The following is a 57,671-nucleotide window of genomic DNA, read 5'->3' on the forward strand; positions in this document are numbered from 1 at the left end:
CCGGGATCAAGGTCGCGGCGAGCCCCAGCGAGCTGGGTTCGACGCTGCTCGAGGTGTTGAACGGTTAAACCATTTACCCCTCTCCCATCGGGAGAGGGAGGGAGCGGCGCAGCCGCGGAAGGGTGAGGGCAGGTGGGCCCTCCCCTTCGACCCTCACCCTCCCACCGCCCTGCGGGCGGCGGGCCCCTCCCTATCCCATCGGGAGAGGGAAATAGGAAGAAGACCATGGGCTACGAAGGTCAGGATTTCGGCGACATCGCATCCGGCGTGTCGCCTGCGTTCATCGAAGCGCTCTACGCCAAATATCAGGCCGACCAGTCGTCGGTCGATCTCGGCTGGCGCGGGTTCTTCGAGGGGCTGGAGGGCGGCACCGGCGGTCCGAGCTGGAGCAACAAGCGCTGGCCGCTGACCACGACCGACGACCTGACCGCGGGCCTCGACCCAACGCAGATGGAACCCGCGCCCAAGCCGGCTAAGGGCGGCAAGCCCGCCGCGGCGCCTGCGGCTGCGCCGTCGAAGGACGATATCATCAAGGCGGCGGGCGACGCGATCCGCGCGCAACTGCTGATCCGCACCTATCGCGTCCGCGGCCATCTCGCCGCCAACCTCGATCCGCTCGGCCTGTCGCACCGCGACATGCCCGAGGACCTGCGCACCGAATATCACGGCTTCACTGATGCCGACATCGACCGCCCGGTCTATCTCGGCGGGACGCTCGGCTTCGAATGGGCGACCGTGCGCGAACTGGTCGACACGCTCCGCCGCAATTATTGCGGCAACGTCGGCCTCGAATACATGCACATCGTCGATGTCGAGGAGCGCCGCTTCCTGCAGGACCGCATGGAGGGCAAGGACAAGGCGATCGAGTTTAGTGTTGACGGCAAGAAGGCGATCCTGAGCAAGGTCATCGAGGCCGAGCAGTGGGAGAAGTTCCTCGGCAAGAAATATGTCGGGACGAAGCGCTTCGGCCTCGACGGCGGCGAGAGCATGATCCCGGCGCTGGAAAGCGTCATCAAATACGGTGGTCAGGCCGGCGTGCGCGAGATGGTGTTCGGCATGGCCCACCGCGGCCGCCTGAACGTGCTTGCCAATGTCATGGCCAAGCCGCTGCGCGTGATCTTCCACGAATTCGCCGGCGGTTCGGCGCAGCCCGATGAGATCGGCGGATCGGGCGACGTGAAATATCACCTCGGCACCTCGACCGACCGTGAGTTCGACGGCCACAAGGTGCATATGTCGCTGGTCGCCAACCCGTCGCACCTCGAGGCGGCGGACCCGGTCGTCCTCGGCAAGACGCGCGCGATCCAGACGATCGCCAACGACCTCAGGGACCATACCGGCGCGCTGCCGGTGCTGATCCACGGCGACGCGGCATTCGCGGGGCAGGGGATCGTGTGGGAATGCCTCGGCTTCTCGGGCATCCGCGGCTACAACACCGGCGGCTGCGTCCACTTCATCATCAACAACCAGGTCGGTTTCACCACCAGCCCGCAGTTCGCGCGTTCCTCGCCCTATCCATCGGACGTGGCGAAGGGCGTGCAGGCGCCGGTGTTCCACGTCAACGGCGACGACCCCGAGGCGGTGACCTTCGCCACCAAAATGGCGATCGAGTTCCGCCAGAAGTTCCATCGCGACATCGTCATCGACATGTGGTGCTATCGCCGCTTCGGCCATAACGAAGGCGACGAGCCGGGCTTCACCCAGCCGCTGATGTACAACAAGATCCGCCAGCACCCCGGTGTCAGCGAGATCTACGGCAAGCGCCTGATCCAGGAAGGCGTGATCGACCAGGCGTGGCTGGACGAGAAGGTCCACCAGTTTACGACGCTGCTCGAAGGCGAGTTCGAGGCGGGCGCGAGCTACAAGCCGAACAAGGCGGACTGGTTCGCGGGGCGCTGGTCGGGCCTGTCGGCGCCGACCGATGGCGGCACCGAACGGCGCAACGTCGAAACCGGTATCGAGCTCAAGCTGTTCGACGCGCTCGGCCGGACGCTGACGACGGTGCCGGAGGGCATCCAGATCCACAAGACGCTGTCGCGCGTGATCGACGCCAAGCGGCAGATGTTCGCCACGGGCGCGAATTTCGACTGGGCGACCGGCGAGGCGCTGGCGTTCGGGTCGCTCCTGTCGGAAGGCTATGGCGTCCGCCTGTCGGGCCAGGATTCGGGTCGCGGCACCTTCTCGCAGCGGCACGCGGTGTGGGTCGACCAGACCGACGAGCACAAGTACGTGCCGCTGACCACGGTCGAGCATGGCCGCTTCGAGGTGCTCGACAGCCCGCTGTCCGAATATGGCGTGCTCGGCTTCGAATATGGCTATGCGCTCGCCGACCCCAAGACGCTGGTGATGTGGGAGGCGCAGTTCGGCGATTTCGTCAACGGCGCGCAGATCATGATAGACCAGTTCATCACAAGCGGCGAGTCAAAGTGGCTGCGCGCCAATGGCCTCGTGATGCTGCTGCCGCACGGCTACGAGGGGCAGGGGCCCGAGCATAGCTCGGCGCGTCCCGAGCGCTTCCTGCAGAATTGCGCGCAGGACAATATCCAGGTCGCGAACTGCACCACGCCGGCGAACTATTTCCACCTGCTGCGCCGGCAGATGCACCGCAATTTCCGTAAACCCCTGATCGTGATGACGCCCAAGTCGCTGCTCCGCCACAAGCTGGCGGTGTCGGCCGCGGCCGATTTCCAGGGCGACAGCCACTTCAAGCGCATCCTGTCCGACACCAATGGTGCGGCGGATGCCGAGACGAAGCGGCTGGTGCTGTGCACCGGCAAGGTCGCCTACGACCTGATCGAGGCGCGCAACGCCGCGGGCGATACGGATACGCAGATCGTCCGCATCGAGCAGCTCTATCCATTCCCCGGCGACGCGCTTGCCCGCCGGATCGCGCGGATGCCGCAGCTGCAGGACGTGGTGTGGGCGCAGGAAGAGCCGAAGAACAACGGATACTGGTTCTTCGTCGAGCCGCTGATCGAGGAATCGCTCACGTCCGCGAACTGCGCCGTGAAGCGCGCGCGCTATGCGGGCCGGCAGGCGTCCGCCTCGCCCGCGACCGGCCTGATGAAGCGGCATACCGCGGAGCAGGGTGCGCTGGTCGCCGATGCGCTCGGCCACAATGTCCGCGAGGAAATCCGCCGCACCCGCAGCGAGAGTTCGACGACCACCGCCCGCCCCACGCAGGCGCCCAGCAGCTAAGAACGTTACCGACTACACCCCCTCCCCGGGGTAGAAGGATTGAGAGATGGCAACCGAAGTCACCGTCCCCGTATTGGGCGAATCGATCACCGAAGCGACCGTCGGCGAATGGCTGAAGCAGCCCGGCGACCCCGTGAAGGTCGATGAGCCGATCGCCAGCCTGGAAACCGACAAGGTGTCGGTCGAGGTGCCGTCCCCCGTTGCCGGCGTGATGGGCCAGCATGCGGTGCAGGTCGGCGACACCGTGCAGGTCGGCGCGATGCTCGCGACGATCGACGCCGGTGACGGCTCGGCCGCCGCGGCGCCTGCTCCGGCAGCGCCACCCGCTGCCGCCCCGGCGCCGGCTGCTGCGCCTGCACCGGCCGCTCCGGCTCCGGCTGCGCAGCCCGAGGCATCGAGCGATTCGCCCGCGGCACTGTCGCCTTCGGTGCGCCGTGCCGTGCTGGAATACGGCCTCGACCCGGCGTCGATCACCGGCACCGGCAAGGACGGTCGGATCACCAAGGAAGACGTCGCCGCAGCGGCCGCGTCCAAGCCCGCCGCAGCGCCGGCACCTGCCGCGGCACCCGCGCCTGCCGCCGCCCCGACGGGTGGGCGCAAGGAAGAGCGCGTCAAGATGACGCGCCTGCGCCAGACGATCGCCAAGCGCCTCAAAGAGGCGCAGAACACCGCCGCGATGCTGACGACGTTCAACGACGTCGACATGACCGCGGTGATCGAGGCGCGCGCCAAGTACAAGGACCTGTTCGAGAAGAAGCACGGCGTCCGCCTCGGCTTCATGGGCTTCTTCGTGAAGGCCGCGACGATGGCGCTCAAGGACATTCCGTCCGTCAACGCCAGCATCGAGGGCGATGAGATCGTCTATCACGATTATGCCGATATCTCGGTCGCGGTGTCCTCGCCGGGCGGCCTCGTCGTGCCGGTCATCCGCGATTGCCAGGATCTGACCGTTGCGGGGATCGAGAAGACGATCGGCGACTTCGGCAAGCGCGCCAAGGACGGCACGCTGAAGATGGACGAGATGAAGGGCGGCACCTTCACCATCTCGAACGGCGGCGTCTTCGGTTCGCTGATGTCGACCCCGATCATCAACCCGCCGCAGTCGGCGGTGCTCGGCCTGCACCGGATCGAGGATCGCCCGGTCGTCCGCGACGGTCAGGTGGTGGTGCGCCCGATGATGTACCTCGCGCTGAGCTACGATCACCGCCTGATCGACGGCCGCGAGGCGGTGACCTTCCTCGTCGCGCTCAAGAATGCGATCGAGGATCCGACGCGCATCCTGATCGACCTGTAACGCCCGCCCACGCACCAACCACCCCGGCGGAGGCCGGGGTCCAGTTGGGAAGGTGGTGGTGACGAAGCGCCACGCTCTTCCCATATGTTCCCCAACTGGGCCCCGGCCTCCGCCGGGGATGTGAGAAGATCATGGCAGATACCTACGACTATGACGTCCTCGTGATCGGCGCCGGCCCGGGCGGCTATGTCGCCGCGATCCGTGCCGCGCAGCTGGGGCTGAAGACCGCGTGCGTCGAAAGCCGCGAGACGTTGGGCGGCACCTGCCTCAACGTCGGCTGCATCCCGTCGAAGGCGATGCTGCACGCGTCGGAATATTACGACGCCGCCGCGAACGGCACGATGGCCAAGATGGGCATCAAGGTCACCGCCGAGCTCGATCTCGACACGATGCACGCCCAGCGCCGCGATGCGGTGAAGCAGCTGACCGGCGGCATCGAATATCTGTTCAAGAAGAACAAGGTCGAATGGCTGAAGGGCCGCGCCAGCTTCACCGGCAAGGACACGGTGGACGTCGCCGGCACGTCCGTGCGCGCCAAGAACATCGTCATCGCGACCGGCTCGTCAGTCACGCCGCTGCCCGGAGTCGAGGTCGACCAGAAGGTCGTCGTCGACAGCACCGGCGCGCTGGAGCTGGCCAAGGTGCCGCAGCATCTGGTGGTGATCGGTGGCGGCGTCATCGGGCTCGAACTCGGCAGCGTCTGGCGCCGGCTTGGCGCGAAGGTGACCGTGGTCGAGTATCTCGATCAGATCCTGCCCGGCTTCGACGGTGACGTCCGCAAGGAAGCGCAGAAGATCTTCAAGAAGCAGGGCATGGAGTTCAAACTGTCGACGAAGGTCACCGGCGTGACCGTGTCGGGCGACACCGCGACGCTGACGGTCGAACCCGCCGCGGGGGGCGAGGCGCAGACGATCGAGGCGGACAGCGTGCTGCTCGCGATCGGCCGCAAGCCGAACACCGACGGCCTCAACCTCGAGGCCGCCGGCCTGGCGGTCAACGGCCGCGGACAGGTCGAGATCGACCATGATTTCGCCACCAGTGTCCCCGGCATCTGGGCGATCGGCGACGTCGCCCCCGGCCTGATGCTCGCGCACAAGGCCGAAGACGAAGGCATTGCGGTCGCCGAGAATATCGCCGGCCTGACCGGCATCGTGAACCACGACGTCATCCCGAGCGTCGTCTACACGATGCCCGAATTCGCCGGCGTCGGCCTGACCGAGGAAGCCGCCAAGGCGAAGGGCGAGATCAAGGTCGGCAAGTTCCCGATGGCTGGCAACAGCCGTGCCAAGACCAACCACGAGCCGGACGGCTTCGTGAAGATCATCGCCGATGCCAAGACCGACCGCGTCGTCGGCGTCTGGGCGATCGCGAGCGTGGCCGGGACGATGATCGCACAGGCCGCGCAGGCGATGGAGTTCGGCGCGACCAGCGAGGATATCGCCTACACCTGTCATGCCCATCCGACCCATTCCGAGGCGATCAAGGAAGCGGCGATGGCGGTGACCGGCAAGCCGATCCACATCTGATGACTGCCGGCGCGGGTCCCATCGGACCCGCGCCGGTCGCGAGCGCTTAGGCTGCGGCCTGCAGCTTCGTGCCGCGGATCAGGTCGGCGGCCTTTTCGGCGATCATGATCGTCGGCGCGTTGGTGTTGCCGCTGATTAGCGACGGCATGACCGAGGCGTCGATCACCCGCAGGCCATCGAGTCCGCGCACCCGCAGCGATTCGTCCACCACGGCGTTGCGATCGTCGCCCATCCGGCATGTGCCGACCGGATGGTAGATGGTTTCCGCGGTGGCACGCACCCAGGTATCGATCGCCTCGTCGCTGCGCACGTCCGCGCCCGGTGCCAGTTCGGCGTCGCGATAGGGATCGAGCGCCAGCTGCGCGGCGACCTCGCGCCCGATCTTCACCGATTCGCGCAGCACGCGGCGATCCTCCGGCGTCGCGAGATAGTTCGCCTCGATCAGCGGATCGGCAAGGGGATCGGCCGATTGCAGCCCGATGCGCCCGCGGCTTTCCGGGCGCAGCTGGCACAGGTGAAGCGAGAAGCCATCCTCGGTCGCCTTTACCTTGCCGTGATCGCGCATGATCGCGAGCACGGCGTGGATCTGGATGTCGGGATGTTCGAGGCCTGGGCGCGAGGGGATGAAGGCGCCCGCCTCGAGGAAGTTCTGCCGGCCGACACCCTTGCCGGTGAGTGCGTAGCGCAGGCCGACGCCGAGCTGGCGCAGGCCCTTCACCTCGCTGAACACGGTCCGCAGGCCGCGGCTGCGCCAGTTCATGATGACGTCGAGGTGATCCTGCAGGTTTTCGCCGACGCCGGGCAGGTCGTGCAACGCGGACACGCCGGCCGCGCGCAGCCGTTCGGGATCGCCGATGCCGGAGAGCTGGAGCAATTGCGGCGACTGCACTGCGCCGGTGGCGACCAGCACTTCGGCCCGCGCGTCCGCCTGATGCAGCGCGCGCCCGACGGCATAATCCACCCCGATCGCGCGGCCGCGCTCGATGCGGATGCGGGTCGTCCGCGCGTCGGTCACGATGGTGAGGTTCGGGCGGCCGAGCGCGGGGGCCAGATAGGCCTCGGCCGCGGTCCAGCGCCGGCCGTCACCGATCGTTAGGTCGTAGGGGCCGAACCCCTCGGGCGTGGCGCCGTTGAAATCGTCGGTCACAGGATAGCCCGCCTGCCGTCCGGCCTCGATGAAGGCGGCGTTGAACGGGCTGTCGCTTTCGCCCGGCGAGACGCGCAGCGGGCCTGCGCTGCCATGCAGGTCGCCACCGCGATGATGGCCCTCCAGCTTGCGGAAATAGGGGAGGACGTCGTCCCAGCCCCATCCGGCGAGGCCCGCCTGCCGCCAGCGGTCATAGTCGCGCGGGTGGCCGCGCGAATAGATCATGCCGTTGATCGCCGAGCTGCCACCCAGACCGCGACCGCGCGGCCACCACAGGCGCCGGCCGTCGAGATGCGGTTCCGGAGCGGTCCAGAACCCCCAATTGTGCTTGCTCTTCGCCTTGATGAGTTCGCCCACACCCGCCGGCATGCGCACCAGCAGTTCGCGGTTGCGGCCGCCCGCCTCGATCAGCAGCACGCTTGCCGCCGGGTCTTCGGACAGGCGCGCGGCGAGGACGCAACCGGCCGAGCCGCCGCCTATGACGATATAGTCGAAACTCCCTTTGGACATGCTCTCTCCTGTGCGGCCGTCGGGGCCGTCGTATCGGTGGGCGGGTAGCAGAGGAGGGCGATCATCTCCTCCATCAGCGTGGCGCGATCGAGTTCGGGGGCGTGGACCTTGCTGAGGCCGAGCGTGATGAGCGCATAGGCGCGCACCATCGCGTCGTGGCGATCGAGGTGGTTCGCCTGCAGGCAGGCGACGAGGAAACGCATCAGCTGTTCGTCATGCCGTTCGACTGCCTCGCGGGCGCGGGGGTCGCTTTCCGCCCAGGCGCGCATCGCGATCGACAGGCGCGACATGCCACGCCGGCGGACGACCTGCGCCAGCAGGCGAATGCGGCCGACCGGATCGGCCTCGGCGCGTGAGATCGCATCGATCAGCTCCGCGATTTGCGCGCCCGCGAAATAGTCGGCGAGCTGGCCCTGATAGCGGTCGAAATCAGTGAAATGATGGTAGAAGCTACCGGTCGATACGCGCAGCTCGCCGGCCAGCGGACGCAGCTTGAGCGCGCGCAGCCCGCCCCGGCGGAGCAGGGACTGCCCCGCCTCCAGCCAGTCGCGCGGCGACAGGTCCGCCGAGCGCATGGATACCGGATCGCGCGTCGCCATGACGAATGTTATGCCGGCGCGCGCTCACGGTAAAGAGGCTGCCGGCTTTCGATGCCGGTGACGTGCAACAGCGCGACGTCGCGCCGGCGCCGGTCGATCCGCAGCACCACGTCGCCGAGCCGCAACTCGAACCCGTCGGCACCGTCCCAGTCGCCGGCCTGCATCGGTACGCCATCGAGCCGGCGCCAGTCAGGCGCTGGATAGGGAGCGACGCCATCGAGGCCGTGCCGTGCGCGGAAATCCGCGAGTGCCTCCACGAAAGCCTCCAGCTCCCGGTCGCGCCGTGCCCAGTCGACCCAGCCGATCGCATTGTCCTGCGCATAGGCATTGTTATTGCCGCGCTGGCTGCGGCCGAATTCGTCGCCGGCGGTCAGCATGATCGTGCCTCGCGAGGCGAACAGCGTCGCCAGCAACGCTCGTGCGTCGCCGTTGCGGCGCGACAGGACGGCGGGATCGACGGTCGCGCCTTCGACGCCGTTGTTCCAGCTGTGATTGTCGCCATGGCCGTCGCGATTGTCCTCGCCATTGGCATGGTTGTGGCGTTCGGCGAAGGCGACCGTGTCGGCGAGCGTGAAGCCGTCATGCGCCGCGATGAAATTGACCGTGCGGGTCGCGCCGGGGCCGAACAGGTCGTCCGATCCGGCGAGGCGCGTCGCCAGCGCGCCGGTCGCCCCGTCGCCTCGCCAGAAGCGGCGGACGTCGTCGCGATAGCGATCGTTCCATTCGAGCCAGTCGGCGGGGAATGCGCCGAGCTGGTAGCCGCCCGGACCGATATCCCAGGGCTCGGCGATCATGATGCGGTCGGCAAGCAGGGGATCGGCCGCGATCTCCGCAAAGATCAGCGCATGGGGATCGAAGCCGGGGGAGCGCGCCAACACCGGTGCGAGGTCGAAGCGGAAACCGTCGACGCCCAGAGCGGCGAAATGGCGCAGGCTTGAGAGGATCAGCGCGCGCACCTCGGGCCGGCCGCAATCGAGCGTGTTGCCGGTGCCGGTGTCGTTTATCAGCGTGCCGTCGGGGGCGTGGGTATAATAGAGCGCCTCGTCCAACCCACGCATCGACAGCGTCGGGCCGTATATGTCGCTTTCGCCGGTATGGTTGAACACGAGGTCGAGGATCACGCCGATCCCGGCCGCGCGCAGGGCGGCGACGGTGTCGCGCAGCTCGGCGACGCCGCCCGGGGCGAGGCGCGGGTCGATCGCCATCGGCACGACCGGATTATAGCCCCAGGCATTGGTCAGCCCCAGCGCCGGCAGATGCCGTTCGTCGATCCACGCGACGATCGGCATCAGTTCGACCGCGGCGACGCGCAGGCCCTGCAGGTGCGCGATCACCGAGGGATGTGCCAGCGCCGCGATCGTGCCGCGCTGCGCCGCCGGCACGTCCGGATGCAGCATCGTGAAGCCGCGGACGTTGAGCTCATAGACCAGCCCGCCGGGCCGGAACAGCGGGGCGTCGACCGGTCGCGGAACCACGGGCGCCGGGACGATCGCGCGCGGCACCAGCGCCGTGGTGTCCACACCCGCCTGCGCGAGCGAAGGATCATAGCGAAAGGCGCGATCGAGCTCGACCGCATAGGGATCGACCAGCAGCTTGGCGGGATCGGCTGCGGTACGGTAGCCGTAGCGCTGGCCGGGACGGACGCCGGCGACCTCGACCGACCAGATGCCGTCCGTGCCGGTCATGGCGATGCGCCGTTCCCCGCCGGCGTCGAACAGGCACAGCATCGCTTCGGTCGCCGAGCGGATGGCGAAGCGGGCGCCGCTGTCGTGGGCCTGCGCGCCGAGTACGGGGCCGGCGGACTCGTTGCTGGTCATGATATCCCCCGGGCCGCCTGTGCCGCCCGCGCGACTATGCGGGGCGGTGGCCCCCGGAACAAGTCCGGGGGTGCTACCCGGAGGCAGATGCGTTCAGGTCACCACGTCCGGCGCGGTGCGGCCGGTGTGGCGGGCGATGCCGGCAAGCGCGTCCGCCGCGGCGACGATATCGGCGAGCATGTCGCCCGTCTCACGGTCGATGTCGCCGGACGCCGGTTCGTAGCGTTCGAGATAGACGCGCAACGTCGCGCCGGTGGTGCCCGTACCGGACAGGCGGAACACGACGCGGCTGCCGCCCTCGAACAGGATGCGCACGCCTTGGTTGCGGCTGACCGAGCCGTCGGTCGGATCGGTATAGGCGAAATCGTCCGCGCCGGCGATCGTCAGCCCGGACACCTGCATGCCGGCCAGCGTGTCGAGCTTGCCGCGCAATTCGGCCATCAGCGCATCCGCGCGCTCCGTCTCGACGCCCTCGTAATCGTGGCGCGCGTAATAGTTACGACCATAGGTCGCCCAATGGTCGCGGGCGATCGCATCGACCGAAGCACCACGCGCGGCAAGGATGTTGAGCCACAGCAGCACCGCCCACAGGCCATCCTTTTCGCGGACGTGGTCCGAACCGGTGCCGGCGCTTTCCTCGCCGCAGATCGTCGCCATGCCCGCGTCGAGCAGGTTGCCGAAGAACTTCCATCCCGTCGGCGTCTCGAACACCGGCACGCCGAGCTTGGCCGCAACGCGATCCGCGGCGGCACTGGTCGGCATCGACCGCGCGATCCCCTTCAGCCCAGCGGCATAGCCGGGGGCGAGATGCGCATTGGCGGCGAGCATCGCGAGGCTGTCGGACGGGGTGACGAAGCGGTTGCGGCCGATGATGAGGTTGCGGTCGCCGTCGCCATCCGAGGCGGCGCCGAAATCGGGCGCGTCCGCCGCCATCATCGTCTCGTACAGTGCGTGCGCATGGACGAGGTTGGGATCGGGGTGATGCCCGCCGAAATCCTCCAGCGGCGTCCCGTTGCGCACGGTGCCGGCCGCGAAGCCGAGCCGCTTTTCCAGGATTTCCGTCGCATAGGGGCCGGTGATCGCGTTCATCGCGTCGAACGCCATGGTCAGGCCCGCGCCGCGGATGGCGGGGAAGTCGAACAGCGTCTCCATCAGCGCCGCGTAATCGGTCACCGGATCGATCACCTCGACCGTCATCGCGCCGACCGTCACCTCGCCAAGGGAGTCGAGATCGACGTCCTTCGCATCGACCGTCAGCCAGCGATCGATCGTCTTCGTCCGCGCGTAAAGCGCATCGGTGACCTGTTCGGGCGCGGGGCCGCCATTGGCGATATTGTATTTGATCCCGAAATCCTCGTCGGGACCGCCGGGATTGTGGCTCGCCGACAGCACCAGCCCGCCCAGCGCCTTGCGGATGCGGATCAGGTGGCTCGCGGCGGGCGTCGAGAGCAGGCCGCCGCGCCCCACCACGACGCGAGCGAAGCCGTTCGCCGCGGCGATGCGGATCGCCTTCTGGATCACTTCGCGATTGAGGAAGCGGCCGTCGCCGCCGATCACCAGCGTCGCGCCCGCCTTGCCATCGATCACGTCGAAGACCGACTGGATGAAGTTTTCGGCGTAGTTCGGCTGCTGGAACACCTTCACCTTCTTGCGCAGGCCGGACGTTCCCGGCTTCTGGTCGGTGTAGGGCGTGGTCGCGACGGTCGTGGTCATGCGGCTCCTGTCAGGCTCTTGTACAATTCGGCGTAACGGCGACCGCTTTCCGCCCATGAGAAATCGGCGCGCATCCCGTTGCGCTGGATCGTGCACCACAGATCGGGCCGTGCATAGGCGGTGATCGTGCGGCGGATGGCGTGGGCGAGAGTGTGATAGCCGGTTTCGCCATGCTGGAAACCGGTCGCGACGCCGGCCGCGAGCGCTGCCTCGTTCGCGTCGATTACCGTGTCGGCAAGCCCGCCGGTGCGCGCGACGACGGGGACGCAGCCATAAGCGAGGCCATAGAGCTGGGTCAGCCCGCACGGTTCGAACCGTGACGGGATCAGGATCGCGTCGGCCCCGCCCTGCAACAGATGCGACAGCGGCTCGTCATAGCCGATTGTCACCCCGATCCGTCCCGGATGCCGCGCCGCGGCGGCAAGGAACGCCGCCTCCAGATGCGCATCGCCCGATCCGAGCAGCGCCAGCCGCCCGCCGAGCGACACCAGTTCGTCGAGGCACTGGACGAGCACGTCCATGCCCTTCTGCCAGGTCAGCCGGCTGATGACGGTGAAGATCGGTCCGTCGCCCGTGTCGAGGCCGAACATCGCCTCGACCGCGCGCTTGTTCGCCTTGCGGCGGCCGAGCGCACGCGCGGTGTAGCGGCTGGGCAGCGCCGTGTCGGTTTCCGGATTCCACACCGCCGGGTCGATGCCGTTGACGATGCCGTGCACGCGGCCGCGCCGCGTCTCGATCAGCCCTTCCAGCCCCATGCCGAACCGGCCCTCGCGGATTTCGGCGGCATAGGTCGGGCTGACGGTGGTGATCGAATCGGCGGATTCGAGGCCCGCCTTGAGGAAGCCGACGCCGCCGTAATATTCGACGCCGTCGATCGCATAGGCCGCGTCGGGCAGGCCCAGTTCGGCGAAGATCTCCGCCCCAAACTGCCCCTGGAACGCAATATTGTGCACGGTCATCACGCTCGCGACGGGCCGTGCGTCCGCCGGACGATAGCGCAGATAGGCGGGCGCCAGCGCCGCCTGCCAGTCGTGCGCGTGCAACAGGTCGAAGTGCATGCCGTCCGCTATCTCAGCCGCCGCCCGCGACAGCGCGGCGAAGCGCCGCCAGTCGTCCTCCGCCCCATACAATCCGCCGGCGCGCGCGAACAGGGCAGGGGCATCTAACACCAGCAGCGGGTGGCTACCGATCCTGGCGGAGAGCAACCGTGCTTCCGCACCCATCAGGTCCTTCCAGCGGTGGACGACCTTCGCGCCCTTCACCGCCTTGCCGACGGTGGGATAGCCCGGGATCAGGGTCGTGGTCGCGACGCCATGCGGCGCCAGCGCATCGGGCAGCGCGCCGACGACATCGGCGAGACCGCCCGTCTTGACGAGCGGAAACGCCTCCGATGCGACGGAGAGGACCTTCAGCGGCACGTCGGAGGTCACGATGGCAGGCGGTCGATCATCGGTTGCGTGATGAGGCAGATGCCCTTGTCGGTCCGGCGGAAGCGGCGGCTGTCCAGTTCGGGGTCCTGCCCGACGACGAGTCCGTCGGGGATGACGACGCCGCGGTCGAGCACGACGCGCTTCAGCTGCGCGTTGCGGCCGATATGGCAATACGGGAGGACGACGGCCTCATCCAGCGACGAGAAGCTGTGCGCGCGGACGCCGGTGGACAATAGGCTGCGCTGGATCGACGACCCCGACACGATGCAATTGCCCGACACGAGGCTCGATACCGCCGAACCGCGGCGGCCGTCCTCGTCATGGACGAACTTGGCCGGCGGGGTGATCTCCGAATAGGTCCACAGGGGCCATTCGTGGTCATAGACGTCGAGCTGAGGTATGACGTCGGTGAGGTCGATGTTCGCCTCCCAATAGGCATCGACGGTGCCGACGTCGCGCCAATAGGCGGCGGGTTCCTCGCTGGTGCGCACGCAGCTGGCGGAGAAGCGATGCGCCTGCGCATGGCCGTGCTCGACCAGATAGGGGATGATGTCCTTGCCGAAATCGCGCGCCGATCCCGGCGTGTCGGCATCGCGCCGCAACTCCTCGATCAGGAACTTGGTGCGGAAGACGTAGATGCCGAGGCTGGCGAGTGCGGTGTCGGGCTGGCCCGGAATCGAGGGCGGATCAGCCGGTTTCTCGACGAAATCGATGATCCGGTCGGTCTCGTCGACGTGCATCACGCCGAACGCCACCGCCTCCATCCGCGGCACCTCCATACAGGCGACGGTGACGTCGGCGCCGCTGTTGCAATGCTGCTGGAGCATCACCTCGTAATCCATCTTGTAGATGTGATCGCCCGCCAGGATCACCATATATTCGACGTTGTACGCCTCGATGATGTCGATGTTCTGGAACACGGCATCGGCGGTGCCCTCATACCATTGGAACTCGCTGACGCGCTGCGAGGCGGGCAGGATGTCGAAGCTCTCGTTGCGTTCCGGGCGCAGGAAGTTCCAGCCGCGTTGCAAATGGCGGATCAGCGAATGCGCCTTGTACTGCGTCGCGACGCCGATGCGGCGGATGCCCGAATTGATCGCGTTCGAGAGCGCGAAGTCGATGATCCGGCTCTTGCCGCCGAAATAGACCGCCGGCTTGGCGCGCGTGTCGGTCAGCTCCATCAGCCGGCTGCCGCGCCCGCCCGCCAGCACGTACGCCATCGCGTCGCGCGACAGCGGCTGTCCTCGTCTGTCTACCATTCGCACCCTCCTGTTGTCGTCACCGGCCGTTTCAGCCTTCGTATTCCAGCATCACCGTGGCGAGCGGCGGCAGCGTCACCCAGGCCGCGCCGTCCTTCGCCTCGACCCCGCCCAGATTGCCCAACCCCGATCCCCAATAGTCATGGGCATCGGAGTTCATTACCTCGCGCCAGCGACCGTTATGCGGCAGCGGCACGCGATAGGGGGCACGGGCAACCGGTGTCAGGTTGGCGATCACCGCCACTGGTTTCTCGCCGGGCGCCTTGCGCAGCCAGGCGAAAACCGAATTGGTGGCGTCGTCGCCGATCAGCCATTCGAACCCCTCCGCCTCGCAATCGCGCGCGTGCAGCGCGGGCGTGTCGCGATAGACGCGGTTGAGGTCGCGGACGAGCTTGCGAACGCCGTCGTGCGCCGCAGAATTGCGCAAATGCCAGTCGAGCGCGCGTTCCTCGCTCCACTCCTGCCGCTGCGCGAACTCCTGCCCCATGAACAACAGCTTCTTGCCGGGATAGCCCCACATGAAGGCGTAATAGGCACGCAGGTTGGCGAATTGCTGCCAGTCGTCGCCGGCCATCTTGGTGAGCAGCGATCCCTTGCCGTGGACGACCTCGTCATGACTGAGCGGCAGGACGAAATTCTCGTCGAAGGCATAGACGAAGCCGAAGGTGATCTCGCCGTGATGATGGCGGCGGTGGATGGGCTCGCGCGCGAAATACTGGAGCGTGTCGTGCATCCAGCCCATGTTCCATTTGAAGCCGAAGCCAAGGCTTTCCTTCGGTCCCTCCTCGAATGCCGGCGTCGACACGCCCGGCCAGCTGGTCGATTCCTCGGCGACGGTGAACACGCCGTCCTGCTTGCCGTAGACCGCGCGGTTCAGGTCGCGGAGGAAGGTCACCGCCTCCCAATTCTCGCGCCCGCCCTGATCGTTCGGAATCCATTCGCCGGGTTCGCGGCTGTAGTCGCGATACAGCATCGACGCGACGGCATCGACGCGCAGACCGTCAACATGATAACGTTCAGGCCAGAACAAGGCGTTGTTGATGAGGAACGAGCGCACCTCGCGCCGTCCGAAATTGTAGATCGCGGTGTTCCAGTCGGGGTGGAAGCCGAGCCGCGGATCCTCATGCTCGTACAGGGCCGTGCCGTCGAAGCGGGTCAGGCCATGCGCGTCGACTGGGAAATGCGCCGGCACCCAGTCGAGCAGCACGCCGATGCCGGCACGATGCGCGCCGTCGACGAAGCGCGCGAAGCCGTCGGGATCGCCGAAGCGCGCGGACGGCGCGTAAAGGCCGGTGGTCTGATACCCCCATGACGGATCATAGGGATGCTCGCTGATCGGCATGAACTCGATATGCGTGAAGCCCATGTCGACGACATAGGGGATCAGCCGGTCGGCGAGCGCATCCCACGAGAGATACCAGCCGTTCTCGTCCTTGTCCCAACTGCCGGCATGCACCTCGTAGATGCTCATCGGCACGCGGCGTGGATCAACCTTCGACCAGGTGTCGCGATGCGCACCGTCGCCCCAGACATGCGCGGGCGGTGCGGTGGTGATCGACGCGGTCTTGGGGCGCAGTTCCGCGGCGAAGGCATAGGGGTCCGCCTTCAGCGGCTGCAACCGGCCGTCCGGGCCATGGATGGCGAATTTATAGCTGCGGCCGGCGCCGATGTCGGGAACGAAGATCTCCCACACGCCCACCTCGCTACGCCGGCGCATGACGTGGCGGGCGTGGTTCCAGTCGTTAAAGTCGCCGACCACCGACACGCGTTGCGCATTCGGCGCCCAGACCGCAAAATGCACGCCGGATACGCCTTGATGCTCGATCAAATGCGCGCCCATCTTGTCGTAAAGGCGGAAGTGCGACCCCTCCGCGATCAGATAATCGTCGGTCGGCCCCAGCACCGGCCCGAAGCTGTACGGATCGGTCACCCACCATTCCGCGCCATAGCCCTGCGCCCGGTACTTCACCGGTTGCGGTGCCCCGGTGACGATCCCCTCGAAGAGATCGTCCGAGCCGACGCGCGTCAGCGCCCCGAGCGACGCCCCGTCCAGATCATAGGCTTCCGCGGTTTCCGCGCCCGGAATCCAGGTGCGCGCGAAGGTGCCGCCCGGTCCGGCGAACACGCCGAGCAGCGAGAACGGATCGTCGTGGCGCCCGTCGAGCAAGGCGGCGATGGCGCCACGCGGTGGTTTCACTTGACACCCCAGATCTGCTTGGCATATTCGCCGATCGTCCGGTCGGACGAGAACCAGCCCATATTGGCAACGTTGAGCACCGCCGACCGGCCCCAAGCGGCGGTGTAGTTCCACTTCGCATCGACGTCGCGCTGCGCGGCGGCATAGGCATCGAAATCGGCGGCGAGCATGAACCAGTCATGGTCATACAGGCCGTCCATCAGCCCGGTGTAGCGGCCGGGATCGTCGGGCGAGAAGACGCCGGAGCGGATCGCGTTGACCGCCTGCGCCAGCTCGCGCGATCCCTCGATCACGTCGCGACCGCGATAGCCGCTGGCGCGCTTTTCGGCGACTTCGTCGGCGGTAAGGCCGAAGATGAAGATATTGTCGTCGCCGACATGCTCTTTTATCTCGATATTGGCGCCGTCCAGCGTGCCAATCGTCAGCGCGCCGTTGAGCGCGAACTTCATGTTGCCGGTGCCCGACGCCTCCATGCCCGCGGTCGAGATTTGTTCGGACAGGTCGGCAGCCGGGATGATCCGCTCGGCCATGCTGACATTATAGTTCGCCACGAACGCGACCTTGAGCAGGTCGCCCACCGCAGGATCGGCGTTGATCCGCTTGGCGACGTCGTTCGCCAGTTTGATGATGAGCTTGGCGTTGTGATAGCTCGACGCGGCCTTGCCCGCGAACAACTTCACCCGCGGCGTCCATTGCCGTTCGGGGTGGCTGCGGATCTGGTCGTACAGCGCCACCGTCTCGACGATGCCGAGCAGCTGGCGCTTGTATTCGTGGATGCGTTTGATCTGGACGTCGAAGATCGCATCGGGATCGAGGGTCAACCCCATGCTTTCCTTGATATAGGTCGAGAGCGTCACTTTGTTCGAACGCTTCACCGCGGCGAAACGCTCCCGAAATGATGCGTCGTCGGCAAAAGGAATCAGCGCGGTCAATCTGGTCGCATCGTCGCGGAAATCGGCGCCGATCGCCTCGGTCAACAGGCCGGTCAGGCCCGGGTTGCATTGCTGCAGCCAGCGCCGCGGCGTGATGCCGTTGGTCTTGTTGTTGATGCGGTCGGGATAGAGGCGGTGGAGATCGGCGAACACCGTCTTCTTCATCAAGTCGGTGTGCAGCGCGGCGACGCCGTTGACGCTGTGGCTGCCCGCGAAGGCGAGGTTCGCCATCCGCACGCGCCGCTCGCCGCCCTCGTCGATCAGGCTGATCGCGGCGATCGCGCGATCGTCGATCCCCTCGACGCCGCGCGCCTCGCGCAGCAGCTTGGCGTTGATCGCATAGACGATCTGCATGTGTCGCGGCAGCAGCCGTTCGAACAGCGGCAGCGGCCAGCTTTCCAGCGCCTCGGGCAACAGCGTGTGGTTGGTATAGCCGAACACCTGCCGGGTGATGTCCCACGCCTCCGGCATCGTCAGTTCGTGATGATCGACCAGCAGCCGCATCAACTCCGCCACCGCGACCGCGGGATGGGTATCGTTGAGCTGGATCGCCGCCTTGTCGGGCAGAGTCCGGATGTCGTCGAAATACTGGATATGCCGGCGGACGATGTCCTGGATCGACGCGGAGGAGAAGAAATACTCCTGCCGCAGCCGCAGCTCCTGACCGGCGGGCGTGCTGTCGTTGGGATAGAGGACGCGGGTCAGCGTCTCGGCGCGCATCTGTCCGGCGAGCGCGCCCTCGAAATCGCCGGCGTTGAACTGGTCGAGCTTGATCGGATCAAACGCGCGCGCATTCCACAGCCGCAGCGTGTTGACCCGTTTGCCGCGCCAGCCGACCATCGGCGTGTCGAACGCGACCGCCTCCACCGCCTCCGCCGGCGACCAGTGGACGCGGCCCTCCGCAACGCTGGTCACCTCGCCGCCGAAGCCGACGAAATAGGCGCTCTCGCGGCGTTCGAATTCCCACGGATTGCCGTGCGCCAGCCAGTTCTCGGGCAGCTCGATCTGCCAGCCGTCGTCGAGCCGCTGGCGGAACATGCCGTTCACGTAACGGATGCCATAGCCATAGGCTGGCAGGTCGAGGCTCGCGAGGCTCTCCATGAAACAAGCCGCGAGGCGACCGAGGCCGCCGTTGCCGAGCGCCGCGTCGGGCTCGATCTCCTCGATCTCGGCAAGGTCGACCCCCAGCGTCGCAAGCGCCGCCGCCACCTCGTCGTTGTGACGCAGGTTCGACAGCGCATCGCGCAGCAGCCGCCCGATCAGGAATTCGAGGCTGAGGTAATAGACCCGCTTGGCGCCGGCGGCATGCGCCGCCTTGGTCGATTCCATCCAGCGTTCGATGATCTCGTTGCGCAGCGTCAGGATCGTCGCGGCCAGCCAGTCGTGTGGCCGCGCGGCCTGCGCATCCTTGCCGATGCGGTGGACGAGCGTGTCGACGATGGTGGAGGCGAGGTCGTTGCTGGAAGCGGTCGGCGAAGCGGCGGCGGGGCTGTCTGTCACGGCATGTCCGGAGCAAGAGGAGGGCGCAATAGACGACGCCCGGCGGTGAAAGTCACCTGCCAAAACGACCGCATCGGGATCATAGCATCCCGATCAGCAACGTGCAGTTGAGGCCGATGATGATCGCCGCGATGCTCCAGGCGAGCATCCGCAGCCACGCCGGGCTGACGAAACGGCCCATCACCCGCGACTGGCCGGTGAACAGCACCAGCGGCACCACCGCGAACGGCAGCTGCAGACTGAGCACGACCTGGCTCAGCACCAGCAACTGCGTCGCGCCGCTGTCGCCCGATGCGCCGACCACGATCACCGCCGGCACGATCGCCAGCAGCCGCGTCACCAGCCGCCGCAGCCACACCGGCAGGCGCAGGTTGAGGAACCCCTCCATCACGATCTGGCCCGCCAGCGTGCCGGTGACGGTGGAATTCTGGCCCGAGGCGAGCAGCGCGATGCCGAACACGACGCTCGCCGCGCCGACGCCCATCATCGGCGCGAGCAGGCGATAGGCCTCGTCGATCTCGGCGACCTCGGTGCGGCCGGCGGTGTGGAACACCGCCGCGGCGACGATCAGGATCGCGGCGTTGATGAAGAAGGCGAGGCCGAGCGCGATCGTGCTGTCCAGCGTCGCCATCTTCGCCGCCTCCGCCTTGCCCGCGTCGGTATGGGCGAAGGCGCGGGTCTGGACGATGGAGGAGTGGAGATAGAGGTTGTGCGGCATCACCGTCGCGCCGAGGATGCCGATCGCGAGGTACAATTTGGCGGGATCGGTGACGATGCCGGGCGAGGGGATGAAGCCCGCCATCAGCGCGCCCATGTCGGGCTTCGCGTGGAACAGCTCATAGGCGAAACAGCCAGCGATGATGACCAGCAGCGCGAGGATGAACGCCTCGATCTTGCGGAAGCCGAAGCGTTGCAGCGCGAGGATCAGGAACACGTCGAGCGCGGTCAGCACCACGCCCCAGACCAGCGGCATGCCGAACAGCAGCTTCAGCGCGATCGCGGTGCCGAGCACCTCGGCAAGGTCGCAGGCGATGATCGCGATCTCCGCCAGCACCCACAGTGCCAGCGACACCGGCTTCGAATAATAAGCGCGGCACGCCTGCGCGAGGTCGAGGCCGGCGGCGACGCCGAGCCGCACCGACAGCGCCTGCAGCACGATCGCCATCAGGTTCGACAGCAGGATGACCGACAGCAAGGTATAGCCGAATGCCGATCCGCCGGCGATGTCGGTCGCCCAGTTGCCGGGGTCCATATAGCCGACCGCGACAAGGAAGCCCGGCCCCATGAACGCGCCCAGCCGCCGCCAGCCGGTGGCACCGACGGGGACGGCGACGCTGCGGTGGCTGCCGCCGAGCGAGGCGGGATGGGAGTAAGCGGGAAGGGCGGCAGTCGTCGGCGTGGCTGTCGTCATGCGCCGATCTGTGGACGAAGCCGGCGGGCGGGGCAAACCCAAAAGCGGCGAATGCCTTAGCCTGTGTCAGGCCGTCCGGTCAGACCGGCGCGGCATCCGTATCCGGGCCGGCGCCGTAATGGTGCCAGGTGAAGATCGCGAGCGCGCCGCGATGCGGCCGCCACGCCTCCGCCAGCGCGCGGGTGAGCTTTTCCGATGGGCGTTCGTCATGGCCGAGCAGGCGGCCGACCTCGATCTGCACGGCAAGGTCGCCGGCGGGCCACACGTCGGCGCGCCCCTCGGCGAAGAGCAGGTAGATTTCCGCCGACCAGCGGCCGATCCCCTTGACCCGGACGAGCTGCGCGATCGCTGCCTCGTCGTCGGCGGGCAGATGGTCGAGATCGAGCCGGCCGCTGGTCACCTCCTCGGCGAGGCTGCGGGCGTAGCTCGCCTTCTGCCGCGACAGGCCGGCGGCGCGCAGCGTCTCGTCGCTGGCGGCGAGGATCGTGTGCGGATCGCCGGGATCGCCGACCAGCCCCTCGAGCTTGCGATAGACCGCGGCGGCCGACGCGACGCTGACCTGCTGGCCGAGGATCGTGCGCAGCAGTGTCGCATAGCCGCGTTCGCGGATGCGGGGCGGCGGATAGCCGACGCGCGACAGCCCTTCTGCGAAGGCCGGTTCGGCGGCGGCGAGTGCATCCATCGCGACGCGGATCTGTTCCGCGCTCAGGCCCATGCTTGATCCCCGGCGCGGGGCGCGGCATGGCCGGTTGCAACTTGATCGGAGACTGACATGCCCAAGCTTATCGTCGTGACGCGTGAGGGGGAAGAACGCGAGATCATGGGTGAGGCTGGCCTGTCGGTCATGGAGGTGATCCGCGACGCCGGTATCGACGAATTGCTGGCGCTGTGCGGCGGGTGCTGCAGCTGTGCCACCTGCCACGTCCATGTCGACCCGGAATTTGCGGACAAACTGCCGCCGATGGGGCCGGACGAGGACGACCTGCTCGATTCGAGCGACGAACGCAACGCGACCTCGCGCCTGTCGTGCCAGCTGCAGATGACGCCGGCGCTCGACGGCCTGAAGGTGACGATCGCCGGCGAGGACTGATCGACTGATCGTCGCTGCCGTCACCCCGGAACCGATCCGGGGTGACGGCAGGATCAGCGCGCCGCGACCGCGTAGAGCGCGATCGCCGCGGCGTTCGAGACGTTGAGGCTTTCGACCTTCTCGCTGATCGGCAGCTTGGCGAGTTCGTCGCAATGCGCCTCGGTATTCTGGCGCATGCCTTCGCCTTCCGCGCCCAGCACGATGCAGATGCGCTGCGTGCCCATCGCCTGCGCCAGCGTCTGGTCGGCATGGCCGGTCAGGCCGATGCGCCAGAATCCCGCCTCGGCGATCTCCTCCAGCGCGCGCGCCAGATTGACGACGCGTACCCAGGGCACCGTCTCCAGCGCCCCCGACGCCGCGCGCGCGACCGTGCCGCTTTCGGGCGGCGCATGGCGGTCCTGCGTGACGATGCCGAGCGCATCGAATGCCGCGGCCGAGCGCAGGATCGCGCCGACATTGTGCGGGTCGGTGACCTGATCGAGCACCACCAGCGGGCGCTGGTCGTCCTTGCCCGCGATCAGCAGGTCGGCGAGCCAGCTGTCCTCCAGCGGCTCGACCTCGGCGACGAGGCCCTGATGCGGCGCGTCCGCCGGCACCAGCCGGCCGAGGTCGGGCGCCTCGGCATAGACCACGGGCAGCGTCGACGGAATGTCGAGCGACGCCAGCGCCTCGCGCGTTCCCCAGATCTTGCGGACGACGCGGTCGGGGTTGGCGAGCGCCGCCGTCACCGGGTGACGGCCCCAGAATTTGGGACGGTTGGCGGTGCCCGTCGACGGGCGATGCCCCTTGCGCGCCATCAGTCGGCACCCGGCAGGCGAAGGGTGGTGGAAGCAGGATCAGTCATCATTGGCATCGCTATAGGCAAAGGGATCGGTGACCACCGGCTGCGTCGGCAGCGGCGGGCGGGGCAATGCCTTGTCGGCATTGGCGGCGGAAAGCAGGACGGAGGCGAGGACGATCGAGCCCTGGCGCAGATCCTCCGGCTTCAGATGATCGAACGTGTCGACCGAGCTGTGATGGACGCGGCTGCCGTAATCGAGCGGGTCCTGAATGAACTGGAAGCCGGGGATGCCGATCTGTTGCAGGCTGACATGGTCGGTGCCGCCGGTCTGACGCGCGACGACGTTGCCCGCCCCCATCGAGGCGAACGGGGCGAGCCATTCGCGGAAGATCAGCACGACCGCCGGATTGTTCTCGGCATAGAGGCCGCGCAGCTTGCCCGATCCGTTGTCGATGTTGAAATAGGCGGCAAGTTCGCCGTGGCCGGGCAGCGGCACGATCGGCCAGCGATAGGCGAAGCCGTAATCGACGCCGGTGGGCTGCGGCCCGGTGCCGCGGCGGGCGAGGTGCGCGCGCGTATAGGCGGCCGAGCCGAGCAGCCCCTCTTCCTCCGCGCCCCATAGCACGAAGCGGATCGTCCGCTTCGGCCGCACGCCGCTCGCCGACAGGATGCGTGCCGCCTCCATCACCTCGGCGGAGCCGGCGGCGTTGTCGGCGGCGCCGTCGCCCGCGACCCAGCTGTCGAGATGTGCGCCGGCCATGACGTACCCTGCCTTGGGATCGGTCCCGGGGATTTCGGCGATGACGTTATAGGCGTTGACGTCGCTGTCGTCGAAGCGGACGTCGCTGACGATCTCCAGCACCGGCGCCGGCCCCATCTTGGCGAGCCGGGCAAGGCGGAGGTAATCCTCCTGCGCGATCTGCACCGCCGGCAGCGATGCGGTATCGCCGACGCCGAACAGATAGCCTTCGCCATGCACCAGCTTGCCGTCGCGATAGGACATCGTCGCCACCGCCACCGCGCCCTCTTCCTTCAGGAAGGCGTCGAGCTTCTTGGTATAGTCCAGCCGCTTCATCCGGCGATCGGCGGCGGCGGGATCGTAGCTGGGCTGCTGGAATTGGTCGAGCTTGCCGATATCCTCGCCCGTCAGGCGGCGGAAGGCGGGTTCGGTCGGGTCGGCGGCGGCGCGGGGCAGGGTGAGCATGACGATCTTGCCGCGCAGCTGGCCGCGATATTTCGCGAAATCGCGTTCGCGGGCGATCAGCGCGACGATCACCGGCGCGGTGAGCGGGCCGGCGGTGGCGGGCGTCCAGGCGACGGGGATGGCGGTCAGCTGGATCGGCCGCGGGCTGACCATCCGCACGCTCGACCGCTCGATCGACCAGCCGCGGCCGAAGGCGAAGCCTTCCTTGCGGACGTTCTTCAGCCCCCATGCGCGCAGCTGGCCTTCCGTCCACGCCTCCGCCGTGCGCGCGCCGGGCGAATTGGCGAGGCGCGGGCCGATCACGTCGGTCAGATGTTGCACGGTCTGCACGACCTGGCTGTGGTTGGTCCCCTGATCGATGATCGTGGCGATGGCGGCGCGATCCTGCGCGGCAACAGGCGTCGCGGCGGTAAGGGCGGCAGTGGCAAGCAGCAGGTGGCGCATCGATGTCCCCGGTGGTCTGTCGTCCGGGTGCTAGGCGGCGGCCGGCTTTCGCGCAAGCATCCGCGATTCGGCGGAAAGCGGCGTTGACAGCCGCGTTTTGCTTCGCCAATAGGCCGCCTCGCTTCGGCGAACTCGCATCCGGACAGGTGGCCGAGTGGTTAAAGGCAGCAGACTGTAAATCTGCCCGTGCAAGCGTACGCTGGTTCGAATCCAGCCCTGTCCACCACCTTCCCGCGCCACCGGGAAGGGTGCGGCCCGATCGGTCATCGGTCATCCCCCAGTTATTGGTCATTCTGCCGTCGGATTATAGAAACTAGGCTTATCTAGTTGAATCTGCACGCGTAACGACTGGAACGGGCTGCGCTACGCCGGGTTAGGGATCTTCCAAGGGAGATCCGCATGACCGAAGCCCATGACGATGCGCCAGCCGCGACGTCGAAACGACGCGGCGCCGCCGACACCGTAACCGAATCGCTGACCGAGGGGCAGGGCTCGTCGGTGGTGGCGCGTTCGGTGACGATCAACCGCCCGGCGAGCGAACTTTACAGCTACTTCCGCGATTTCGCGAACCTGTCGCATTTCATGGAGAATGTGATCGCGATCGAGGTGCGTGATCCGACGCATTCGCATTGGACCGTCAAGGCGCCGGCGGGTGCGAAGGTCGAATGGGATGCGCGCGTGACGGAAGAGCAGCAGGACCGGTTGATCGCCTGGACGTCCGAACACGGGGCCGACGTCGCCAATTCCGGTCGCGTCGAGTTTCGCGAGGCCGGCGACCGCGGCACTGTGGTCACCGTGACGATCGCCTACGACCCGCCCGGCGGCGTGGTCGGCAAGGTGATCGCCAAGATGTTCCAGCGCGAACCCGCGATCCAGGCGCGCCGCGACCTGCGCCGCTTCAAGCAGCTGATGGAGACCGGCGAGATCGCCACGCCAGCGATGAACCCCGCGCAATTCGAGGAGATGGGGCTGTGAAAGCATTGGCCTGGCACGGAAAGCACGACGTCCGCATCGATACCGTCGACGATCCCGAGATCGTCAACCCGCGCGACTGCATCATCAAGGTCACCTCGACCGCGATCTGCGGATCGGACTTGCACCTCTACGACGGTTACATCCCGACGATGCAGGCGGGCGACATCCTCGGCCACGAATTCATGGGCGAGGTGGTCGAGGTCGGCGCGAAGTCGACGCTGAAGAAGGGGCAGCGTGTCGTGGTGCCGTTCACCATCGCCTGCGGCAGCTGCTACCATTGCGGCAAGCACCAATATTCGGCCTGCCCCAACGGCCTGCCCGCCGACAATCAGGATATCGCGCAGGAGCTGTACGGCCATGAGATGTCGGGCCTGTTCGGCTACAGCCACATGACCGGCGGTTATGCGGGCGGTCAGGCGGAATATGTCCGCGTGCCGTTCAGCGACGTCGGCCCGATCGTCATCCCCGACGGCGTCGAGGACGACAAGGTGCTGTTCCTGTCCGACATCCTGCCGACAGGCTGGCAGGCGGCGGAATATGCGCAGATCGAGCCGGGCGACACCGTCGCGGTCTGGGGTTGCGGCCCGGTCGGGCTGTTCGCGGTACAATCGGCGTTCCTGATGGGCGCCGAACGCGTCATCGCCATCGACCATTTCCCGCATCGTCTGGAACTGGCGAAACGGTTCGGTGCCGAGACGATCAACTTCGAGGAAAGCGCGACTTACGAAGCGCTGATGGAGATGACCGGCGGCATTGGTCCCGACGCGGTGATCGATGCGGTCGGGCTGGAGGCGCACGGCATGTTCGTCGACAATGTCATCGACCGGATCAAGGCGGCGACCTTCCTCGGCACCGATCGCCCGCATTCGATCCGTCAGGCGATCATCGCCTGCCGCAAGGGCGGGCGCGTGTCGATGCCTGCGGTCTATGGCGGGTTCGTCGACAAGTTTCCGCTCGGCGCGTTCATGGAAAAGGGCCTGACGCTCAAGACCGGCCAGACCCACGTCCAGCACTACATGCCCGGGCTGCTCAACGCGATCATGGAGGGGAAGATCGACACCGAATTCCTCATCTCGCACCGCATGCCGCTGACCGACGCGCCCAAGGGCTACGACCTGTTCAAGAACCACCAGAACGAAACGACCAAGATCGTGCTGAAGCCCGGCATGACCGCCACCGCCTGAAGGATATCGAACCATGGCTGACAAACTTGCGATCATCACCGGTGCCTCGACCGGCATCGGCTTCGAACTGGCGACGCTGGCGGCGAAGGACGGCTACGACCTGATCGTCGTCGCCGACGAGGCGCTCATCAATGCGGCGGCGAACGACTTCGAGCAATTCGGCACGACGGTGACCGCGATCGAGGCGGACCTGTCGACGATCAAGGGCGTCGACCGGGCGCTCGATGCGGCGGACGGGCGACAGATCGATCTGCTCTGCGCCAATGCCGGCCACGGCCTCGGCCATGCCTTCCTCGATCAGGAGGTGAGCGACTGGCGGTCGGTCGTCGACACCAACATCACCGGCACCGCCTATCTGCTTCAGAAGGTGCTCGGGCCGATGGTAGCGCGCAATGCGGGCAAGGTGTTGGTGACCGGATCGATCGCCGGCTATATTCCCGGCAGCTTCCAGGCGGTCTATAACGGCACCAAGGCGTTCGTGGACAGCTTCGTCGCGGCGATCCAGAACGAGATCAAGGACGCCGACGGCGTCACGCTCACCAACCTGATGCCCGGGCCGGTCGATACCGAATTCTTCGCGCGCGGCGACATGCTCGATACCGACGTCGGTTCCGATCCGAACAAGAGCGATCCCGCCGATGTCGCGAAGGACGGCTGGGACGCGCTGATGGCGGGCAAGGCGTCGGTCGTGTCGGGCTGGAAGAACAAGATCCAGTCGGCCGTCGCCAACATCACGCCGAACGCGATCCTCGCCGAACAGCATCGCAAGATGGCGGAACCCGGGACGGCGAAGGACTAAGGGCGGCGGGGTGGAGCGGGTAACGGGAATCGAACCCGTGTATTCAGCTTGGAAGGCTGCTGCACTACCATTGTGCTATACCCGCGCACGCTGTGCGTCAGCGCCATTACCGTCCCCGGCGAGCCGGTGCAAGCGCCCGTTCCGTCGGCGACGCATGGTTCACGACTTGCTTACCGTTCGTCGGCTAGACGGGCGCGCATGTATCATGATCCTGCGCTGGCGGCCCGAGGCGCTGCCGATCCACGGCCCCGGTCCGCGGTCAGCCATGGCGTCGGCCTGGCCGGGCTGGCGGGGCTGGCCGTCTGGATCGCGATCGCCTGCGCGGTCGGCATGGACGGGCCCTATGCGGCGCTGGTCGGCCTGATCGCCTGCGGCGGGCCGATGGTCGGCTGGTCGTTGCTGGTCGACAAGGTCCATCGCAGCTCGACGACGGGGATCGACTGGAGCCTGACGCGCCCGCTGGCCGAGACGCGCGACATCAGCCTGACCAAGCTTGCCGGCCTCTACGTCACCTGGGGCGGCATCGCGATCGTCTATGGCGTCGGACGCTTCTATTGGGAGGGCAATTTCGCCTTCGCCATGTGGTGTTTCAGCTGGGCGATCCCGGTCGTCGCGGTGATCGCCGTACCCTATGTGCTGTGGCTCGACCGCCATCTGGTCGAGCCGCGCGACGGGGCATGGCATCTGGGCGCATGGCTGACCGGGCAGCAGGACGTCGACCGCAACGCGATCTACGGCCATTTGCGCAGCTGGGCCGTGAAGGCGTTCTTCCTCGCCTTCATGCTGGCGGTGGTGCCGGGTAATTTCGGCGGCTTCGTCCGCAGCGACCTGTCGGCGCTGCGCGATCCGGTCGCGCTGGCCCATTGGCTGATCGCGCTGATGTTCGTCATCGATGTCGCCTTTGCGACCGTTGGCTATATCCTGACGCTGCGCCCGCTCGACGCGCATATCCGCAGCGCCAATCCGTTCGCGGCGGCATGGACGGCGGCGCTGATGTGCTATCCGCCGTTCATCCTCATGGAGGCAGGCGGTCCGCTCGATTACCATCCGGGTACGCAGGAATGGACCGACTGGTTCGCCGGCCATCCGCTGCTCATGGCCGGCTGGGGTGCGATACTGGTCGTGCTGACCGCGATCTACGCCTGGGCGACGGTGGCGTTCGGACTGCGTTTCTCCAACCTCACGCATCGCGGCATCCTGACGCATGGCCCCTATGCCTGGTCGCGCCACCCGGCCTATCTGTCGAAGAACCTGTTCTGGTGGCTGTCGACGCTGCCGATCCTCACCACCGGCAGCCTGATCGACGCGGTCCGCGCGACCGCGCTGATGGGCGTCGTCAGCGGCATCTATTACTGGCGCGCCCGCACCGAGGAACGCCATCTGGGCCTCGACCCCGTCTATCGCGATTACAGCGACTGGATCGACCGGCGCGGCGCGGTGCCGCGCTTCCTGCGCTGGATGGTCGCCCGCTAAAGCGCCTTTGCCCACAAGGCGTCGATGCGCTTCTGATTGCCGCCGCTCTCGCGCAGCCGCAGGTCGAGCAATTCGACCTTGCGCCCGCGCAGCATCTGCCCCTCGGTCTTCCAGACCAGATCGTAGATCGCCTGCCGCGTCGTCGGCTGGTCGTCGGTGAAATAGGTGTAGCGGATCAGCACCGGCAGCCGCCCGGTCCGCTCGTCCGCGCCGCCGTCGGTGGTCTTGCGCAACGCGTCGTCGAACCAGCCCGCCTCGATCGTCTGCGTCACCGAATCCTGCGGCGCGACGCCGAGCGCAGTCGGGAAGGTCACGCGGATGTCGCCGAGCGGATGTGCTTCCTCGCGCGCCAGCAGGATCGATCTCTTGTCCCTGGCCACCGTGCCGCGCAGCGTGAAGCGCGCCTTGTCGCGGCTCGCGCTCGCCTGTTCGACCGCCTTGTCGGCCGCGGCGTCGCGGCGTTCCTGCCAATTGCTGTACAGCGTCAGTGCGGCGATCACCACGCCGGCGACCGCCACCACCTCCGCCAGCGTGATCCAGCGGCGGCGGGTCTGCGCCTGATCCTGCGTCTCGCTCATCGTCCGCCCGCCTCCAGCAGCCGGCGCGGCGCGGCCAGTTCCCAGCTGCGCGCGATCCGGTCCTCGATCAGCACCCAATCGGGATCGCCGTCCAGCGTCACGCCGACCCAGCCCGATGGGCCCAGATAGGCGGGCCGGCTATAGGTGTCGGGTGCCGCGTCGATCAGCATCGCCTGCTCGTCCGTTCCGCTGGTGCGCACGCAGACGACGTTTAGCCCATCGCCGTGATGGTTCTCCCGGACCTGCGCGAACTGCTTGTCCGCAACGAAGAAGGTTGGCTGGCCGTGGCTCGTCCGCTCCTCGACCTCGGGCAGCAGCAGCGCGATCTCGCGGACGCGGGTCAGGGCAGGGGAGGCGGCAGGGGCATCGGCGGTCATCGGCTGGCGAACTCCTTCAGCACCTGCGGGTAGAGCCGGTGCTCGGCCGCCAGAACGCGCATGGCCAGTGTTTCGGGTCCATCGTCCGGCAGCACCGGCACCTCAGCCTGTCCCAGCAGCGCACCGCCGTCGAGTTCCTCGGTGACGACATGCACCGAACAGCCCGCCACCGCATCGCCCGCCGCGATCGCGCGGGCATGGGTGTCGAGTCCCTTGTATTTGGGGAGCAGCGAGGGGTGGATGTTGACGATCCGTCCCCGCCAGCGCGCGACGAAATCGTCCGACAGCAGCCGCATGTAACCGGCGAGCGCGACCAGTTCGCATCCCGCCGCACGCAGGGCGGCATCGATCTGCGCTTCATAGGCGGCCTTGCCGATTCCTTTGGGCGACAGCGCGAAGGTGGCGATCCCGCGCGCCTCCGCCCAGGCGAGGCCCGCCGCATCGGGCTTGTCGGAGGCGACGAGCCCGACCGGGATACCCGCCTCGACCAGCGCCATCATGTTCGATCCGCGCCCGGAGATTAGGATGCCGACGGTCTTCACGCCGCCTCAGCCCTCATGCGTCGCGGTCCAGTCGGCGCGCGCGCTCCACGTCTCGGTCGATCCGCGCACGGTGCAGCCGCGCGGCCCCGCCTCGACCGTGCCGATCCTATCCACCGTCTCGCCCGCCTCGCGCAGTGCCGCGGCGACCGTTTCGGCGCGCTCCGCCGCGACGACCACCGCCATCCCGATCCCGCAATTGAAGGTGCGGGCCATTTCCTCGGGCTCGATCGCGCCCTGCGCCTGCAGGAATGCCATCAACCGCGGCTGCTCCCAAGTGTCCGCGTCGATCACCGCATGCGCGTCACCCGGCAGCACGCGCGGGATATTCTCGAGCAGGCCGCCGCCGGTGATATGCGCCAGCCCCTTGATCTCGCCTGCGCGCAGCAGCGGCAGCAGGCTGGCGACATAGATGCGCGTCGGCGCCATCAGGATATCGATCAGCAGCCGGTCCGAATCGAACAGCGCCGGCCGGTCGAGCTTCCACCCGCGATCCGTCGCCAGCCGGCGGACGAGCGAGAAGCCGTTGGAATGCACGCCCGACGAGGCGAGGCCGAGGATGACGTCGCCCGCGCCGATCTCGCGCCCGGTCAGCACCCGGTCACGCTCGACCGCGCCGACGCAGAAGCCGGCAAGGTCGTAATCGCCGGGGGCGTACATGCCCGGCATCTCGGCCGTTTCGCCACCGATCAGCGCACAGCCCGCCTGACGGCAGCCCTCTGCGATCGAGGCGACGACGCGCTCGGCGATCGCGTTGTCGAGCTTGGCGGTCGCGTAATAATCGAGGAAGAACAACGGCTCGGCGCCCTGGACGATCAGGTCGTTGGCGCACATCGCGACTAGGTCGACGCCGACGCCCTCGTGCCGGTCCCATTCGATCGCGAGCTTCAGCTTGGTGCCGACGCCGTCGTTCGCCGCGACCAGCAGCGGGTCGTCGAACCCGGCGGCCTTGAGGTCGAACATGCCGCCGAAGCCGCCCAGCTCCGCATCCGCGCCCGGGCGCCGCGTCGCCTTGGCGAGCGGTCCGATCGCGCGGACCAGCGCGTTGCCCGCGGCGATCGACACGCCGGCATCGGCATAGGTGTAGGACTGGTCGCCGGAGGCTGACGGGGAGGCCGGGGTGGGGGAGGATGGCGGGTTGCTCATCCGGCCAGCCTGCTAAAGTTTGTGGCGCGCGGTGGCAATCCTTCCCCGCACGGTGCGCGGCGGCACACAAGCTGCTTGGTTTTCCGGCGCCGCTTCGCCAAAAGGCGCAACGATGCGTGTCCGTACCCTGTTTTCCTCGCTGGCCGGTGCCGCATTGCTGCTCGGCGCCGGCGCCTATGCGCAGATCGAGGGCGGTCGCGGCGTCGCGCCGGTCGACAGTTCGGGCGATTTCGAGGTCAGTGGCGTCAGCGTCGACGTCGCCGCCAAGACTGCCGAATCCGCCCGGCTCGGCGGCTGGCGGCTGGCGCAGCGCAAGGCGTGGGTCCAGCTTTCCCGCCGGCTCGGTGCGGGCGGCGGGCTGGTGTCCGACGGTACGCTCGACCAGCTCGTGTCCGGCATCGTCGTCGAGCATGAACAGATCGGCCCGACGCGGTACATCGCCCGGCTCGGCGTGCTGTTCGATCGCGGCCGCGCGGCATCGGTGCTGGGGATCAGCGCCTATTCCGACCGGTCGCGGCCGATGCTGCTCGTGCCGCTGCAGGTGTCCGGCGGGGTCGAGACGGTCTTCGAACAGCGCAACGACTGGCAGCAGGCGTGGGCGCGCTTCCGCACCGGGAACAGTGCGATCGACTATGTCCGCCCCTCGGGCACGGGCGCCGATTCGCTGCTGCTCAACGCCGGCCAGATATCCCGACCGGGGCGCGGCTGGTGGCGGACGATTATCGACCAATATGGCGCCGCGGATATCCTCATCCCCGTCGTGCGGCTGTACCGCAGCTATCCCGGCGGCCCGGTCATCGGCGTGTTCCAGGCGCGTCACGGCCCCGACAACGACCTGATCGGCAGCTTCACGTTGCGCGTCGGCAGCGCGGCCGGCCTGCCGCAATTGCTCGACACCGGCGTCGCGCGGATGGACGCGCTGTTCCAGCAGGCGTTGCGCGGCGGCGCGCTCGGCCTCGATCCGACTTTGTCGCCGCCGCCCGAGCCCGAACCCGTCATCGATCCCGACGCGATCGACGACAGCGCGGGCGGCGAGACGCTGGCGGAGATCGTCGGCGACACCGCGTCCGCCAATGCCGGGATCCCGATCACGGTCCAGTTCGACACGCCGGGCGCCAGTGCTGTGGCGAATACCGAAGGGTTGATCCGTGGCATCGCGGGCGTCCGTTCGGCGACGACCACCAGCCTCGCGCTCGGCGGCCTGTCGCTGATGCGCGTCACCTATGACGGCGATCCCGACGCGCTGCGCGCGGCTCTGGAGGTGCGCGGCTATCAGGTGACGGGGTCGGGCCAGACGCTGCGCATCCGCCGCGCGCCGCAACTGCTGCCGCCCAACCTGCCGTCCGACGAAAAGCCCGCAGGATAAGCCGCATGACCAGCCAGCTCGCGCTGCCGTTGGGGTGGCCGGCGGACCCCAGGGACGACGCCTTCCTCATCACCAATTCCAACCTGCGTGCCGCGCAGACGCTGGAACATTGGGCGACATGGCCGGTCATGGCCGCCGTCCTCACCGGCCCGCGCAAATCGGGGCGCAGCCTGCTCGCGCGCATCTTCGCCGCCAAGAGCAACGGCAGCATCATCGACGACGCGGAGAACGTGCCGGAGGCGCACATTTTCCACGCCTGGAACTTGGCGCAGACGGAACGGCGCCCCCTCGTCATCGTCGCGGACGCGTTGCCGCCGACCTGGGGGGTGCGCCTGCCCGACCTGAAATCGCGCCTCGCCGCCAGTCCGCATGCCGCGATCGGCGCGCCCGACGACGAACTGATCGCCGCGCTGCTCGACCATCTGTTCCAGCGTCGCGGCCTCGATGCGCGGCCCGATCTGGTGACGTGGCTCAGCACCCGGATCGAACGCAGCCATATCGTCGTCCAGCGCGTCGTCGATGCGCTCGATCAGGAGGTGCTGGAAAGCCGCAAGCGCCTGTCGATTCCGCTCGCCCGAACAGTTTTGACTGCGGCCGGGATCGTCACGCAACCGCAACCGTTCCTGCCTATGACGTAATCATGACACGCCCAGCTCACCTTTCGCACCTGTCCGCGGCCGACGACGATCCCTTCGTTCCCGAGATCAACGACCGCTATTTCAATCGCGAACTGTCGTGGCTGGCGTTCAACCGCCGCGTGCTCGAGGAAGCCTGCAATCCGGCGCATCCGCTGCTCGAACGGCTGCGGTTCCTGTCGATCTCGGGCAACAATCTCGACGAATTCTTCATGGTCCGCGTCGCCGGCCTGAAGGGGCAGCAGATGAAGGACGTCGATCGTCGCTCGTCGGACGGTCTGACGCCCGGCCAGCAGCTGGCGGCGATCACGACCGAGGCCGACGCGCTGATGGCGAGCCAGCAGGCGGTGTGGGGCGACCTGCGCACCCTGCTCGACGAAGCTGGCCTCCACGTCCTGCGCCGCGACGAGGTCGATCCGCAGGCGGCGGAATGGCTCGAGACGCATTTCCGCGAACAGATCTTCCCGATCCTCACCCCGCAGGCGCTCGATCCCGCGCATCCCTTCCCGTTCATCCCCAACAAGGGGCTGTCGGTGATGTTCGACGTCGTCCGCGATTCGGACGGCGAGCCGGTGCGCGAGCTGGTGATGATCCCGGCGAGCGCGCCGCGCTTCGTCCGCCTGCCGGGGGAGCCCGCCCGCTACGTCTCGATCGAGGCATTGCTCAAGCGGTTCGCGCCGGTGCTGTTCCCCGGCTATACCCTGGTCGGTGCCGCCGCCTTCCGCGTGCTGCGCGACAGCGATATCGAAATCGACGAAGAGGCGGAGGATCTCGTCCGCTACTTCGCCAACGCGATCAAGCGCCGCCGGCGCGGACGCGTCATCCGTCTGGAACTCGAAACCGGCATGCCCGATGCGCTCGCGCAGGTGCTGCGCGACGAGCTGGGCGGCGCCGATGCGACGATCACTGAAAGCGGCAACCTGCTCAGCATCGGCGATCTGGATGCGGTGATCGACGAGGATCGCCCCGACCTCAAGTTCCTGCCCTTCGTCCCGCGCTTCCCCGAACGGATCCGCGAATTCGGCGGCGACTGTTTCGCGGCGATCCGGTCGAAGGACATCGTCGTCCACCACCCCTATGAGACGTTCGACGTCGTCCTCGCCTTCCTCAAGCAGGCGGCACTCGACCCCGACGTCATCGCGATCAAGCAGACGCTATACCGCGCCGGCAAGCAGCCCGCGGTCATCAACGCGCTGATCGCCGCGGCGGAGGCGGGCAAGTCGGTCACCGCCGTCGTCGAACTGCGCGCCCGTTTCGACGAGGAGCAGAATATCCTGTGGGCGAGCGCGCTCGAACGTGCCGGCGTGCAGGTCGTCTACGGCTTCCTCGAATGGAAGACTCACGCCAAGGTGTCGATGGTCGTCCGACGCGAAGGGGGACAGTTCCGCACCTATTGCCACTTCGGCACCGGCAACTACCATCCGGTCACCGCGCGCATCTACACCGACCTGTCGTTCTTCACCGCCGACCCGCGCATGGGTCGCGATGCCGCGCAGATGTTCAACTACGTCACCGGCTATGTCGAACCGACCGACATCACCAAGCTGAGCCTCAGCCCGCGCGACCTGCGCCAGAAACTGCTCGACCTGATCGACGTCGAGATCGCCAACGCCCGCGCCGGCAAGGAGGGCGCGGTCTGGGCCAAGATGAACAGCCTGGTCGATCCCGCCATCATCGATAAATTGTACGAGGCGAGTGGCGCCGGGGTGGAGATCGAACTCATCATCCGCGGCATCTGCTGCCTGCGCCCCGGCGTGCCGGGCATGTCGGAGAATATCCGGGTCAAGTCGATCATCGGCCGTTTCCTCGAGCACAGCCGGATCTTCTGCTTCGGCAACGGTGCCGCGCTGCCCAACGACGGCGCGCAGGTGTTTATCTCCTCGGCCGACTGGATGCCGCGCAACTTCGACCGCCGCGTCGAATATATGCTGCCGATCGAAAACCCGACCGTTCACGATCAGGTGCTTGATCAGGTAATGGTCGCCAATCTGATCGACAGCGAACAAAGCTGGGAGCTGGAGCCGGACGGCCGCTACGTGCGCGAGGTGCCGGGGGACAAGCCGTTCAACCTCCATCGCTATTTCATGACCAATCCGTCGCTATCCGGACGCGGCACGGCGCTGGCGGAAAGCGACGCAGTGCCGACGCTGGCCCTGCGACGGCGGCGATAGCGGGTTGTTGCTCACCACCGAACACGCCACAACGCCGCGGATGGTCCTCCCCACCCTGCCTCGCCGTCCCCGCCCCTCCGGCGCCGCTTTGTGGCGAGGCGTGACGGCAGGACGGTCGCGATGACCAGCGCCTATCCCCGCACCGGCATTATCGACATCGGCTCCAACTCGGTGCGGCTGGTCGTCTATCAGGGCCATCCGCGCGTGCCGGCGACCCTCTTCAACGAAAAGGTCATGGCCGGCCTCGGCCGCAGCCTCGCCGCGACCGGCGCGATCGATGCCGACAGCCTCAGGCTCGCGATCGGCGCGCTGCGCCGTTTCGCCGCGGTCGCGCGCGAGATGGACGCGCGCCTGCGCACCGTCGCCACTGCCGCGGTCCGCGACGCCAGCAACGGCCAGCGCCTGATCGAGGCGGCGAGCGACCTCGGCCTCAAGGTCGAATTGCTCTCCGGCGAGCAGGAGGCGACCGCGTCCGGCATGGGCGTGCTCTCCGCCATCCCCGATGCGGACGGCATCGTCGGCGATCTCGGCGGCGGCAGCCTCGAACTCGTCCGCGTCGTCGCCGGCACCGTCACCGATCGCGTGTCCTTTCCGCTGGGCGTGCTGCGCATCGCAGGCTTGCGGCAGGGGCGCGGCCCCGGTTTCGATCGTCACGTCACCCGGCTAATCCAGGAGGCGGGCTGGACCGGGCGGGGCAGGGGCCTGCCGCTCTACATGGTCGGCGGATCGTGGCGCGCGCTCGCCCGGCTCGACATGAGCCTGACGCATTATCCGCTGCCGATCATCCACGGCTATACGCTGGCGCCCGAAACCGTCGGGCGGCTGGGGCGCAGCATCGCGCATCTGTCGAAACAGCGTTTGCGTGCGGTGCCCGGGATGTCGTCGGTCCGTGCTGGGCAACTCGGCGATGCCACCGCCCTGCTCGCCGTGGTGATGCGCGAACTCGGTTCGGCAAGCGCGATCGCCTCCAGCTCGGGCCTGCGCGAAGGGCTGCTCCACGCCGCGCTCGACGCGCCGACCCGCGCGCTCGACCCGCTGATCGTCGCGACCCGCGAGGAGGGCCGGCTGCTGGGGCGCTTCCCGGAGCATGGCGACCTGCTCGCCGACTGGATCGCGCCGCTGTTCGCCGACGACGATCCGCAACTCGTCCGCATCCGCCATGCCGCCTGCCTGCTCGCCGACACCGGCTGGCGCGCCAACCCGGAATTTCGCGACGAACGCGGGTTCGAGATCGCGCTGCATGGCAATTGGGTGGCGATCGACATCGCCGAACGCGCGATGCTGGCGCAGGCGCTGCACACCAGCCTCGGCGGCAGCATCGTCCCCCATCCCGTGTTGACCGGCCTCGCCAACGCCGGCCAGATTGCGCTGGCGATCCAGTGGGGCCTTGCGATCCGCCTCGGCCAGCGCTTCAGCGGCGGCCTCGCCGGCCCGCTGCAACGTGCGACACTGACACTGCGGCCGGGAAAGGTCGCGCTGGCGCTGTCGGACAACGACTGCGCGCTCTACGCGGAGACGGTCGAACGCCGCCATGCGGCCTTGGCGACGGCCCTCAGGCGGAAGGCCGTGGTGGAGACTGCCGGGTAAAGAAGGTGGGTTCACGCGGAGACGCGGAGAGAAAGTGAGCTGCGCGAAGCGCCCATACAGCAGCCGTCCGACCGCAGGCGCACGAACGTCTGAAGTCGCTGCCGCGGCCTCAAACGCTCTTCTTCTCCGCGTCTCCGCGTCTCCGCGCGAACCCACCCTCTGCGATCACCCGCAGCGCAGCCCGTCGATCTGCCCGCCGTCGTCCAGCAGGATATTCAGCCGCTCCGCCCGGAAATCCATCGTCGCTGCATCGTCCGGCCGCAGCACGCGCGACATCGCCGCGTTCGCCGCATGCTCGATCTCCGGCCGCATCCGTTCGCGGAACTTGACGCCGGCGAAGCGCATCTTCACCCGCTCGTCGATCACGCATGGCCCACGCGCCGCCATCGGCGGCTGCATCGTCGCACAGCCGGCGATCAGCACCGGCACCATCACCATTATAGCCCGCATCATGCTACATCCTCCGTCCGCGTCATCTTGAGCTTGCCGCCCTTGACGGCAAAACCCAGACGACCCTCGACAAGATCCACCGCATCGCGCCCGAACTGGTCGTAGCGCCAGCCCTCCAGCATCGGCAGGCCCGTACGGACCCCCGCAGCCAGCGCCTCCAGCTCATCGGATCGCGCCAGCAGGCGCGAGGCGACGTCGATGTCGCGCGAGCGAATCTTGAGCAGCAGCTTGAGCAGGTCGGCGACCAGCGCGCCGTCCTTGCCCAGCCCCGGCTTGCGGTCGTCGCGCGGCGGCAGCTCGTCGCCCGACAGCGGCATCGCCGATTCGATCGCCGCCATCAGCCGCCCGCCGATATCGTTCGACGCCCAGGTCGCCGACAGGCCGCGCACCTTGGCGAGGTCCGCCTGCTTGCGTGGCGGATGGCCGGCGAGGTCGCCCAGCGTCTCGTCCTTGACGATCCGCCCGCGCGGCAGGTCCTTGCCCTGCGCCTCCAGCTCACGCCAGCGCGCCAGCGCCTTGAGCCGCCCCAGCACGTCGGGCTTGCGCCCCGAAATCCGCACCCGCTTCCACGCCTGATCGGGATCGTTGGCGTAATTGGCGGGATCGGCGAGTCGCTCCATTTCCTGATCGAGCCAAACGCCGCGCCCGGTCTTGCGCAGCCGCTCCAGCATCATCGGAAAGATCTTGGCGAGGTGGGTGACGTCGCCGATCGCATATTCGATCTGGCGCGCGTCCAGCGGTCGCCGCGCCCAGTCGGTGAAGCGCGCGCCCTTGTCGACGACGATGCCCAGCCAGCTGTCGACCAGGTTCGAATAGCCGATCTGTTCGCCCTGACCCAGCGCCATCGCCGCGACCTGCGTGTCGAACAGCGGATGCGGCGTCTTGCCGGTCAGATTGTAGATGATCTCGATATCCTGCCCGCCGGCGTGGACGACCTTCAGCACGTCCTGATTCTCGGTCAGCAGCTCGAGCAGCGGCGTCATGTCGAGTCCGGGTGCCATCGGGTCGATCGCCGCCGCCTCGTTCACGTCGGCGATCTGGATCAGGCAGAGTTCCGGGTAATAGGTGCTCTCGCGCATGAATTCGGTATCGACCGTGATGAAGTCGGCTTCAGCGAGGCGGGCACACAGATTGGCGAGGGTCGCGCTGTCTGTAATCAACGGGTGGATATGCATCCCACCGTCCATAGCCACACGCGCGCGGGTTGACAAAGAGGGGATGGGGAGGGAAGCGCCGGCCCATCATACAGCCCGCATCTTGCCGGAAGAAAACGACCATGCACGCCTATCGTACCCACACCTGCGCCGCGCTGACTGCGAGCAACGTCGGCGACACCGTTCGCCTGTCGGGCTGGGTCCATCGCAAGCGCGACCATGGCGGCGTGCTGTTCGTCGATCTGCGCGACCATTACGGCATCACCCAGATCGTCGCCAAGGCCGGCACCGCGACGATGGAGCTGCTCGAGCGGCTACGCGTCGAATCGGTCGTCACCGTCACCGGTGAGGTCGTCTCGCGCGGGCCCGAGGCGACCAACCCGAACCTGCCGACCGGCGAGATCGAGGTCGTGGCGAACACGATCGAGGTGCAGAGCCATGCGCAGGAACTGCCGATGCCCGTCGCCGGCGATGCTGAATATCCCGAGGATATCCGCCTGCGCTACCGCTTCCTCGACCTGCGGCGCGAGCGGCTGCACCAGAACATCATGCTGCGCTCGAAGGTCATTTCCTCGATCCGCCAACGCATGATCGGGCAGGGCTTCACCGAATTCCAGACGCCGATCCTCACCGCCTCCTCGCCCGAGGGCGCGCGCGACTATCTCGTCCCCAGCCGCGTCCATCCGGGCAAATTCTACGCGCTGCCGCAGGCGCCGCAGATGTTCAAGCAGCTGCTGATGGTCGCCGGCTTCGACCGCTATTTCCAGATCGCGCCCTGTTTTCGCGACGAGGACGCACGCGCCGACCGCAGCCCGGGTGAATTCTACCAGCTCGATTTCGAGATGAGCTACGTCACGCAGGAAGACGTGTTCCAGGCGATCGAGCCCGTGCTGCACGGCGTGTTCGAGGAATTCGCCGACTGGCAGGGCAAGGGCCGACAGGTGTCGCCGCTGCCGTTCAAGCGCATCCCCTATCGCGAATCGATGCTGAAATACGGCAACGACAAGCCCGACCTGCGCAACCCGATCCTCATCAGCGACGTGTCCGAGCAGTTCGTCGGCTCGGGCTTCGGCCGCTTCGCCTCGATCGTCGAGGCCGGCGACGTCGTGCGCGCGATCCCGGCGCCCGGCACCGCCGACCGCAGCCGCAAGTTCTTCGACGACATGAACGCCTGGGCGCAGTCCGAAGGCTTCGCGGGCCTCGGCTATGCGACCCGCAAGGGCGGCGAATGGGGCGGCCCGATCGCCAAGAACCATGGCGAGGACAAGATGTCGGCGATGGCCGACGCCCTCGGCCTCGGCCCGGACGACGGCCTGTTCTTCGCCGCCGGCAAGGAAGGCCAGGCGGCGAAACTCGCCGGCCTCGCGCGCACCCGCGTCGGCGAGACGCTGGGCCTGATCGACCAGAATCGTTTCGAATTCTGCTGGATCGTCGACTTCCCGATGTTCGAGTATGACGAGGACGCCAAGAAGGTCGACTTCAGCCACAACCCCTTCTCGATGCCGCAGGGCGAGATGGACGCGCTGGAAACGAAGGACCCGCTCGACATCCTCGCCTATCAGTATGACATCGTCTGCAACGGCGTCGAACTGTCCTCGGGTGCGATCCGGAACCACCGGCCGGAGATCATGTACAAGGCGTTCGAGATCGCCGGCTACACGCAGGCGGACGTCGATACGAACTTCGCAGGCATGATTAACGCCTTCAAGTTCGGCGCGCCGCCGCACGGCGGTTCGGCTCCCGGTATCGACCGCATCGTCATGCTGCTCGCCGACGAACCCAACATCCGCGAGGTCATCGTCTTCCCGATGACGCAGAAGGCGGAGGATTTGATGATGGGCGCGCCCAATTTCGCGACGCCCAAGCAGCTCAAGGAACTGAACCTGCGCCTCGCCCCGCAGGTCGAGGCGCCCAAGGCCGGCTGAGGCCCGCGCACGCCCGATCCGCTTCCCCCGCCGGGTTAACCATGTCACTACCCCGGCGGGGCTAGAGGCGGGGGACGATGTTAGACGACCAGATGCAGCCCCAGCCGCCGACCCCGCTCGTCCGCAGCCTCGGCGTCACCGGCGTCTTGTTCCTGACGCTGTCGGTCGCGACGCCGGCATCCTCGGTCTTCGTCATCATCCCGGGCATGCTGCAGGTCGCCGGTACGGGGGCGGTCTGGGCGATGATCCTTGCCGGGATCGTCTGCGTCGCCACCGCCTTCGTCTATGCGGAACTGTCGAGTGCCTGGCCGGTCGCCGGAGGCGAATATGTCGCGGTCGCCAAGACGCTGGGACCACTCGCCGGCTTCGTCATGCTCGGCGTGAACGTCTTCAACAACCTGTTCTTCCCCCCAGTAGCCGGCCTGGGCATCAGCGCGGTGCTGTCGACCGTCTGGCCCGGCTTGCCGGAGGTGCCGGTGGCGGTCGCCGTCGTCGCCGCCTCGACCTTCGTCGCGTTGCTGCAGATTCGTATCAACGCCTGGGTCACCGGCCTCTTCCTCCTGGGGGAGGTGCTGGCGCTGGTCGCGATCGTCGTGCTCGGCTGGAGCGACAGCGTCCGCCCGTTCACCGCCTTCCTGACCGCGCCGGTGATGCCGCAGGCGGCCTCCCTGGTCCCCGCGTCGCCCGCGGCGATCGGACTGGCGACGTCGATCGCGATCTTTGCGCTCAACGGCTATGGCGCCGCGGTCTATTTCGGCGAGGAGATGCGCGAACCCTCGCGCCTGATCGCCAGGGCGATCCTCGCCAGCCTCGTCCTCACCCTGCTGTTCGAGATCGTGCCGATGGTGGCGGTGCTGATGGGCGCGCCCGACCTCCACGCATTGCTCACCGCCGACGATCCGTTCGGGCTCGTCGCGCGGATGCGAGGTCAGGGCTGGCTGGCGGATGCGATCGCGATCGGGGTGGTGATCGCGATCGTCAACGCGATCATCGCCTGCATCCTCGCCTGCTCGCGCTTCTTCTACGGCACCGCGCGCGACGGCAGCTGGGGGCGCCCGCTCGACCGCTGGATGACGCAGATCCACCCGCGCTTCGGCTCGCCGTGGATCGGCACGCTGATCGTCGGCGGGGTGGGGGTGGCCTGCTGCTTCCTGCCGCTGACGTTGCTGCTGGTGCTCAGCGGCACCGGGCTCGTTGCCATCTATGCCGGCATCGCGGTCGCGGCGATGGTCGGGCGGCGCAGCGGTGCGACCGCGCACGCGCGCTATCGCATGCCGCTTTACCCGCTCGCGCCGGTCATCACGCTGATCGCACTGGTCTATGTCGTCTGGACGAGCTGGCTCGATCCGGACGAGGGGCGCCCCGGCTTCATCATGACGGCCGCGCAGATCGCGGGGTCCGCCGCTTATTACTGGTTCGTCCTGCGTCCACGCGGCGCCTGGAACGTTCACGTCCCCGAGGAATGACAAGGAGCGCGTCGTGATCGATCTGGCCGATTTCGAGAAGAACAAACCCTATAAGGGCCATTACAAGCGCGATCTCGCCGTGTTGGAGGATCGGCTCGAACGGATTCTCGTCGCGCATATCATCCATGGCCGCCGCGCGGTGGTGATGCTCGAAGGCTGGGATGCGGCGGGCAAGGGCGGCATCATCCAGCGCCTCACCGCCGAATGGGACCCGCGTCATTTCGAGGTCCATCCCATCTCAGCACCGACCGCGATCGAGAAGGCGCAGGACTTCCTCTGGCGCTTCCGCAACCGCCTGCCCGAGCCGGGCGACATAACCATCTTCGATCGCAGCTGGTACGGCCGCGTCCTCGTCGAGCGGGTCGAGAAATATGCGAGCGACGACGAATGGCGCCGCGCTTATGACGAGATCAACGCTTTCGAGGCCGAACTGGTCGAAAGCGGCACGACCCTCATCAAGCTGTTCGTCCACGTCTCGCAGAAGGAGCAGGACAGGCGCCTCAAGGACCGGCTCGACGACCCGTGGAAGCGCTGGAAGACCGGGCTCGATGATTACCGCAACCGTTCCCGGCGCGAGGATTATCTGTCGGCGATGCACGACATGTTCGCACGGACCGACACAGGCGGCGCACCCTGGGTGGTCGTCAACGGCAACGACAAGAAGGCCGCGCGCATCCATGCGCTGACCGCGGTGGCGGACCAGCTCGAAGCGCATGTCGACATGACGCCGCTGCCGCTCGACCCGGAGCTGGAGCGGGTGGCGAAGGCGGCGCTGGGGCTGGACTGACCCCTAGAAGCTAGCCTCGCCATAGACGCGGCCGAGATCGCCGGCCCATTCGCCGTTGTAGCGGTCGAGCAGCACCTGCGCGGGCACCTTGCCCGACCGCACGATCTCGCGCAGCGGGTCGAGGAACCCGGTTTCGTTGTCGCCCATCGCATTGGCGCGCCCGCGCGCCGCCAGTCCGGCATGCGCGATATCGAGCACCTGACCGGCGATATCGCCCAGCCGTCCGCCACCCGGCAACGGCGCATCCAGCGCCAGCTTCGGCACCGCATCGCGCAGCGTCTGCCGATCCTCCAGGCTCCAGTCCTTGACCAGATCCCAGGCCGCATCGAGCGCGGCATCGTCGTACAGAAGCCCGACCCAGAAGGCCGGCAGCGCGCAGATCTTGTTCCACGGCCCGCCATCCGCGCCACGCATCTCGAGGAAGGTCTTGAGCCGCACCTCCGGAAAGGCGGTGGACAGATGGTCGTTCCAGTCGTCGAGGCTGGGCTTCTCGCCCGGCAGGACGGACAGTTCGCCCTTCAGGAAGTCGCGGAACGACAGGCCCGCCGCATCGATATAGCGCCCCTCGCGGTAGACGAAGTACATGGGCACATCGAGCATATAGTCGGCATAGCGCTCATAGCCGAAGCCGTCCTCGAACACGAACGGCAGCATGCCGGTGCGTGCCGGATCGGTGTCCGACCAGATATGGCTGCGGTACGACAGGAAGCCGTTGGGCTTGCCCTCGGTGAATGGCGAATTGGCAAACAATGCCGTCGCCAGCGGCTGCAATGCGAGCCCGACGCGAAACTTCTTCACCATGTCCGCCTCGGACGCATAGTCGAGGTTCACCTGGATCGTGCAGGTCCGCAGCATCATGTCGAGGCCCATGGAGCCGACGCGTGGCATGTGGCGCAGCATGATCGCATAGCGCCCCTTGGGCATGATCGGCAGTTCGTCGCGGCGCTTGTCGGGCCACATGCCGAGGCCGAGGAAGCCGATCCCCAGCTTCTCGCCCGCCGCCTTCACCTGCTCCAGATGCCGGCCGGTCTCGGCGCAGGTCTGGTGCAGATTGTCGAGCGGTGCGCCCGACAGTTCGAACTGTCCCGCCGGCTCGAGGCTGACGCTGCCGTCGGCGCCGTTCAGCGCGATCAGGTTGCCGCCTTCCTCGACCGGCAGCCAGCCATATTGCTGCAGCTCGATCAGCAGCGCCCGGATGCCGCCCGCTTCGCCCCAGCTCGGCGCGCCATGGTCGCCGTTCCGATAGACGAACTTCTCGTGCTCCGTACCGATCCGCCACCGGTCGCGCGGCTTTTCGCCCCTGGCGAAACTGGCGATCAGCTGGTCCCGCGACTCGATGATCGGCGAGTCCTTGGCGCTTTCGGTCTTGGTCGTCATGAGCGCGCCCTTACGCGCGGATCAACGGGTACGCCAGCCAGACTTCCTACCAGTCGCCGATCGCCGCCATCCACAGCGATACCGCCGCCGCGGCCGCGGTGTCGGCGCGCAGGATGCGCGGCCCGAGGCTGATCGCAACCCCTTGATCCAGCGCGCGAATGGCCTGCCGTTCGTCATCGGTGAAGCCGCCCTCCGGCCCGATCAGGATCGCCGCCGGACCGGGATGCGCGCGCATCACTTCCATGGCCGGGGCGCCGCCCGCCTCGTCGGCGAAGAACAGGTGGCGCTCGCGCGGCCAGTCGCGCAGCAGCGCGGCGAGCTTCACCGGCTCGGCGAGGCTCGGCAAAGCGGTACGCGCGCATTGTTCGGCCGCCTCGATCATGTGACTGCGCAGTCGTTCGGTCTTCGGGCGATCGACGATCGTGCGCTGGGTGATGACCGGCACCAGCCGGTCGACGCCGAGCTCGCACGCCTTCTCGGCGAGCCAGTCGACGCGCCCCTTCTTCAACGGCGCCGCGCACAACCACAGGTCCGGCACCGGCTCGCGCGGGCGTAGGAGTGTCGACACGTCCACAATGAGGTCGCGCTTGCCGACCTGCGCCGCAGTGGCGAGCCATTCGCCGGTCACGTCGTCGAACAGCTTCACCGGATCGCCCGGCGCCATCCGCATCACCGACACTAGATAATGCGCCGCCGGCCCATCGATCCGCAGCGGACCTGCAGCGAGCGGCTGCTCGACGAACAGGCGTGGGGTCGATTGCGGCGGCCAGGCCGGTGTCGCGGTCATGGTCGCTCTCCCTTTCGCTTCTGACGCGCCCATAATTTGCGCGCGACGATCCAGGCGAGCAAGGATGCCGCCGCGACGGCGACGACCGCAACGGTGACCACCCCCGCGACGCGCAGGATCGCCCAGAACAGCGCCTCCACGAACCGCCCGACGGCCACCGATAACCCGATCATCGCCTGCGAGTGCCGCAAGTTCGCGGCGATAGCGAGGCAAAAGCCGAACCCGCTCGAAAAGCCTGCTTGCCGCCAAGGCCCGCCCCGCGGCAAAGGCAGGGCATGTCAGCCGAGATCGTCCCCGACAGCGAACACCGCGGCCTCGTCGCCCGCCTGCCGTCCTCGCTGCGGGGACTGGCGCTGCTCGCCCGGTTCGACCGGCCGATCGGCTGGTGGCTGCTGTTCTGGCCGGGGGCATGGGCGGTGGGGCTGGCCGGCGGCCTCCCGCAGCGCTGGCCGCTGATCCTGTGGATCCTCGCCGGCAGCATCGCGATGCGCGGCGCCGGCTGTGTCTACAACGATATCGTCGATCGCGATCTCGATGCGCAGGTTGCCCGTACGCGCGCGCGTCCCATCCCCAGCGGCCTCGTATCTCTAAAGCTCGCCTGGGCGTGGCTGCTCGCCCTGTGCCTCGTCGGCCTCGTCGTGCTCGTCCAGCTACGCGGCATTGCCCAAATCGTATCGCTCGCCAGCATCGCGCCGGTCGCGGCCTATCCGTTCATGAAACGCATCACCTGGTGGCCGCAGGCATGGCTCGGCCTCGTCTTCTCCTGGGCGGCGCTGGTCGGGTGGAGCGAGGTGGCCGGCGACCTCTCGCTGCCGATGTGGCTGCTCTACGCCGGCTGCATCGCCTGGGTGATCGGCTATGACACGATCTACGCCTTGCAGGATCGCGAGGACGATGCGCTGATCGGCGTCCGCTCGTCGGCCTTGCGGATGGGCGCGCACGTCAGGGGCGGCACCGCAGCCTTCTACACCGCCGCCATCGCCCTCTGGGGCGCGGCGCTGTGGCTGGTGCGGCCCGATCCGCTCGTCCTGCTCGCGCTGGCACCGATGGCCGTGCATCTCGGCTGGCAGGTCGCGACCCTCCGTCCCGCGGATGGCCGCAACCCGCTCGACCGCTTTCGCAGCAACCGCTTCGCCGGCCTGCTGATGTTCCTCGCTTGTGCGGTCGTCGGTACGTCGCTGTGACGCCGGCACGATTCGATCGCGCGCAGGGCCTAGCATCGCCGGCGCCACGCCCTTAAGTCGGGGCGATGCTGACCCCAGATCAGGCGCGGGACCGCGCCGCCGATATCGTTTCCCGCGCCACGAGAGCCGGCGCGGATGCTGCCGACGCCGTCTTCGCCGCCGATGCCTCGCTCGACCTGTCCGTACGGTTGGGCGCGCTGGAGGACGTCGGCCGGTCCGAAAGCGAGGAACTCGGCCTGCGCGTCTTCGTCGGCCGTCGTTCGGCGAGCGTGTCGACCTCCGACCTTTCCGGCGATGCGGTTGCCGCGCTGGTCGAGCGCGCCGTGGCGATGGCGCGTGAGGCGCCGGAGGATCGATGGTCGGGCCTCGCCCCGCAGGACCGGCTGATGCACGGCGCGCCGCCGCTGCTCGATCTCGACGACGGCGGCACGCTGACGCCGACCGAATTGCGCGAACTGGCGCTGGCGGCCGAGGATGCGGCGCGCGCGGTGCCCGGCGTCACCAACAGCGAGGGCGGCGGGGCGAGCGCGTCGCGTTCGGTCTGGGCGCTCGCGACCAGCCACGGCTTCGCCGGTGCCTATGCCGCCACCGCTTACAGCCTTTCGGCCAGCGTCCTCGCCGGCGATGCCGCGGCCGGCATGGAGCGCGATTACGCGCATCATGCCGCCCGCAAGCGCGCGCATCTCGAAAGCGCCAAGGAGATCGGCCGCCGCGCCGGCGAACGCGCGGTGGCGCGGATCAATCCCGGCCGCGTCACCAGCGGGGCGATGCCCGTCGTCATGGACCCGCGCGTCGGCGCATCGCTGCTCGGTCATCTGACGGGATCGATCTCGGGGCAGGCGATCGCGCGCAAGACCAGCTTCCTGCTCGACGCGCTCGGCACGCAGGTCTTCGCCTCCGGCGTCACGATCCGCGACGATCCGCATCGTCCGCACGGCCTGCGCTCGCGGCCGTTCGATGGCGAGGGCCTGCCGGTGTCGCCGGTCGCATTGATCGAGAACGGCATGCTCGAAACATGGCTGCTCGACAGCGGCTCGGCGCGGCAGCTCGGCCTCGAACCGACCGGCCACGCCGCCCGCGGCGTCGGCGGCTCCCCCGGCGTGTCGCCGAGTAACCTCTACATGCAGGCCGGCACTATCCCGGTCGCCACGCTGATCGAGGACATCGCCGACGGCGTCTACGTCACCGAATTGATCGGCCAGGGCGTCAACGGCGTCACCGGCGATTACAGTCGTGGCGCGGCGGGTTTCCGTATTGTGGGCGGGCAGATCGCCGGGCCGGTTGCGGAATTCACCATCGCGGGCAACCTCAAGGATATGTTCCGCGCGCTGACGCCGGCCAACGATCTGGAGTTCCGCTACGGCACCAACGTGCCGACATTGCGCATCGACGGGATGACCGTCGCGGGTGGCTGATCCGCGCGCCGATCTGACCGCAGCGGTGGCGCAGGTCGCGCATGAGGCCGGGCAGATGGCGCTCGCCCGCTGGCGTACCGATTTCTCGCGCTGGGAGAAGACGCCCGGCAGCCCGGTATGTGAGGTCGATCTCGACGTCGATCGTATGCTGCGGGCGCGGCTGGAGGGATTGCTCCCCGATGCCGGCTGGCTGTCCGAAGAGACGGTGGACAGTCCCGAGCGGCTGTCGCAGTCTCGGGTCTGGGTCGTCGATCCGATCGACGGCACGCGCGACTATATCCGCGGGCGCGAGGGCTGGGCGGTGTCGATCGCGCTGGTCGAGGATGGTCGTGCGACGATCGGCGTGCTCGACGCCCCCGCGCGCCGCGAACGGTGGAGCGCGACGGCGGGGCAGGGGGCGCAGCGCAACGGGATGCCGCTCCACGCGGGAAACCGCACGATCCTCGATGGCGCCCGGGTGCCGACCGACGCCTTGCCCAAGATCGACCGCCACCTGACGATGGTCCACAAGCCCAACTCGATCGCGCTGCGGATGGCGATGGTGGCGGCGGACGAAGCCGATCTGGTCGCGACACTGCGCTGGGGCAACGAATGGGACATCGCTGCGGCGGCGGTGATCGCGGCGGAGGCCGGCGCGGCCGTCACCGATGCCGTTGGTGCGCCGCTGCGCTACAACAAGCCGAACCCGACCGCATTCGGGGTGATGGTGGCCGCACCCGGCATTCACGCCGCCGCCGTCGACTGGCTGGCCCCGCGGGCGCAGGCAATCCTGTCCGCCTGATCGGCCGCACTTCGTCGCGTCGGGCCGAACTCGCATCGCCTGCGTAACGTTTTATTGCCCGACGCCGGCCCTGTCGGTCAGGCGCTCGGGAAGGGACCCTGTACGATGTTGTGGACGATCGCCGTAATCCTGCTGATCCTCTGGCTGCTGGGCTTCTCGCTCCACGTCGCCGGCGGACTGATCCACATCCTGCTGGTGATCGCGATCATCGTCGGCCTCGTCCAGCTCTTCACCGGTCGTCGCTCGATCTAGTCCGCGAGGACGGTCCTCACGGCGAGGACCGTCCCACCGATCAGTGGACGAAGCGCGCCACCACGTCGCGATAGCTACGGCTGACCTTCACGCTCGCACCCGAATCGAGCACCAGGAAGCACTCGCCATTGGTGTGCGGCTTGACCTGCTTGACCAGATCCAGGTTGACGATCGTCGAGCGATGCACCCGCTGGAATCGTCGAGGGTCGAGCCGCTTTTCCAGATCCTTCATCGTCTCGCGCAGGATCAGCGTGTTGTCGCCGGTGTAGATGCACATGTAATCGCCCGCCGCATCGATCCGCTCGATCGTGTCGACGTCGACGCGGAAAATCTGGCCGCGATCCTTGATATTGATGAGCTTTTCGAAGCGATTGGCGCTGACCGCATCACCGCCGTCGACCATGTCCGCGGCGGCTTCCGGCGCATGCTCGGCGAGCACCTCCTTCAGCTTCTCGACCTCTTCGACGCCCCGCTTCTCGCTGAGCCTTTGCCGCACCCGCTCGATCGTGTCGGCAAGCCGCGCTTCCTCGACGGGCTTCATCAGATAGTCGACCGCCTGCGCCTCGAACGCGCGCAGCGCGTGGTCGGAATAAGCGGTGACGAACACGAACAGCGGCGGCTCGACCTCCATCAGCCCTTGCACCACCGAAAAGCCATCGAACCCGGGCATCTGGATGTCGAGAAAGACGAGGTCGGGCTTGTGCGTCTTGATCGCCCGGATCGCCTCGCGGCCGTTGGAGCATTTCTCGATGATCTCGATATCATCATGTGCCTGGAGCCTGAGCTCCAGGCCCTGGATCGCGAGTGGTTCGTCGTCCACCAGGATGGTTCTGATCGTCATGCGGCCTCTCTACTCAGATCGTCGAGCTGGAAGGGAATCTCGATCTCCACCGAAAAGCCTCCAGCCGGCGCGGTACGCGTCTCGAAACGGTGGTCCGGGCCATAAGCCTGCACCAGCCGCTCCCTAATATTGGGGAGACCTACGCCGGTTGAAAGGCTTGGCATCGGACGACCGTCCTGCAAACCCGGTCCGGTGTCGGATACGCCGATCTGCACGCGATCCCCGGCGAGCCGCACGCGAACGCAGATTTCCGCGCCTTCCTCCTGCGTGCTGACCGCATATTTGATCGCATTCTCGACCAGCGGCTGGAGCAGCAGCGAGGGAAGGCGGGCGCGTTCGGCGGCCTGGTCGATCTCGAACTTCGGCCGCAGCCGCTCCTCGAACCGCATCTTCTCGATCTCGAGATACAGTTTCAGCGTCTCCACCTCCTGCGCCACCGTGACGTGCGCGGTCGGTTCGTTGGCCAGCGTATACCGCAGGAACGACGACAGCCGGCTCAGCATCGCATTCGCCCTTTCGGTCTGCTTGAGCAGCACCAGCGTCGAGATCGAATTAAGCGTGTTGAACAGAAAATGCGGGTTGAGCTGGTAGCGCAGCATCGCCAGCTGCGCCGAGGACGCCTGGTTCTCCAGATGCTGCATCTGGTCGATCTGATCCTCGACGATCAGGTAGAAATTGATCCCGAAATACAGCGCCGACCAGCCGAACAGTGCGGTGAAGGTGACGTAGAAGGCGGCGAGCAGGCGCGGCAGCGTGACTCCGGGCTGGCCGTTCTGGATCAGCGACCAAGTGAAGGCGTCGAGGAACGCCCAGAACAGCGTCGCGCCGGCGAAGGCGACGATCGTCAGGATCAGCCCCGGTACGCGCGGCAGGCCCCGGAAATAGCCGTAGAACGTCGAGAGCAGCAGTGTCACGCAATAGCCCGTGATCGCCTCGACGAGCACGGGGATAATCGCCTCCAGCGACAGGTTGGTCAGCGACGACGCGCCGCGGAGCAGCAGATAGCCGGTCCAGCCGACCGCCTGCAACGTCCAGAACGCACGGCTCTTGTTCTCGAAAAACGGACGCACGTTGAGCGCCGGGCGGTGTGGGGCGGGAAGGGTCGCCATGTCGCCGCGGTCTCTACACGCGCCGGGCCAAGGGTGCAAAAAAGAAGGGCCGCCGCTCCCGGTGAGGAGCGGCGGCCCGGTGAGCCGTAAAGCGATGCCCTCGTTAGAACGAGAAGCGGGCGCCGATACGGACGAGGTAGAGCGAGTTGTTGATGCTCGTGAACCCCGTGCCGGGCGTGCGGTAGCTGGAATAGCGATACTGCGCGCACGCCTGCGAGGTGTTTGCTGCTACGGTGCCGGCCACGCCGGTAGCTGCCGGGGCGGTGAGGCACTGCACCTGCACGACCGGAGCATATTGCGGGAATGCGAGCTGGCGCAGGCCACCCCAGTCGCTGTTCAGCAGGTTCGGCAGGTTCTCGATGTCGCCGAAGATCGACAGGCGCGATTTGCCGATGAACGTCGGGATCTCCTGCTCGAGGTGAAGATCGATACGCGTGAAGGCGCGATTGCGGTCGATGTTCCGCGCCGCGATCTTGCCGCGATAGTCCTTCAGCTTCGTGCTCTCGATCAGGCCGTTGAGCGCATTGGCCGTATCGGCGGTGTCGTAGCTGACCAGCGGATCGGTGGTGCTGGTCGGCACATAGAGCAGGAACCGCTGATCGGAGTTGGTGCCGAGGCCGGGGCCACCGATCGTTCCGAACACCGACGAACGGCCGTTGACCGGGCTCTGCATGGTGTAGCTGAACGGGCGTCCTGCCCGCGTCTCGCCGAAGAGCTGGATCGTCGTCTTATAGTCGCCAAAGAAGGCATGGTCGAAACCGACGTTATACTTGAACGCCCATTTCGTCTGGTCGGCGGACGTTCCCAGCGTCGCGTTGTTGGGATCCGACATCGCGACGTTGAAATAATTGGACGACGCCGTCGACGACGCAGCCGGGCTGACGTCCTTCACGTCCTGATAGGTGTAGCTGCCGCCGAACGACAGGCCCCAATCGAACTCCTTGTCGAAATGCGCCACGAAGATGTGGCTCCGGCCCTTCGTCGTATTGGTGAGCAGGATGTCCTGGTTGGTATCTGCGAAGGTCGTACGGCTGCCATAGCGAGGACGGCCGTCAGGCAGCGTACCGATGACGACCGAACGCAGGTCCGTGAACGTCACAGCCTGATTGGTCTTCGTGTACAGATACGTCGCGCCGACATTGAACCCGAACAGCTTATAGTCTGCCGACGCGGTGAGTTTTGTCACCGACGGCAGCTTGAAATCCTGCGCAAGCGCATTGGTCGGCGCGGGGTTGCCACCTGCGGGCGTGTTGGCGAGGTACGAACTGATCGCCGCCGGGATCGACGTTCCCGATACGTTGTTCAGGCCGGCCGTGCAGAGCGCGGCATTGGCGCCCACGTAGGTTGCGGTGCAGGTGGAGGTCGCGAGCGAGCCCGGCACCGTGCCAGCTACCGCTGCCGCACGCGTCATCGTGGTGATGCGGTTGGTCAGGACACCGGTGTTCGAATAGCTGTTCGACAGATAGATGTCCGGCGAGCCGCCGCCAAAGACCGCCGCGGATGCGCGGATCGACAGGTCATGCACCGGCTTCCACTGCGCGCTGATGCGCGGCTGCCAGTTGTCGAGACCCTTGTAGGTCTTGGTGTTGTAGAACCCATAGCGATTGAAGAACGACGTGTTCGCTGCCACCGGCGAACGCTGCGCGTACAAGTCGTACCGCACGCCATACGTCAGCTGCAGCGCATCCGTGACTTCCCACGTGTCCTGCAAACCGAACGTATACTGCTGGTAGCGGAAGTCCGACGCCGCGTCCGTCGGATTGAGCGACACCGCATTGGCATAGTCGAACTGCGATGCGGAACGATTCTGGAAATCCGCGATCGAGTCGAAATAATAGGCGCCGTTTAGGCGCTGCAGGAAATAGTTGAAGGTCCGCTTGGCGTTCACTTCCGCCAGCACCTTAATTTCGTGGCCTTCCGCGGTGTAACGCGCCTGGATCGAACCGCCCCAATTGTCGAAGAACAGCTGGTTGGCCTGACGGCTGATGTCCGGTCCGAAGATGACCTGCGAATTGCCGGTGCCGCAATTGCTTACGGAATTGGTCCCGGAAACGACGCTGGTCGGCGCCGTACATACGGAAAACTGGGCAAAATTCGTGCCGAGCAACGGGTCCTGACCAACCTTGTTGTACTGGTACAGGAATCGGGTTTCGGTCGAGAAGTTGTCCGTCCAGTCGGAATTCAGCTGGGCGATACCCGACCGCAGCAGAACGCTGCGCTGGTAATAGTTCGACGCTAGACCGACCGCAGGCGTGGTCGTCGACTGGCTCGTGCCCTGAGCGACGGTGCTCGATTCATAGGCGTTGATGTACGACAGAGAGAGCTTCTGGCGATCGGTGATATTCCAGTCGATCCGGCCGACGATCTTTTCGTCCTTCTGGTTGTTGATCGACGTGAACGCGCCCGGGTTGTAGCCATACACGCTCTGGGCGATCGAGCTGATCTGATCGACCTGAGCCTGCGTGACGCCGGGCACCTGCGTAATGCTGGTCGTGGCGAGCGGGCGGGGATCGGTGTTGCGCTCCGCCGACACCATGAAGAACAGCTTGTCGGCGATCAGCGGCCCGGAAAGCGTCGCGCCGTAGGTTTCGGAATTGTAATCCGGCAGATTGTTGACACGTTCCGAACCGATCCGCCTGCCCTGCCAATCGTCACGGCTCTGCGAATAGAAGCCAGTGCCGTGGAACTCGTTCGTTCCCGACAACAGCACGGTGTCGATTGCACCGCCCTGGAAGTTGCCCTGACGGATATCGACCGGGGCGATGGATACCGACACCTGACCGATGGCGTCGAACGGCACGGGGCCGCGACCGGTCGGGTTGGCGTCCGAGTTGAGGCCGAAGCTGTCGCCGACCTGCACACCGTTGATGGTGAAGCGGTTGAAGCGCGGGTTGACGCCACCGAAGCTCACCGCACGGCTGTTCGTCAGGTCGAGGGTCGCCAGCGGGTCACGACGTTCGATGTCGCGAATGTCGCGATTGACCGAGGCGACCTTGCGGATGTCTTCCTGGGTCAAAACCGTACGCAGCGCCGTACCCACCGTTCCGGCACCCGCGATCGAGCGTGCGGTCACGACGATGTCGCCGCCGGCCTCGGCGCCTGCGGTCAGGTCGACCGGCAGCTCATATGCCTGCTGCGAGATCGTGAAGATGTCGGTGACGGTGGTGTTGCCCTGCGGGCTCGTCACTTCGACGGTGAAGGGGCCGCCGACTCGCAGGCCCGTCTGCGTGAACGATCCGTCCGTACCGGTCGTCGTCTGGGCGCGCGTGTTCGAGGGGACGTTGATGACGACCACCGTCGCGCCCGCGACGGGCGCGCCGTTCGCGGTCACGGTGCCGCGGATCGTCGAGGTCGTCTCCTGGGCGGATGCGGCAGCCGGCGCGATGAGCGCGACCGCGGCCACCCCTAGGAAAAGGTTGTTTCGCATTTCGTTATGTCCCCTTTGAGCATCTGCTCGGAATCGCGGCCCGGATCTTTTGCCGTCGCCGCGCCCCTGCGCTTGCAGTATTTCTGTTCCGTGACAGTTGCCAGTCGCGTTTGGTTCCACGCAAAAGTCGTTGATTGTGCGTTGCAAAAAAGCAACGCTCGGCTAGCGCATACTATACCGTTTCGGCCACGATTTCCGCCCATTGGGCCTCGCTGATGACCTCCACCCCCAGGTCGCCCGCCTTCTTCAGTTTCGACCCTGCATCTGCGCCGGCGATGACCATGTCGGTCTTGGCGGAAACAGAGCCCGACACGCGCGCGCCCAGCGCCTCGGCCTGTGCCTTGGCCTCGTCGCGGCTGAGCGTTTCGAGCTTGCCGGTGAAGACCAGCGTCTTGCCGCTAACCCGCGAGGCGCGCGTTTCCCAGACGACGTCGGCGGGGCGGACCTGGCGCAGCAGGTCGAACACGGCGGCGTGGTTGTGAGGTTCGGCGCAAAAGCCGATCAGCGCGCCGGCGACCTCGGGTCCGATGCCCGGCGTCTCGATCGCAGTGACCAGCAGTTTGTCGCGGCGCAGGACGAACTTGCGGTCGGTCTCGCCGATCACCGGCTGCGTCTGCCGGTGGAGAAACACCGCGTGGCGTAGCATCGCGCCCAGCGCGCGTGCCGAGCGATAGCGGCGGGCGAGGTCGCGCGCGGTGATCTCGCCGACGTGGCGGATGCCGAGCGCGAACAGGAAGCGGTCGAGCGCGATGGTGCGGCGAGCCTCGATCGCGGCGATGACGTTCGCCGCCCACACCCGTCCGTCCTTCTTCCGCGCGGCGAGCTGCTCCTCGGTCAGGCGAAAGATGTCGGCCGGCGCCTGGATCAGCCCGTCGGTGAAGAACGCCTCGATCAGCGTCGCGCCGAGCCCGGTGATGTCGAAGGCATGCCGCGAGACGAAATGGATCAGCCGCTCGACGCGCTGCGCCGGACAGATCAGGCCGCCGGTACAGCGATAGACGACCTCGCCCTCCTCGCGCTCCACCGCCGATCCGCAATCGGGGCAGGCGCGGGGGAAGGGCCAGGCCGGGCGATCCGTGTCGGGGGTGAGGTTCTGGACGATCTGCGGGATGACGTCGCCGGCGCGCTGCACGACGACGCGGTCGCCCTCGCGTACGCCTAGCCTTTCAATTTCGTCGGCGTTGTGGAGGGTCGCGTTGGTGACGACGACCCCGCCGACCGTCACCGGCTCCAGCCGCGCGACCGGGGTCAGCGCGCCGGTGCGGCCGACCTGGATGTCGATCCGCTCCAGCGTGGTCTGCGCCTGTTCGGCCGGAAATTTGTGCGCGATCGCCCAGCGGGGCACGCGGCCGACGGTGCCGAGCCGCTCCTGCCAGTCGAGCCGGTCGAGCTTGTAGACGACGCCGTCGATATCGAACGGCAGGTCGGCGCGCTGCGCCTCGATCGCGCGATAGGTGCCGAGCGCCGCCCCGGCATCGCCGGCCTCGGCGATATTCGGGCGCACCGGCGCGACCAGGTCGTCGTCGGCGACGCGGAACCCCCATGCGCGGATGCGCCGCATCATCTCCGCCTGCGTCGACGCGGGCAGCGCGCTGTGATCGCCCCAGCCCCAGGCGAAGAAGCGCAATGGCCGGCCGGCGGTGACCTGCGGGTCCTTCTGGCGGAGCGACCCCGCCGCGGCGTTGCGCGGATTGGCGAACTGGCGCGCCTTCGCCGGGTCCTCGGCCTCGTCGCGCAATCGTGCGTTGAGCGCGGCAAACGCCGGTTTCGCCATATAGACCTCGCCGCGGATTTCGAACACGGCAGGGGCATCGGGCAGCGACACCGGGATGTCGGCGATATGGCGGACATTGGCGGTGACGTCCTCGCCGATCCGCCCGTCGCCGCGGGTCAGCGCCTGTTCCAGCACGCCGTCGACGTAGCGCAGGGAACAGGAGAGGCCGTCGATCTTGGGTTCGGCGGTGAGCATCACCGGTTCGTCGTCGTCGAGCTTCAGGAACCGGCGGATGCGCCCGACGAATTCGGCGACGTCCACGTCGGCGAAGGCATTGTCGAGGCTGGTCATCGGCCGCGCGTGGGGGGCCTTGGCGAGATGTGCGGCGGGGGCGGCGCCGACCTGCCGGCTCGGCGAATCGGCACGGACGAGATCGGGAAACGCCGCCTCCAGCGCATTGTTGCGGCGGACGAGCGCGTCATAGTCCGCGTCCGAAATCTCGGGCGCATCCTCGGTATGATAGCGCCGGTTGTGGTGGGCGATCGTTTCAGCGAGCGACGCCAGTTCGTCGGCAGCCTGCTGGGGCGTCTTCGGCAGATCGGTCATGCCGCCGGGGTAGGAGAGAGCAGGCCGGTCCCGCAAGACCTCACAGCCACCAGAACGGGCAGGCGGACGCCACCGCCGCACCGACGACCAGCGGCGCGATCGCCATGCGCCAGTCGAAGGTGCTCATCGTCTCGATCCCCTTGCGCAGCACATATAGCGCGGCGATCGCCGCGGCCGCGGTCCACGCCAGCCACCAGCCCGCATCGGCCGGCCAGCGCCAGAGCAGCATCCCCGCCAATCCGATGGCGCCGATCAGCCCGACCGCCGAGACCAGCGTCAGGACCGCGCCGAGCGGCAGCATCGCCAACGCGATGCGGGATTCGATATCGCGAGCGGTCATCGGCGCTCCCCCTCGCTGCCGGCCATGGCATTGGCAAGTCACATCATTTGTCCGGCACGGATGAACCATCCGGCGCCACCGGCGATTGTGGCGGGGACAATTCGGGAGCTTCCGCCATGACCGACCAGACCAACCGCCGCGACCTGTTCAAGGGCGCCGCCGTCGCCGGTGTCGCCGCTGCCGCGGTACCGGCCTTTGCGCAAACCCCGGCGCCCGCGTCCGATCCGCAGACGAAGTACACCAGCCAGCCGTTCCCGGAGCAGCGGCAGAAATGGCCGGCGTTGCAGCGGGACATGAAGCCGGTGCCGGACTGCGGCGAGACGAGCTATCGCGGATCGGGCCGGCTCACCGGACGCAAGGCGCTGGTCACGGGCGGCGATTCGGGCATCGGTCGGGCCGCGGCGATCGCCTTCGCGCGCGAGGGCGCCGACGTCGCGATCAATTACTATCCGACCGAGGAGCCGGACGCGCAGGACGTCGCGCGCCTGCTCCGCGGCGAGGGGCGCAAGGTCGTGCTGATCCCGGGCGACCTGACCGACGAAAAATTCTGCCGCGACCTGATCGCGCGCGCCAATCGCGAACTCGGCGGGCTCGACATCCTCGTCAACAACGCCGCCTATCAGCAGTCCAAGGCCTCGATCGCGGACATCAGCGCCGAACAGTTCGACCGGACGATGAAGACCAATCTCTATGCGATGTTCCACCTGTCGAAGGCGGCGCTGCCGTTGATGAAGCCGGGCGCCTCGATCATCAACACCGCCTCGGTCAATTCGGTCGATCCGGGCGAGGAACTGCTCGACTATGCGACCACCAAGGGCGGCATCCTGATCTTCACCAAGGGGCTGGCGAAGCAGGTCGCCAAACAGGGGATCCGCGTCAACGCGGTCGCGCCGGGACCCGTGTGGACGCCGCTGCAGGTCGCGGGCGGACAATTGCCGGGCAAGATGGGCGAGTTCGGGCAGGACACCCCGCTCGGCCGCGCCGGCCAGCCGGTCGAACTCGCCGGGCTCTACGTGGCGCTGGCGGACCCGGCGATCAGCTTCACCAGCGGCAGCGTGTTCGGGGCGACCGGCGGTACCGGCACGCTCTGACCGATCAGCGGCTCCGTCGCGCCGGATCATGTCCGGGCGACGGGGCGATCGGGAGGGGGGCAGCGCCCGGCTTACGCCGTCTC

At 67.3% G+C, this 57,671-nt stretch carries 48 protein-coding genes and 2 tRNA genes (2 of these 50 cut by a window edge); 22 read left to right on the forward strand and 28 right to left on the reverse strand.

The genetic code is table 11. The features are described from left to right. The 4 genes from sucD to lpdA all read left to right on the forward strand — a co-directional run. Positions 1–68: the final stretch of a succinate--CoA ligase subunit alpha gene (gene sucD, locus B2515_RS14395; RefSeq protein ID WP_293877422.1), read on the forward strand. Its footprint begins 817 nt before the window's first position; 68 of the gene's 885 nt are visible here — the last part of the coding sequence; its start codon lies beyond the left edge, outside the window; its stop codon occupies positions 66–68. A gap of 157 nt (positions 69–225) precedes the next feature. Further along, positions 226–3,198: a 2-oxoglutarate dehydrogenase E1 component gene (locus B2515_RS14400; protein WP_293877424.1), complete on the forward strand. Its 2,973-nt coding sequence runs from the start codon at positions 226–228 to the stop codon at positions 3,196–3,198. A 46-nt stretch (positions 3,199–3,244) separates the two neighbouring features. Then, complete coding sequence (gene odhB, locus B2515_RS14405; protein ID WP_293877426.1) at positions 3,245–4,492, forward strand: 2-oxoglutarate dehydrogenase complex dihydrolipoyllysine-residue succinyltransferase; 1,248 nt, start codon at positions 3,245–3,247, stop codon at positions 4,490–4,492. A 131-nt stretch (positions 4,493–4,623) separates the two neighbouring features. Continuing rightward, on the forward strand, positions 4,624–6,018 hold the full coding sequence (lpdA, locus tag B2515_RS14410; RefSeq protein ID WP_293877428.1) for a dihydrolipoyl dehydrogenase: 1,395 nt from the start codon (positions 4,624–4,626) through the stop codon (positions 6,016–6,018). A 46-nt stretch (positions 6,019–6,064) separates the two neighbouring features. Here lpdA and B2515_RS14415 read toward each other — a convergent pair whose 3' ends face one another. The 10 genes from B2515_RS14415 to B2515_RS14460 all read right to left on the reverse strand — a co-directional run bounded on the left by B2515_RS14415 (position 6,065) and on the right by B2515_RS14460 (position 21,248). After that, a complete protein-coding gene (locus B2515_RS14415) occupies positions 6,065–7,675 on the reverse strand; it encodes a choline dehydrogenase (RefSeq protein ID WP_293877430.1) in 1,611 nt (536 codons plus the stop codon). Continuing rightward, on the reverse strand, positions 7,642–8,274 hold the full coding sequence (locus B2515_RS14420; protein WP_293877432.1) for a TetR/AcrR family transcriptional regulator: 633 nt from the start codon (positions 8,272–8,274) through the stop codon (positions 7,642–7,644). The genes B2515_RS14415 and B2515_RS14420 overlap by 34 nt, the downstream gene beginning before the upstream one ends. An 8-nt stretch (positions 8,275–8,282) precedes the next feature. Then, positions 8,283–10,091: a glycogen debranching protein GlgX gene (glgX, locus tag B2515_RS14425; RefSeq protein WP_293877434.1), complete on the reverse strand. Its 1,809-nt coding sequence runs from the start codon at positions 10,089–10,091 to the stop codon at positions 8,283–8,285. Positions 10,092–10,184: 93 nt separating this feature from the next. Further along, on the reverse strand, positions 10,185–11,804 hold the full coding sequence (locus B2515_RS14430) for an alpha-D-glucose phosphate-specific phosphoglucomutase (protein WP_293877436.1): 1,620 nt from the start codon (positions 11,802–11,804) through the stop codon (positions 10,185–10,187). Next, positions 11,801–13,222: a glycogen synthase GlgA gene (gene glgA / locus B2515_RS14435; RefSeq protein ID WP_293877659.1), complete on the reverse strand. Its 1,422-nt coding sequence runs from the start codon at positions 13,220–13,222 to the stop codon at positions 11,801–11,803. Before glgA ends, B2515_RS14430 begins: the two co-directional genes overlap by 4 nt. Before the next feature lie 8 nt (positions 13,223–13,230). Next, a complete protein-coding gene (gene glgC / locus B2515_RS14440; protein ID WP_293877438.1) occupies positions 13,231–14,493 on the reverse strand; it encodes a glucose-1-phosphate adenylyltransferase in 1,263 nt (420 codons plus the stop codon). 31 nt (positions 14,494–14,524) lie between these two features. Further along, positions 14,525–16,690 carry a 1,4-alpha-glucan branching protein GlgB gene (glgB, locus tag B2515_RS14445; protein WP_293877440.1) on the reverse strand — a complete coding sequence of 722 codons (2,166 nt, stop codon included), beginning with the start codon at positions 16,688–16,690 and terminating at the stop codon, positions 14,525–14,527. After that, a complete protein-coding gene (locus tag B2515_RS14450; protein WP_293877442.1) occupies positions 16,687–19,122 on the reverse strand; it encodes a glycogen/starch/alpha-glucan phosphorylase in 2,436 nt (811 codons plus the stop codon). Before B2515_RS14450 ends, glgB begins: the two co-directional genes overlap by 4 nt. A 79-nt stretch (positions 19,123–19,201) precedes the next feature. Then, positions 19,202–20,533, reverse strand: coding sequence for an Nramp family divalent metal transporter (locus B2515_RS14455; protein ID WP_293877444.1), 1,332 nt, complete (start codon positions 20,531–20,533; stop codon positions 19,202–19,204). 79 nt (positions 20,534–20,612) lie between these two features. Beyond that, the gene (locus B2515_RS14460; protein WP_293877446.1) at positions 20,613–21,248 is read right to left on the reverse strand and encodes a DNA-3-methyladenine glycosylase family protein; all 636 of its coding nucleotides are present in this window, start codon (positions 21,246–21,248) and stop codon (positions 20,613–20,615) included. A gap of 57 nt (positions 21,249–21,305) precedes the next feature. On the opposite strand from B2515_RS14460, the gene B2515_RS14465 reads away from it, so the two are divergent. Continuing rightward, complete coding sequence (locus tag B2515_RS14465) at positions 21,306–21,623, forward strand: 2Fe-2S iron-sulfur cluster-binding protein (protein WP_293877447.1); 318 nt, start codon at positions 21,306–21,308, stop codon at positions 21,621–21,623. Positions 21,624–21,676: 53 nt separating this feature from the next. Here the strand turns inward: B2515_RS14465 and rlmB are convergent, their stop codons facing one another. Beyond that, the gene (gene rlmB / locus B2515_RS14470; RefSeq protein ID WP_293877448.1) at positions 21,677–22,420 is read right to left on the reverse strand and encodes a 23S rRNA (guanosine(2251)-2'-O)-methyltransferase RlmB; all 744 of its coding nucleotides are present in this window, start codon (positions 22,418–22,420) and stop codon (positions 21,677–21,679) included. Positions 22,421–22,459: 39 nt separating this feature from the next. Further along, positions 22,460–24,052, reverse strand: a complete 1,593-nt coding sequence (locus B2515_RS14475) for a M20/M25/M40 family metallo-hydrolase (RefSeq protein ID WP_293877449.1) — start codon at positions 24,050–24,052, stop codon at positions 22,460–22,462. Between the two features lie 140 nt (positions 24,053–24,192). Between B2515_RS14475 and B2515_RS14480 the strand changes: the two genes are divergently transcribed. The 4 genes from B2515_RS14480 to B2515_RS14495 all read left to right on the forward strand — a co-directional run bounded on the left by B2515_RS14480 (position 24,193) and on the right by B2515_RS14495 (position 27,010). Then, positions 24,193–24,278: transfer RNA gene (locus B2515_RS14480), tRNA-Tyr, on the forward strand. Between the two features lie 173 nt (positions 24,279–24,451). Further along, positions 24,452–25,027, forward strand: coding sequence for an SRPBCC family protein (locus B2515_RS14485; RefSeq protein ID WP_293877451.1), 576 nt, complete (start codon positions 24,452–24,454; stop codon positions 25,025–25,027). After that, positions 25,024–26,211, forward strand: a complete 1,188-nt coding sequence (locus B2515_RS14490) for a zinc-dependent alcohol dehydrogenase (RefSeq protein WP_293877453.1) — start codon at positions 25,024–25,026, stop codon at positions 26,209–26,211. The genes B2515_RS14485 and B2515_RS14490 overlap by 4 nt, the downstream gene beginning before the upstream one ends. Before the next feature lie 13 nt (positions 26,212–26,224). Further along, positions 26,225–27,010, forward strand: a complete 786-nt coding sequence (locus tag B2515_RS14495; protein WP_293877455.1) for an SDR family NAD(P)-dependent oxidoreductase — start codon at positions 26,225–26,227, stop codon at positions 27,008–27,010. 11 nt (positions 27,011–27,021) lie between these two features. Here the strand turns inward: B2515_RS14495 and B2515_RS14500 are convergent. Beyond that, positions 27,022–27,095: transfer RNA gene (locus B2515_RS14500), tRNA-Gly, on the reverse strand. Between the two features lie 113 nt (positions 27,096–27,208). Between B2515_RS14500 and B2515_RS14505 the strand changes: the two genes are divergently transcribed. Then, positions 27,209–28,483, forward strand: coding sequence for a methyltransferase family protein (locus tag B2515_RS14505; protein WP_293877457.1), 1,275 nt, complete (start codon positions 27,209–27,211; stop codon positions 28,481–28,483). On the opposite strand, the gene B2515_RS14510 is transcribed toward B2515_RS14505, so the two are convergent. From B2515_RS14510 to purM, 4 genes are read right to left on the reverse strand one after another with little or no spacing between them, the layout of a single operon-like run. After that, complete coding sequence (locus tag B2515_RS14510) at positions 28,480–29,061, reverse strand: hypothetical protein (protein ID WP_293877459.1); 582 nt, start codon at positions 29,059–29,061, stop codon at positions 28,480–28,482. The genes B2515_RS14505 and B2515_RS14510 overlap by 4 nt on opposite strands. Beyond that, on the reverse strand, positions 29,058–29,438 hold the full coding sequence (locus B2515_RS14515; protein WP_293877461.1) for an MmcQ/YjbR family DNA-binding protein: 381 nt from the start codon (positions 29,436–29,438) through the stop codon (positions 29,058–29,060). The genes B2515_RS14510 and B2515_RS14515 overlap by 4 nt, the downstream gene beginning before the upstream one ends. Continuing rightward, the gene (gene purN, locus B2515_RS14520; RefSeq protein WP_293877661.1) at positions 29,435–29,938 is read right to left on the reverse strand and encodes a phosphoribosylglycinamide formyltransferase; all 504 of its coding nucleotides are present in this window, start codon (positions 29,936–29,938) and stop codon (positions 29,435–29,437) included. The genes B2515_RS14515 and purN overlap by 4 nt, the downstream gene beginning before the upstream one ends. 48 nt (positions 29,939–29,986) lie before the next feature. Continuing rightward, the gene (gene purM / locus B2515_RS14525; protein ID WP_293877463.1) at positions 29,987–31,123 is read right to left on the reverse strand and encodes a phosphoribosylformylglycinamidine cyclo-ligase; all 1,137 of its coding nucleotides are present in this window, start codon (positions 31,121–31,123) and stop codon (positions 29,987–29,989) included. Between the two features lie 112 nt (positions 31,124–31,235). On the opposite strand from purM, the gene B2515_RS14530 reads away from it, so the two are divergent. From B2515_RS14530 to B2515_RS14545, 4 genes are all read left to right on the forward strand, one after another. Continuing rightward, a complete protein-coding gene (locus B2515_RS14530; RefSeq protein WP_293877465.1) occupies positions 31,236–32,489 on the forward strand; it encodes a heavy-metal-associated domain-containing protein in 1,254 nt (417 codons plus the stop codon). A gap of 5 nt (positions 32,490–32,494) precedes the next feature. Further along, positions 32,495–33,127, forward strand: coding sequence for an HdaA/DnaA family protein (locus tag B2515_RS14535; protein ID WP_293877467.1), 633 nt, complete (start codon positions 32,495–32,497; stop codon positions 33,125–33,127). 2 nt (positions 33,128–33,129) lie between these two features. Beyond that, positions 33,130–35,295, forward strand: a complete 2,166-nt coding sequence (locus tag B2515_RS14540; RefSeq protein ID WP_293877469.1) for an RNA degradosome polyphosphate kinase — start codon at positions 33,130–33,132, stop codon at positions 35,293–35,295. A 120-nt stretch (positions 35,296–35,415) separates the two neighbouring features. Further along, a complete protein-coding gene (locus tag B2515_RS14545) occupies positions 35,416–36,882 on the forward strand; it encodes a Ppx/GppA family phosphatase (protein ID WP_293877471.1) in 1,467 nt (488 codons plus the stop codon). 165 nt (positions 36,883–37,047) lie between these two features. Here the strand turns inward: B2515_RS14545 and B2515_RS14550 are convergent, their stop codons facing one another. Next, on the reverse strand, positions 37,048–37,335 hold the full coding sequence (locus B2515_RS14550; RefSeq protein WP_293877473.1) for an I78 family peptidase inhibitor: 288 nt from the start codon (positions 37,333–37,335) through the stop codon (positions 37,048–37,050). Continuing rightward, on the reverse strand, positions 37,332–38,507 hold the full coding sequence (gene rnd, locus B2515_RS14555; protein WP_293877475.1) for a ribonuclease D: 1,176 nt from the start codon (positions 38,505–38,507) through the stop codon (positions 37,332–37,334). Before rnd ends, B2515_RS14550 begins: the two co-directional genes overlap by 4 nt. A gap of 101 nt (positions 38,508–38,608) precedes the next feature. On the opposite strand from rnd, the gene aspS reads away from it, so the two are divergent. The 3 genes from aspS (at position 38,609) to B2515_RS14570 (ending at position 42,664) form a co-directional block, all read left to right on the forward strand. Further along, positions 38,609–40,411: an aspartate--tRNA ligase gene (aspS, locus tag B2515_RS14560; protein ID WP_293877477.1), complete on the forward strand. Its 1,803-nt coding sequence runs from the start codon at positions 38,609–38,611 to the stop codon at positions 40,409–40,411. 77 nt (positions 40,412–40,488) lie between these two features. Next, on the forward strand, positions 40,489–41,877 hold the full coding sequence (locus B2515_RS14565) for an APC family permease (RefSeq protein WP_293877479.1): 1,389 nt from the start codon (positions 40,489–40,491) through the stop codon (positions 41,875–41,877). A gap of 13 nt (positions 41,878–41,890) precedes the next feature. Then, the gene (locus tag B2515_RS14570) at positions 41,891–42,664 is read left to right on the forward strand and encodes a polyphosphate kinase 2 family protein (protein WP_293877481.1); all 774 of its coding nucleotides are present in this window, start codon (positions 41,891–41,893) and stop codon (positions 42,662–42,664) included. A 3-nt stretch (positions 42,665–42,667) separates the two neighbouring features. Here the strand turns inward: B2515_RS14570 and B2515_RS14575 are convergent, their stop codons facing one another. Genes B2515_RS14575 through B2515_RS14585 form a run of 3 tightly spaced genes read right to left on the reverse strand, consistent with a single transcriptional unit; the run spans position 42,668 to position 45,001 of the window. Further along, positions 42,668–44,041: a glutamate--cysteine ligase gene (locus B2515_RS14575; RefSeq protein WP_293877483.1), complete on the reverse strand. Its 1,374-nt coding sequence runs from the start codon at positions 44,039–44,041 to the stop codon at positions 42,668–42,670. Positions 44,042–44,087: 46 nt separating this feature from the next. Beyond that, complete coding sequence (locus B2515_RS14580; RefSeq protein ID WP_293877485.1) at positions 44,088–44,828, reverse strand: 16S rRNA (uracil(1498)-N(3))-methyltransferase; 741 nt, start codon at positions 44,826–44,828, stop codon at positions 44,088–44,090. Continuing rightward, a complete protein-coding gene (locus tag B2515_RS14585) occupies positions 44,825–45,001 on the reverse strand; it encodes a hypothetical protein (RefSeq protein ID WP_293877487.1) in 177 nt (58 codons plus the stop codon). The genes B2515_RS14580 and B2515_RS14585 overlap by 4 nt, the downstream gene beginning before the upstream one ends. A 102-nt stretch (positions 45,002–45,103) precedes the next feature. On the opposite strand from B2515_RS14585, the gene ubiA reads away from it, so the two are divergent. The 4 genes from ubiA (at position 45,104) to B2515_RS14605 (ending at position 48,460) form a co-directional block, all read left to right on the forward strand. Continuing rightward, the gene (ubiA, locus tag B2515_RS14590; protein WP_293877489.1) at positions 45,104–46,012 is read left to right on the forward strand and encodes a 4-hydroxybenzoate octaprenyltransferase; all 909 of its coding nucleotides are present in this window, start codon (positions 45,104–45,106) and stop codon (positions 46,010–46,012) included. Between the two features lie 65 nt (positions 46,013–46,077). Next, positions 46,078–47,427 carry a TldD/PmbA family protein gene (locus B2515_RS14595; RefSeq protein WP_293877491.1) on the forward strand — a complete coding sequence of 450 codons (1,350 nt, stop codon included), beginning with the start codon at positions 46,078–46,080 and terminating at the stop codon, positions 47,425–47,427. Then, positions 47,420–48,208 carry a 3'(2'),5'-bisphosphate nucleotidase CysQ gene (locus B2515_RS14600; protein WP_293877493.1) on the forward strand — a complete coding sequence of 263 codons (789 nt, stop codon included), beginning with the start codon at positions 47,420–47,422 and terminating at the stop codon, positions 48,206–48,208. The genes B2515_RS14595 and B2515_RS14600 overlap by 8 nt, the downstream gene beginning before the upstream one ends. A 105-nt stretch (positions 48,209–48,313) precedes the next feature. Beyond that, a complete protein-coding gene (locus tag B2515_RS14605; protein ID WP_293877494.1) occupies positions 48,314–48,460 on the forward strand; it encodes a lmo0937 family membrane protein in 147 nt (48 codons plus the stop codon). Positions 48,461–48,500: 40 nt separating this feature from the next. On the opposite strand, the gene B2515_RS14610 is transcribed toward B2515_RS14605, so the two are convergent. The 5 genes from B2515_RS14610 to B2515_RS14630 all read right to left on the reverse strand — a co-directional run bounded on the left by B2515_RS14610 (position 48,501) and on the right by B2515_RS14630 (position 56,497). Further along, complete coding sequence (locus B2515_RS14610; protein WP_293877496.1) at positions 48,501–49,301, reverse strand: LytR/AlgR family response regulator transcription factor; 801 nt, start codon at positions 49,299–49,301, stop codon at positions 48,501–48,503. Next, positions 49,298–50,410, reverse strand: a complete 1,113-nt coding sequence (locus tag B2515_RS14615) for a sensor histidine kinase (RefSeq protein ID WP_293877498.1) — start codon at positions 50,408–50,410, stop codon at positions 49,298–49,300. The genes B2515_RS14610 and B2515_RS14615 overlap by 4 nt, the downstream gene beginning before the upstream one ends. 103 nt (positions 50,411–50,513) lie before the next feature. Next, positions 50,514–53,984 (reverse strand): TonB-dependent receptor, encoded by a 3,471-nt coding sequence (locus tag B2515_RS14620; protein WP_349676253.1) that lies wholly within the window; start codon positions 53,982–53,984, stop codon positions 50,514–50,516. Positions 53,985–54,009: 25 nt separating this feature from the next. Further along, the gene (ligA, locus tag B2515_RS14625) at positions 54,010–56,157 is read right to left on the reverse strand and encodes an NAD-dependent DNA ligase LigA (RefSeq protein WP_293877500.1); all 2,148 of its coding nucleotides are present in this window, start codon (positions 56,155–56,157) and stop codon (positions 54,010–54,012) included. 40 nt (positions 56,158–56,197) lie between these two features. Continuing rightward, on the reverse strand, positions 56,198–56,497 hold the full coding sequence (locus B2515_RS14630) for a hypothetical protein (protein ID WP_293877502.1): 300 nt from the start codon (positions 56,495–56,497) through the stop codon (positions 56,198–56,200). A 116-nt stretch (positions 56,498–56,613) separates the two neighbouring features. Between B2515_RS14630 and B2515_RS14635 the strand changes: the two genes are divergently transcribed. Beyond that, positions 56,614–57,588, forward strand: coding sequence for an SDR family oxidoreductase (locus B2515_RS14635; protein ID WP_293877504.1), 975 nt, complete (start codon positions 56,614–56,616; stop codon positions 57,586–57,588). A gap of 71 nt (positions 57,589–57,659) precedes the next feature. Here B2515_RS14635 and recN read toward each other — a convergent pair whose 3' ends face one another. Further along, positions 57,660–57,671, reverse strand: partial view of a DNA repair protein RecN gene (gene recN, locus B2515_RS14640; protein ID WP_293877506.1) — the 3' portion only. The gene runs 1,647 nt beyond the window's last position; only the last 12 of its 1,659 coding nucleotides appear in the window; the start codon falls outside the window, past its right edge; it ends in the stop codon at positions 57,660–57,662.

Origin of the sequence: Sphingomonas sp. UBA978 (assembly GCF_002292295.1) — a bacterium.
Taxonomy (GTDB): Bacteria; Pseudomonadota; Alphaproteobacteria; order Sphingomonadales; family Sphingomonadaceae; genus Sphingomonas.

Coding starts and splice junctions, on each gene's coding strand:
- B2515_RS14400 (WP_293877424.1), top strand. CDS start 226: ATGGGCTACGAAGGTCAGGATTTCGGCGACATCGCATCCGGCGTGTCG.
- odhB (WP_293877426.1), top strand. CDS start 3,245: ATGGCAACCGAAGTCACCGTCCCCGTATTGGGCGAATCGATCACCGAA.
- lpdA (WP_293877428.1), top strand. CDS start 4,624: ATGGCAGATACCTACGACTATGACGTCCTCGTGATCGGCGCCGGCCCG.
- B2515_RS14415 (WP_293877430.1), bottom strand. CDS start 7,675: ATGTCCAAAGGGAGTTTCGACTATATCGTCATAGGCGGCGGCTCGGCC.
- B2515_RS14420 (WP_293877432.1), bottom strand. CDS start 8,274: ATGGCGACGCGCGATCCGGTATCCATGCGCTCGGCGGACCTGTCGCCG.
- glgX (WP_293877434.1), bottom strand. CDS start 10,091: ATGACCAGCAACGAGTCCGCCGGCCCCGTACTCGGCGCGCAGGCCCAC.
- B2515_RS14430 (WP_293877436.1), bottom strand. CDS start 11,804: ATGACCACGACCGTCGCGACCACGCCCTACACCGACCAGAAGCCGGGA.
- glgC (WP_293877438.1), bottom strand. CDS start 14,493: ATGGTAGACAGACGAGGACAGCCGCTGTCGCGCGACGCGATGGCGTAC.
- B2515_RS14455 (WP_293877444.1), bottom strand. CDS start 20,533: ATGACGACAGCCACGCCGACGACTGCCGCCCTTCCCGCTTACTCCCAT.
- B2515_RS14460 (WP_293877446.1), bottom strand. CDS start 21,248: ATGGGCCTGAGCGCGGAACAGATCCGCGTCGCGATGGATGCACTCGCC.
- B2515_RS14465 (WP_293877447.1), top strand. CDS start 21,306: ATGCCCAAGCTTATCGTCGTGACGCGTGAGGGGGAAGAACGCGAGATC.
- rlmB (WP_293877448.1), bottom strand. CDS start 22,420: ATGGCGCGCAAGGGGCATCGCCCGTCGACGGGCACCGCCAACCGTCCC.
- B2515_RS14475 (WP_293877449.1), bottom strand. CDS start 24,052: ATGCGCCACCTGCTGCTTGCCACTGCCGCCCTTACCGCCGCGACGCCT.
- B2515_RS14485 (WP_293877451.1), top strand. CDS start 24,452: ATGACCGAAGCCCATGACGATGCGCCAGCCGCGACGTCGAAACGACGC.
- B2515_RS14495 (WP_293877455.1), top strand. CDS start 26,225: ATGGCTGACAAACTTGCGATCATCACCGGTGCCTCGACCGGCATCGGC.
- B2515_RS14505 (WP_293877457.1), top strand. CDS start 27,209: ATGTATCATGATCCTGCGCTGGCGGCCCGAGGCGCTGCCGATCCACGG.
- B2515_RS14510 (WP_293877459.1), bottom strand. CDS start 29,061: ATGAGCGAGACGCAGGATCAGGCGCAGACCCGCCGCCGCTGGATCACG.
- B2515_RS14515 (WP_293877461.1), bottom strand. CDS start 29,438: ATGACCGCCGATGCCCCTGCCGCCTCCCCTGCCCTGACCCGCGTCCGC.
- purN (WP_293877661.1), bottom strand. CDS start 29,938: ATGATGGCGCTGGTCGAGGCGGGTATCCCGGTCGGGCTCGTCGCCTCC.
- purM (WP_293877463.1), bottom strand. CDS start 31,123: ATGAGCAACCCGCCATCCTCCCCCACCCCGGCCTCCCCGTCAGCCTCC.
- B2515_RS14530 (WP_293877465.1), top strand. CDS start 31,236: ATGCGTGTCCGTACCCTGTTTTCCTCGCTGGCCGGTGCCGCATTGCTG.
- B2515_RS14535 (WP_293877467.1), top strand. CDS start 32,495: ATGACCAGCCAGCTCGCGCTGCCGTTGGGGTGGCCGGCGGACCCCAGG.
- B2515_RS14540 (WP_293877469.1), top strand. CDS start 33,130: ATGACACGCCCAGCTCACCTTTCGCACCTGTCCGCGGCCGACGACGAT.
- B2515_RS14545 (WP_293877471.1), top strand. CDS start 35,416: ATGACCAGCGCCTATCCCCGCACCGGCATTATCGACATCGGCTCCAAC.
- B2515_RS14550 (WP_293877473.1), bottom strand. CDS start 37,335: ATGATGCGGGCTATAATGGTGATGGTGCCGGTGCTGATCGCCGGCTGT.
- rnd (WP_293877475.1), bottom strand. CDS start 38,507: ATGCATATCCACCCGTTGATTACAGACAGCGCGACCCTCGCCAATCTG.
- aspS (WP_293877477.1), top strand. CDS start 38,609: ATGCACGCCTATCGTACCCACACCTGCGCCGCGCTGACTGCGAGCAAC.
- B2515_RS14565 (WP_293877479.1), top strand. CDS start 40,489: ATGTTAGACGACCAGATGCAGCCCCAGCCGCCGACCCCGCTCGTCCGC.
- B2515_RS14575 (WP_293877483.1), bottom strand. CDS start 44,041: ATGACGACCAAGACCGAAAGCGCCAAGGACTCGCCGATCATCGAGTCG.
- B2515_RS14580 (WP_293877485.1), bottom strand. CDS start 44,828: ATGACCGCGACACCGGCCTGGCCGCCGCAATCGACCCCACGCCTGTTC.
- B2515_RS14585 (WP_293877487.1), bottom strand. CDS start 45,001: ATGATCGGGTTATCGGTGGCCGTCGGGCGGTTCGTGGAGGCGCTGTTC.
- ubiA (WP_293877489.1), top strand. CDS start 45,104: ATGTCAGCCGAGATCGTCCCCGACAGCGAACACCGCGGCCTCGTCGCC.
- B2515_RS14595 (WP_293877491.1), top strand. CDS start 46,078: ATGCTGACCCCAGATCAGGCGCGGGACCGCGCCGCCGATATCGTTTCC.
- B2515_RS14605 (WP_293877494.1), top strand. CDS start 48,314: ATGTTGTGGACGATCGCCGTAATCCTGCTGATCCTCTGGCTGCTGGGC.
- B2515_RS14610 (WP_293877496.1), bottom strand. CDS start 49,301: ATGACGATCAGAACCATCCTGGTGGACGACGAACCACTCGCGATCCAG.
- B2515_RS14615 (WP_293877498.1), bottom strand. CDS start 50,410: ATGGCGACCCTTCCCGCCCCACACCGCCCGGCGCTCAACGTGCGTCCG.
- ligA (WP_293877500.1), bottom strand. CDS start 56,157: ATGACCGATCTGCCGAAGACGCCCCAGCAGGCTGCCGACGAACTGGCG.
- B2515_RS14630 (WP_293877502.1), bottom strand. CDS start 56,497: ATGACCGCTCGCGATATCGAATCCCGCATCGCGTTGGCGATGCTGCCG.
- B2515_RS14635 (WP_293877504.1), top strand. CDS start 56,614: ATGACCGACCAGACCAACCGCCGCGACCTGTTCAAGGGCGCCGCCGTC.